The sequence below is a fragment of the Amycolatopsis sp. NPDC054798 genome, assembly GCF_053611505.1.
In genome coordinates, this window is sequence record NZ_JBSHAM010000066.1 from 1 (window position 1) to 46,508 (window position 46,508).

Consider the following 46,508-nt stretch of genomic DNA (forward strand, 5'->3'; position numbering starts at 1 on the left):
CCCTTCGAGCCACCTTGCGGCAGACACGCCATCAGCCACACCCCATCGCCCTGGGCATCCAGGGCACCCGCCCCGAACAACATCGACCTTAGGGACCGCCATGGGAAAGCTGCTGTATTCCGCCGCGATGTCGCTGGACGGGTTCATCGCCGGGCCGGGCGGGGACATGGGATGGCTCGCGCCGTACACCGGGCCGAATCCTGCCGCGGACGAACTGGCCGCGGAGGTCGGAGCGCTGCTGGTCGGCCGCCGGACCTTCTCCGGCGACGACCCGTATCGCGGCACCGAAGGAGAGGGCAAAGCGTTCGGCGGCGGATGGGACGGCCCGCAGGTGGTCCTGACCCGGCGGGACGCTCCAGCCGTGCCCGGCGTGACGTTTTGCTCGTCTTTGGAGGAGGGCGTCGCGACGGCTCAGGCCGCGGCGGGGGAGAAGACGGTGAACGTGCTGGGCGCTTCGGTCGGTCGGGCCTGCGTGGACGCCGGTTTGCTGGACGAGGTGGCGGTCGTGGTGATGCCGGTGCTGCTGGGCGGCGGTGTGCGGCTGTTCGAGCGGCCGGGCCCGCCGGTGCGGCTGGAATTGCTTGCTCAGCAAGGGGCAAATCTCCGATACCGCGTGCTGCGCTGACCGTCAGAGATCCTCGAACCGCTTGACGGCTTCCAGCACCGCAGTCCTCATCGACGGGCTTCCGGTGTGTCCGGCGTCGTCGATCACGACCAGTTCGGCGTCCGGCCAGGCCTGGGCGAGCTGCCACGCTTTCCGCAGCGGAGCGCTCAGGTCGGCGCGCCCGTGGATCAGCACCGCCGGGATGCCGTGCAGCAGGCCGATGTCGCGCAGCAGCTGGTCGTCCTCGAGCCAGGCGTGGTGGCCGTAGTAGTGCGCGCAGAGGCGGGCGAGGGTGATCAGCTCGTCGTCCGTGCCCTCGCTGAACTGGCCGGTGCGGCCGCCGACCCATTCGTGCGAGATCACCGCGTCCTCCCACGCGCACCAGTCCCGCGCGGCCTTCACCTGGACGGCGCGGTCCGGGCTCGCGAGCAGCTGGGAGTACCCGGCGAGGAGGTCGCCGTCCGGGTCGGGCGCGCCTGCGCGGAACGCTTCCCATTGCGCGGGCAGCAGCCGCCGGACGCCGCGGTAGAGCCAGTCGATCTCGTCCGGCGACGAGGTGAAGGCGGCGACCAGCAGGACGCCGCTGACCCGGTCCGGATGCCGCTGCGCGTAGGCCAGCGCGAGCGTGGCGCCCCAGGAACCGCCGTAGAGCAGCCATTTTTCGACGCCGAGGTGGACGCGAAGCTTCTCCATGTCGGCGATCAGGTGCTCGGTGGTGTGATGCTCCAGGCTCACCGCCGGGTCCGCGACGTTCGGCGTGCTCCGTCCGCAGCCGCGCTGGTCGAACGCCACGACGCGGAACTTCGCCGGGTCGAACCCGGTGCGGCCGAAGGCGGTGCCGCCTCCGCCGGGGCCGCCGTGCACGCACAGCACCGGGATGCCGGCGCCGCTGGCGTCCCAGTAGATCTGCTGTCCGTCGCCGGCGTCGAGCATGCCGGAAGCGTCGGTTTCGACCGGAAACGGCCGCATCGCGGGCCTCCTCCCCGTAGCGGAAACCTGCCGAGCGTACTGGATCACGCTCGAGGCGGGTTTACAGCGCGGACCGGGGGTCCCTAGGATCTGCGGCGCCGGAAGCGCCGCGGACGCGCGGCCCCGGCGGGGTGGAGGTCTGGATGGGGAACCCGGAATCCGGCAGCGACCTCGAGTCGGTCGCGAACCTGGTGCGGCTGTCCGAGACCGCGCCGATGCCCCGGATCGACGGCAGCGAACCCCCGCCGCTCGTGCGCCGCCGGGCCGACAGCGGCGACGACACGGCCTCGGCGTTCGGCGGGGTCCTCGACGTTTCGAGCGGCTCGGCGGCCGAACAGCTCGCCAAGCGCGGCCCGGCGCCCGTCGCGGATCCGCCGGAGCCGCCCGCGCAGACCGCGCCGCCGACCCAGCGAAAGACGCCGCGATACGGCCTCTTCGCCGGTGCGGCCGTCGTGGTGTGCGCGGGGCTGGGCTCGTGGGCGTTGTGGCCGTCGGCGTCCGGCGGGACGGACCCTCAGCCCGTGCAGCCGCCGCCCGCTCCGGTCCGCACCTCGTCGTCGGCGCCGCCCGCGGTGAGCACGCTCAGCGCGTCCCCGGCCCCGGCCAGCGGCCAGGTGCGCGACACGGTGGTCCGGGCCAGCAGCCGCCCGGAAACCACCGCTCCGCCGCAGCGCACCGAGACGCCGCAGAAACCGCAGCAGGACAGCGGAAACCAGTCGCACGATTCCCTGGAAGACGCCTTCCGCTCGGCGGTCAGCTCGTACATGGAGCACTGGGGCGACGACGGCAGCCAGCAGCCGCGCCGCTGGCACGGCTGAGCGAAGTACTACTCTGAGTAGGTCACTGCCGACCGACTGCTCCGCGAGGTGTCCATGACCGGCTCGTCGTCCCCGTTGTCGCCCAGCCAAGTGCCGGTCGGGGTGGACCCGAACCGCCCGAGCATCGCGCGGATCTACGACGGGTTCCTCGGCGGGAGCCACCACTACGAGGTCGACCGCGCGGTGATGGAGAAGATCAGCGCGGCGGTCCCCGAGGCGGTGCACATCGCCCGCGGCAACCGCGGCTTCCACAACCGCGTGCTGCGGATGCTGGCGAGCCAGACCGACATCCGGCAGTTCCTCGACTGCGGTTCCGGGCTGCCGACCGCGGAGAACACCCACCAGATCGTGCAGCGCTACCACCGCGACGCGCATGTGGTGTACGTCGACAACGACCCGGTGGTGCTCGCGCACGGACGCGCGCTGCTGGAGGACAACGACTTCACGCACATGGTCGAGGCCGACATCTTCGAGCCGAAGGCCGTGCTGCGGAACGAAACGGTGCGGCAGTACCTCGACTTCTCGGAGCCGGTGGCGCTGCTGCACATCGGCACGATGCACCACTACGAGGGCGACGGCGCGGTCGAGGTGATGCGCGAGTACATCGACGCCCTCGCGCCGGGTTCGTACGTCGCGCTGGCGCATTTCTACGACCCGGAGGTCCCGGAGCTGACGGCGGTCGCCAAACGGATCGAGGACATCCTCGTGTCCGGACCGCTGGGCGCGGGCCGGTTCCGCACGCGCGCGGAGATCGAGGCGATGCTGCCCGGGCTGGAACTGCTCCCGCCGAGCCGTACGGACGGCCCAGGGCTGTCGGTCGCCGACGAGTGGTGGCAGGACGGGCCGCGGCTGAAACCGCTGAGCGACGCGGCCCGGTGCGTCGCGGGCGTGGTGGGGCGGAAGGTCTGATCGCTACGCCGGTTGCGGTGCGTCCGTGACCGGCACGGGCTGCCTGCGGGCGACGAGATACCCGACGAACCCGAACCCGATCAGCACCGCCAGCGTCCCGGCGGTGAACAGCTCGAAGGTCAGCCGCGAGACGCCCCACGTCGCTTCGAAGTCGTACGGCACCCCGAGTGCCCGGTCCAGCACCCCGGGCGCCACCGTCTGCCAAGCGCCGAGCAGGATCCACGCGTAGATCAGCACCGAACTGACCCACAGCCCGACCTTCCCGCCCGGCACCCGGAACGGACGTTCGGCAGCGGGGTACTTGCGCCGCAGCACCAAAATCGTCGGGAAGATCAGCAGGTACGACAGCAGCAGCGTGCTCACCGCGATGTTGAGCACGACAGCGAACACCGCCGAGGCCGAACTGCTCTGCACGATCGTCGCCGCCACGGTGAACGCGGTCGCGACCACGCCGGAGAGCAGGTTGACCCGCAACGGAGTGTTCAGCTTCGGATGGAACGCGCCGAACCAGCGCGGGAACGCTCCGTCGACCGCGGCCATCGCCTGGATGCGGTCCGAGGCGATCATCCACGAGCAGCCCTGGTTCAGCAGGACGAAGACGAACACGACAGCAGTGAGCGTCAGCATCGTCCCCGACGCGTCGCCGTAGACGGAGAACACCTGGCGTACCGCGTCGAGGAAGCCGCCGAGCCCGTTGATCTTGTCCGGCGGCATCACCAGCACGATGCCGAAAACCGGGATCAGATAGCACAAAGCCGATACCAGGCCGGAGACGCCGACCGTGACCGGGACGTCCCGGCGGGGGTTGTGCATTTCCTCGGCGGCGCCGTTGGGCGCCTCGAATCCGACGAGGGCGAACATCAAAACCGGTACTACGGCGAGGAAGCCACCGATCGTCGGGGAAAACGCAAGCGAGCCGTGCACTCCGTTGCGCGCCGCGTAGATCGCGGCGGTGACGGCGAAAAGCACCACCAGCCCCACCTTCAGCAGCGCCCCGGCGGCGATGAACCACTTGCCGTATCGCAGGCTCACTACCGCGCCGAGGATCGCCAGCCAGATGAAGACGAGCTTGAACGCGTAGTCGGCGAACCCGCCGGGCGCGGCCGGGACGAGGTACTGCTGCCAGGTCGCCGCGGCGAGGAAGGTGATCGATCCGCCGAGCCACACCGGGTTGGTGATCCAGTACAGCAGCGTGCCGAGCGCGGCGGGCAGCTTCCCGAAGGCGAGCCGCAGCCAGACGAACGGGCCGCCTTCCGCCGGGAAGGCGCTGCCCAGTTCGGCCATGACCAGCCCGTACGGGAACAGGAACAGCACCAGGAGCACGGCGGTCCAGGTCACCGCCTCCGCCCCCGAGGTCGCGATCTGCCCGATCGTGTCCACCGAGATGATGGCCGCGACCGCGAGGAAGATCGAGTCGATCCGGCGCAGATTCCGGCGCAGGTTCCCGGATTCGCTGTTGACGAAGTGAGGTTCGGACACGCTTCACCGCCTTTGGTGAATCGAGGGGGAGGAGTCAGGCTTCGGTGTTCTCCAGGTCTTCCTTGTGCAGCAACGGGGTTCCGGCGGTCTCGCGCATCGAGAAAGCTGCGACGAGGCCGACGGCGGCCGCGACCATCAGGTACGGCCCGGGCACGAGAGTGCTGCCGGTAGCCGAAATGAGGACGGTCATCAGGTAAGGCACGGTCCCGGCGAACAGCGCGGCGGTGATGTTGTACGCGATCGAGAGTCCGCTTTGGCGGGTGCGGGTCGGGAAGACCTCCGAGGACCACACCGCGTAGGTGCCGAGAATCGCCGCCAGGACGGCGCCGAGCGCGAGCCCGCCGATCCAGGTGCCGACGAGGCCGGTGCGCATCAGCAGGTACGCCGGAGTGGCGAGGACGAACAGCGCGACGCCCGCGCCGATCAGGACCGGCCGCCTGCCGATGCGGTCGGAAAGGTGGCCGAAGAAGGGCACGAGGACCAGCCCGACGAGCGAGATCACCGTGGACAGTGCGGCCGCGCTGCCGGACGAGTGGCCGAGGTAGTCGGTCTCGTAGGTGACCAGATAAGTGAGGACGGCGTAGAACGGCACGTGCATCATGGTCATCAGGCCGGCCGCCTGAAGCAGCTGCTTCTTGTTGTTGCGGAACAGTTCCCGGACCGGGCTGCGCGGCACGTTGTCGGTCGCTTCGAGGGCGCGGTACTCCGGGGTGTCTTCGATCTTGCTTCGGATGACGAACCCGATGATGCCGAGCGGGGCGGCGATCAGGAACGGCACGCGCCAGCCCCACGACGCCAGCTGCGCGTTCGTCAGGCCGATCGACAGCAGCAGGAACACGAACGAGCCGGCGAGGAAGCCCAGCAGCGAACCGACTTCCAGCCAGCTGACGCCGAATCCGCGGCGCCGGCGCGGCGCGTACTCGGCGAGGAAGCTCGCCGCGCTGCCGAATTCGCCGCCCGCGGCGAGGCCCTGCACCAAGCGCAGCAGCACCAGCAGGATCGGGGCCGCGATGCCGATCGTGGAGTAACCGGGCAGCAGGCCGATCACGAGCGTCGCGCCGGACATCGCGAAGATGACCACCGACAGCGTGCGCTTGCGGCCGATCCGGTCGCCCAGCGGCCCGAAGATCAGCGCGCCGATCGGCCGGATCCCGAACGACACCGCGAAGACGCCGAACACCGCGAGCAGCCCGGCGGTGGAGTTCCCCGCCGGGAAGAACACGGACGCGATGGTGCTCGCCAGGTAGGCGTAGGCGGCCCAGTCGAACCAGTGCACGAAGACGCCGACCGCACCGGCGGCGACGCTGCGGCGCAGCATGGCGGGATCGGCGCTCTGGCCGGCGAGGTCGGCCGCCGGGGCGGCGTCGGGTGCGGTCATGAATGGCCTCCTTGGACCGGTTCTCCGGGAGGACGCTAAGAGCGGCCCACGGCATCTAACAAGCAGTAATAAGCAAAGCAATGCATCTGCTGGGGTTATGCAGAGGCGCTGAGCTGCGCCGACACGAGGGGCTGACGGCGGTGAAACACAGCGTTCACGGGCGGGACGGTCCGCCGGTGAGTGCTCGCGGGGTGGTCAGCGCGCCGACCTGGGCGTCGGTCAGCAGTTGTCGTTCCCGCACCAGTTCCAGCGCCGGGCGGCCGGTTTCGTGGGCTTCCAGGGCAAGCCTGCACGCGGTTTCGTACCCAAGCGCGGGACTCAACGCAGTGACCAGCCCGGTCGAGGTGGCGACGAGGCCGGCGAGGTGTTCTCTGCGTGCGGTGATGCCGCGTACGCACTGTTCGGCGAGTACGCGGGCGCCGGCGGCGAGGTGGTCGAGACCGGCGGTCAACGCGCGAGCGATGATCGGTTCGAAGGCGTTGAGCTGCAATTGCCCGCCCTCGGCGGCGAGTGTGATCGTGACGTCGTGGCCGATGACCTCGAAGGCGATCTGGTTGACCGCCTCCGGGATGACCGGGTTGACCTTGCCCGGCATGATCGACGACCCGGCCTGCCGCGCGGGCAGCCCGATCTCGCCGAACCCGGCCTGCGGCCCGGACGAAAGCAGCCGGAGATCGTTGCAGATCTTGGACAATTTGACCGCCACGCGTTTCAGCACGCCGGACAGCTGAACGAACACACCGACGTCCTGAGTCGCTTCGATCAGGTCGGGCGCGGAGACGAGCGTCGTGATCCCGGTCAGCTCGCGCAGGTGCGCGACAGCTCTCTCCCGGTACCCGGGGCGCGCGTTGAGCCCGGTGCCGATCGCCGTGCCGCCGAGGTTCAGTTCGTGCAGCAGCAGCCGGGCTTCGGCGAGCCGTTGTTCGTCCTCGCCGAGCGTGGCGGCGAACGCGCCGAACTCCTGGCCGAGTGTCATCGGGACGGCGTCCTGCAGCTGGGTGCGGCCCATCTTGAGGATGTCGGCGAACTCGACTGCCTTGTCCGCGAACGCTTCCCGCAGCCCGGCGAGCGCGGCGAGGAGTTCGGCGAGATGCCGGTCGAGCGCGAGTTTGACCGCGGTGGGGTAAACGTCGTTGGTGCTCTGCCCGAGATTGACGTGGTCGAGCGGGTGCAGGTGCGAGTACTCGCCGTGGGCGTGGCCGAGCAGTTCCAGGGCGCGGTTGGCGATGACCTCGTTGGCGTTCATGTTCGTCGAGGTCCCGGCGCCGCCCTGGATGAGGTCGACGACGAACTGGTCGTGCAGGCGGCCGTCGCGGATCTCGGCACAGGCCTGGACGATGGCAGCGGCCCGTTCGGGGGCGAGGGCGCCGACCTCGGCGTTGGCACGCGCGGCGGCTTCCTTGACCGCGGCCAGCGCGGTGACCAGATGCGGCCGGTCAGCGAGGGTTTCCCGCGTGATCGGGAAGTTGACCAACGCGCGGGCGGTGTGCGCGCCGTAGTAGACGTGGCCGGGCACGCTGATCTCGCCGAGCATGTCGTGCTCGGAGCGGGTGTGGGACATCGGTGTCCTTCCCGGAGGGGGCGGTTTTCAGGAGGCGCGGTCGACGCCGGTCCACGCGAGCGCGATCGCGCCGTCGAGCAGGGCCCGCTCCGCGGTGCCGCCGACGCAGTGCGCGGCGAACTCGCGCTGGTGGTTGATCGCGGGCAGCGACCCGATCCCGATGTAGGGATGGATCGCGGGCACGACCTGCGAGACGTTGCCCATGTCGGTGGACGCGCGGTTCATCCGGGACGCGGTGCCGTCCGGTGCGAACTCGCGGCCGAGTTCGAGGGCGTTGGCGCGGTAGGCGGCCAAAGCTGTTTCGTCGGCGCGGAATTCGGCGTACGGCTTGCTTTCCGGTTCGACACTCAGCTCGCAGCCCGTGGCCAGCGCCCCGGCCTCGAACGCCCGCAGGACGCGCGGCTCCAGTTCGGACAGTTCCGCCAGCGTCTCGGCCCGCACGTACCACCGGCCGGACGCGTGCTCGGGGATCGCGTTGGGAGCGTCCCCGGCCTGCGTGACGATGCCGTGCACCCGCGCCGACGCCGGAAGTTGCTGCCGCAGAAGGCCGATCGCGACCTGGGCGACGGTGAACGCGTCGGCGGCGTTGACCCCGGCCTCCGGGTAAGCGGCGGCGTGCGCGGACTTGCCGGTGTACGAGATTTTCGAGTGGCTGACGGCGAACGGACGCGCTTCGGCGACGTCCACCGGTGCCGGATGCGCCATCATCGCGAGGTCCACGCCCGCGAAAGCGCCGCGTTCCAGCAGTTCGATCTTCCCGCCGCCGCCCTCCTCGGCCGGGGTGCCGTAGACCTCGACAGTGATGCCGAGGTCGTCGGCGACCGCGGCTAGTCCCAACGCCGCGCCGACGGAGCTGGCCGCGATCAGGTTGTGCCCGCAGGCGTGGCCGAGGCCGGGCAGCGCGTCGTACTCGGCGCACAGCGCGATCCGGGTGGGCCCGGAGCCGAAGCTGGCATGGAACGCGGTGTCCAGGCCGAGGTACTTCGCCGTGACGGCGAATCCGCCGCGGTCGAGCAGTTCCGGCACCGCGGCCGCCGCGCGATGTTCCTCCCACGCGGTTTCCGGGTCGGCGTGCAGCCGCTCGGACAGCTGGATCAGCTCGTCGGCGTGCTTTTCGACCGCGGCGCGGGCGGCCGCTTTGCCGGCGGCCATCACTCGTCTCCCGGCACGCCGTAAGACGGCGCGGCGGCCGGGTTCAGGCCGCGGGTGACGTAGTCGTCGCGCTGGGGGAGCCAGACGTCGAGGAGTTCGGCCAGCTGCTCGATCGGCTCGTCGGCCCAGTCCACGCGCAGATCGGTGACCGGCCAGTCCGCTGTGGACACCGCGACGAGCCCGGCGGACCGCACCGGGCCCTCCTCGCCGCCGGCCGCGAGCCCGGCCCGCATCGCCGCGACGAGCCGCTGTTCCAGCTCGCCGGCCGTGCTGGTGAAAGCGTCCACCATGGACTGGGGGATGTGCTCGCCCGCCAGCATGTTGCCCGCCACGACCACGCCGTCCGCCGTCGCCGACGCGTGGGTGCCGAGGGTTTTCGAGCCGCTGTAAGCGAAACCGGGCCCGGTGCGGCCGAGCACGGTCAGCTGCCGGTACTCGATGTGCTCTGCCGCCGACGTGACTTCGGCGAGCGCCTTTTCCGGATCCCCGTGTTCGGCGAGCCGGTCCAGCAGCCGTCCGCCGAGCCGCGGGTCGGTGATGTTCTGCGAGGCCGCCGCACCGAGGCCCGGACGCAGGTGCGCGACGCGGGCGACGACCGCCGGACTGGACGAACTGGCCGCGATGCCGAACCGGACGGTCCCGCCGGAAATGTCGCGGGCGACGATCGAAAAGGTCACTTCTCCTCCTCCGGGATCACCGCGATGGCGTCGATCTCGCACAGCCATTCCGGCCGGGCGAGCGCGGACACGACCACGCCGGTCGAAATCGGGTGCACGCCCTTGGTCCAGCGCCCCACCGTGCGGTAGACGGCCTCGCGATAGCGCGGGTCGACCAGGTAGATCGTGAGCTTGACCAGGTGCTCCATCCGGCTGCCCGCTTCTTCGAGCAGCATCTTGATGTTCGCCATCGCCTGCTCGGCCTGCGCGGCGACGTCGCCGATCCCGACCGATTCGCTCGTGTCGAGGTCCTGCCCGATCTGGCCGCGGACGTAGACCGTGCCGTTGGCGACGACGGCCTGGCAGAGGTCGTTGTCGAGGTTCTGCTCCGGGTAGGTGTCCCGCGTGTTGAACGGGCGGATGCGACGGTGGACAGTCACTGCGTGGCCTTCCCTGCGGCGGTCGTCGGACGCCTCAGCCTGACCGCGCTTCCGAGGTTCTGTCCAGTAGATCTTTCCGGAGCAATGCATCTGTTTTTGCGATGCACTCTGCATCGCAAAAACAGATCTTGAGTGCCGGAAACATCTGTTGGACACGGGCAGTGCGGGGCCGTGAGGATCCGGGGAGACGGCGCTGAACCGCGCTGGAGCCGGAGCGGAGGTCTGGATGTCGAGCGAACAGGTGGAGGCCCTCGTCGTGGGCGGGGGTCAGGCCGGCCTGGCGATGAGCGAGCACCTGAGCGAATGCGGCGTGCCGCACCTCGTCCTGGAACGGAACCGGATCGCCGAACGGTGGCGCACGGAGCGGTGGGACTCGCTGGTCGCGAACGGCCCGGCGTGGCACGACCGGTTCCCGGGGCTGGAGTTCCCCGGCCTGGCCCCGGGCGAATTCGCGTCGAAGGACCAGGTCGCCGATTATTTCGAGGCGTACGCGGAAAAAATCGCCGCCCCGGTCCGCACCGGGGTCGAGGTTACGTCCGTGCGGCGGCACGAGGGCAGGCCCGGCTTCCAGGTCGAGACGTCGGAAGGCGCCATCGACGCCCGGTTCGTCATCGCCGCGACGGGCCCGTTCCAGCGGCCGGTGATCCCGCCGATCGTGCCCGCCGACGCCGGGCCGGTGCAGCTGCATTCCAGCGGCTACCGGAATCCGGAGCAGCTGCCCGAAGGCGCGGTGCTGGTGGTCGGCGCGGGTTCGTCGGGCGTCCAGATCGCCGAGGAACTGCGCCGCGCCGGACGCGAGGTGTACCTGTCGGTCGGGCCGCACGACCGTCCGCCGCGCAGCTACCGCGACCGCGACTTCTGCTGGTGGCTCGGCGTTCTGGGCAAGTGGGACGCCGAGACGCCCCCCGCCGGCGCCGAACACGTGACCATCGCGGTCAGCGGCGCGCGCGGCGGGCGCACGGTCGACTTCCGGGAGCTGGCCGGGCTCGGCATCACGCTCGTCGGCATGACCGGCGCGTACGCGGACGGCAAGCTCAGCTTCGCGACGGACCTGGCGAAGAACATCGCCGCGGGCGACGAGAATTACCTTGCGCTGCTGGACGAAGCCGACGCCTACGTGGCGCGCAACGGGCTCGACCTGCCGGAGGAACCGTCCGCCCGCGACCTGGGCCCGGACCCGGCGTGCGTCACCGATCCGGTGCTGGAGCTGGATCTGGCCGAGGCCGGAGTGACCTCGATCGTCTGGGCGACCGGGTTCGCGGTCGACTACAGCTGGCTGCAGGTCGACGCCTTCGACGAGAACGGACGGCCGAAACACCGTCGCGGGGTGTCTGTGGAGCCGGGGGTGTACTTCATCGGACTGCCGTGGCTGGCGCGGCGCGGGTCCAGCTTTATCTGGGGGGTGTGGCACGACGCGAAGTTCGTGGCGGATCACGTGGCGATTCAGCGCGGGTACCAGAGCTACTGAAGTCTCGTGAGTGTTTATGCCGGTTAGAGCCGGCATAAACACTCACGAGGAATACATCGCGCGGCACAGCTCCCGGAACTCCTGTGCCCGCCGGGTAAGCCGGACCCCGCGCATCGCGGCGAGCACGATCTCCAGCGACGGAACCTCGTCCGTCAACGCAAGGGGCACAACGCTGGCCCCCGCATAAGTCGTGTCAGCAGGCGGGCGCTGGTTCAGCAGCGCGAACCCGTGCCCGGAAGCCACCAGCGCCCGCACCGTCTCGTACCCGCTGGTCCGGTGCCGGATTCGCGGCGCCACCCCAGCGTCGCTGAGGATCGACTGCAGATACTCCCGGCTGTGCGGCAGATCGAGCAGCACCATCGGCTCCTCGGCCAGCTCCTGCAACGACACCTTGCGGCTTTTCCGGCGGGCGAGCCGGTGGTCCTCGGACACGAGCGCGTACGGAGCGGCGGTGCCGACCACCTCGCGGTCGATGTCGTCGTCGAGGTCGTAGCCGTACAGCATCGCCAGTTCGGTTTCGCCCGCTCGCAAAGCAGCCTTGAGCGCCTTGTGCTCGCCCTCGCGCAGGGACACGTGGACGCGCGGATGCCGGGCCTCGAACTCGGCCAGCAAGCCGGGCAGACGGAACGGCGCGAGCGTGGTGAAGCAGCCGACGGTGAGCGTGCCGACCAGCTCGGTGCCGGACTGCCGCGCGGTCTCGACCAGTTCCGCGCCGTGCGCCAGGAAATCCAGCACCCGCTTGTAGAACTCCTCGCCCGCGGTGGTCAGGCTGAGCCCGCGGGCGTGGTGGCGCAGCAGGAACTGCACGCCCATTTCCTTCTCCAGCTGCGCGATCGCCGTCGACACCGCCGACTGCGACACCATCAGTTCCTTCGACGCGGCCGTCATGCTCAGGTGCCGCGCCGCCGCCTCGAAGTAGCGCAGCTGCACGAGGGTGAAGGAAGGCTCGCTCATGCCGACATCCTGCCTCAGCGGCAGCAATCGGGACGCTGCGGTTTCGGCGCGGGCGTGTCCAGCGCCGGGTTGGCGTCGAAGAATCCGCTGGGCTTGAGCGTGAACCCGGTGCGGTCGACGGGCATGATCGGCCAGTCCTCGGTGCGCGGGTAGTGCGTGAGGCCGAAGGTGTGCCACACGACGAGGTCGGCGCCGTCGAGGCCGCGGTCGGCTTGGATCCAGGTGTCGATGCCGGTCTTGCCGTCGTTCTGGTTGACATACTCGCCCGCCGGGAAGCGCTCGTCCTCGGAGTACGCGGTGACCCACAGGTGCTTGCGGGTGAAGGCGGCGCGGCGGGCGATGGACGACGCGTCGTCGGCGAGCAACGGCGGCTGGCCCTCCGGGTGGAGGGTGTAGCCGACCGGTTTCCCAAGCGCGTTGCGGGACCCGGGGTTGCTGATCCGCCAGGTGCGGCCGAGGTTGCCGTCGGCGAGCCGGGCCGCTTCGGATTCCTTGGCCAGCCGGGTGATCTTGCGGGTGAAGGCGTTGCCGTGCGGGTTGCCGGGACCGATCGGGACCCGCTGCACGTCGATCTCGTCGACGGCGTTGGCGACGCCGTCGACCATCATGTCCAGCCGCGCGGAGAACAGGTGCTGGTGGAACGGCGCGCCGACGCCCGGGGCGATTTCGCTGGCCCACGGGTAGTCCTCGGCGCCGTCCGGATAGGCCGACGCGAAGACGATGCCGGTGGCCTTGCACTCGAGTTCGATCGTGCCGTCGAGGTAGAGATACCAGTAGAAGCCGTAGTCGTAATTGCCGACCGTGACGAAGAACGAGATGACCAGCCGCCGCTGCCTGCGGGTGGAGACGCTGCCGTTGTAGTGGTCGGTGTGCTTCCACAGCACGCCGGCGTCTTCCTCGTGCAGGCAGATCGCGTTCGCGATGGTGTGCGGACGGCCGTCGTCGTCGTGCAGGACGGCGTCGAAATAGCGGATCTCGCCGAGGCAGTCGCAGCCCAGGGTCAGCGAGTTGGCTTCCTTGCCGAGCGAATACTCTCCGGCGTCGAAGTAGTTCTGCCAGAACCGGACCGGGCTGGGATCGCCGTAGGGCACGACCATCTCGGCGACCGAGGCACGGTAGACGACCGGACGCGGCCGTTCGCCGTCTTGGAAGCCGATCTGGTGCAGGGTAAGGCCTTCGACCGCGTTGAAGCCGATCCGGAACTGCCATTTCTCCCACGTGACGACGTCGCCGTCGACGGTGAAGCTCGGACCCTCGGGCTGGGTGATCACGATGGGTTTCTGGGTGGTCCGGGCCGGACGGCCGAGGTGGTAGTCGTACGCGGTGCGCGGGATGTCGGCCGGACCTTCGTCGACGAGGTCGTGCACGCGCCCGGCGATCAGATCGACGTAGGCCACGACACCGTCGATCGGGTGCGCCCAGAGGTTGTCGTCCTGGTTGAGCTGAAGGAAAGCCAGGCAGCGCACAAGCCGCAGGCCGGTTTCGCCGGGGATGTCGAAGCATCCGGCGCTCAGCGCGGAAATTCGCACCGAACGGGGCTCGTCGATGCCGCGCCGGAGCATCGCCGCGTTCCAGGCCTCGTCGTTCCAGAGGATCTTCTCGACCAGGTCGAATTCCTCGTGCAGGATCGGCGGCTGCCCTTCGGCCGTGACGTCCACCGCCCGGTCGGCCACGACCTCGCCCTCGGTCAGGGACACGACCGCTTCGCGCACCGCCCCCGTCCGCCGGTCCAGCAGCAGCGAACGGACGCGGCGGTCCACCGGGTCGCCCGGCTGCCAGGCGAGCACGGCCGCTTTCGCCGGTTCGAGCAGGGAGACGAGCGCGAACCGGGTGGCGTCGGTTGCGATTCCGGCTTCGACCAGCAGTTCTCGGTTGCGGGCGACCTCGTTTTCGGTCAGGCGCGAGAGGGGGTGGGCCATGCGCGTCTCCTCATTCTTTGCGGTCTATCGCAAAGAATGAGCCTCGCCGGTCCGGGAAGCAAGGCCCTTGCGGGGCCGGTTCTCCGGAACCGGTGCTGGGTTTTTCGATGCACGTCATCAATAATCCTGGACGTGGCACGACCCAAGGACCAGGCGAAGCGGCGCGACGAGCTGGTGGCGGCGGCCGGCCGCGCGATCCGGACCCGGGGGCTGGCCGGTCTCCGCGTGCGCGACGTCGCCGAGGAAGCCGGGATGTCGGCAGGCTCGGTCAGCTACTACTACCCGGACCTCGATGATCTGCTGTTCGAGCTGCACCGCGACGCGGTCGACCGGTTCTACTGGGCCCGAGCGCGGGCGGCGGAGGCGGAGGACGATCCGGCCCGGCGGCTGGTGCGGCTCGTCGACGCGGGGCTTCCGGCCGGGGAAGGGGATCCGTTGAGCCGGGTGCTGTACGAAATGCACGTCCACGCGGCGCGCGACCCGGCGCATGCGGTGCTGATGACCGCGTTGTGGGACCGCGAGGTGTCGCTGTACTCGGCCGCGCTCGCGCATGGCCGGGACACCGGGGCGTTCCAGCTGCGCTCGCCCGCGGCGGACATCGCGGCGAACGCGGTGGCTCTGGAGGACGCCTACGGCCTGCATCTCGCGGGACGCAACACCAGCTTGTCCTCGGGCAGGGTGCGGGAACTGGTGCTGGGGTACCTGGCCGCGGAAACCGGGCGGGACCTCGGTCAGGCGTAGGCCGTCCAGACCGTTTTGAGACCGGTGTACTTGTCGAACGAGTGCAGGGAGAGGTCCCTGCCGAAGCCGGACTGCTTGAAGCCGCCGAACGGGGTCGCGGTGCTGAGCGCGTCCACTGTGTTCACTGAAACGGTCCCGGCGTGGATTCCGTCGGAGACGCGGTGCGCGCGGGCGAGATCGCGGGTCCAGACCGAGGCGGCGAGGCCGTACGGGGTGTCGTTCGCCAGGCGGATCGCTTCGGCTTCCGATTCGAACGGGAGCGTGGCGAGGACTGGTCCGAACAGTTCTTCGGTGACGAGCGGATCGTCGGACGCCAGGCCGGTCACGATGGCCGGGTTCAGGAACGCTCCCCGGCGAGTGCCGCCAGCGACGACAGTTCCGCTGCTGGACTCGACGGCGGCGAGCACCCGAGACGCCGCGTTCTCGTCGATCATCGGACCCAGTTTCGTGGCCGGGTCCAGCGGATCTCCTGGCACCCACTCGGCGACCTTCTCGCGCAGCCGGGCGAGGAATTCGTCGGCCACGGGCGCTTCTACGAGCAGGCGGGTGACGGCCGAACAGACCTGGCCGGAGTTGGCGCAGAAACCGAACGCGACCAGGTCCGCCGCGGCGTCGAGATCCGCGTCGGCGAACACGACGGCCGGGCTTTTGCCGCCGCATTCGAGCCAGACCTGTTTGAGGTTCGACTCCCCGGCGTAGCGCAGGAACAGCCCGCCCACCGGGGTCGAGCCGGTGAAGGCGAGGACGTCGACGTCCGGGTGGCGGCCGAGCGCCTGGCCCGCGGTCTCGCCGAAGCCCGGCACGACGTTGAGGACCCCGTCCGGAATTCCCGCTTCCGCCGCCAGTTCCGCCAGCCGCAGCGCGGACAGCGGGGACTGCTCAGCGGGTTTGAGGACCACGCTGTTGCCGGCGGCCAGCGCGGGGGCGAGTTTCCATCCGGCGATGTCCAGCGGGAAATTCCACGGCACGACCGCGCCCACCACGCCGAGCGGCACGCGCCGGATCGCGGCGAAGTTGCCGGGCGGAGCGGACGCGATCTCGTCGTAGCGTTTGTCGAGGGCTTCGGCGTGCCAGGCGAAACACTCGGCGGTCGCGGGCACGTCCTGGCCGAAGGTGTCGGCGATCGGACGGCCGACGTCGAGGGTGTCGCACAGCGCCAGTTCGCTTCCGTGCGCACTGATGAGGCCGGACAACTTCAGCAGGCGCTTTTTGCGCTCGGCCGCGGCGAGCCGGGACCAGCGGCCGTCCTCGAACGCTCGCCGCGCGGCCGAGACCGCGGCGTCGATCTCGTCCCGGCCGCATTCGGCCACGTGCGCGACTGGGTGCCCGGTGGCGGGGTTGACGTCGGCGAAAGTCTTGCCGGACTTGGCGTCGAGCCAGTCACCGTCCACAAAGGCCGCGGTACAGGGGCGCAGGCGCGCGGCCTCGTGCACCCAGTCGCTGTGGTTCATTCCCGGAACCGCCTTTCTTCGCCTCCGTTCACTATCGCCACCTGCCGGGGTGCGGGAAAGCAGAGCTTTTCGCTGCGGTGCATCTGGCTGGCCGATGCAGGCGTCACCGCGTCAGGTTCCAGAGCGAGGCCCACTGTTCGGCGGTCAGGTCCCGGGGGAGTGCTTGCGGCGAGAGGCGGTTCCGGGCGAGCCAGCTGCGTGCCGCGCGAGCGCTGAGACGGCCGGTGCGGGGCAGGATCCCGCCCAGCCCGCGGCCCCGTCCGGTGAAGACCTCGCGGACGAACTCCTGGTACTCCGCCTGCTCGCGGACGAGCGGTTCCGGGCGGCGGGCGATCACCAGGATCCCGCCGTCCACGGCCGGGCGGGGCCGGAACGCGTGCGCGGGCACCCGGGCGGGGACGGCGAAGTCGAACCACGGCCACCAGGCGGCGGTCATCTGGGACGCGCCGCCGATCCCGGCCCGGCGGCGGGCGACCTCCCATTGCACCAGCAGCACCGCGAGTTCCCAGTGCGGCTGCCGGAACAGCCTGCGCAGAGCGGCGGTGGTGAGGTGGAAGGGAAGGTTGCCGACGATCGTGTGCGGAACGTCGGGCAGCCGGTGCCGGAGGAGGTCGCCGTGGACGACCTCGACGTGGCCGCCGGTCCGCCGGGCCAGGCGGCGGGCGCGGCGGGGATCGAGTTCGACCGCGGTCAGCGGGCGGCCGGTGCGGCTGAGCGGGAGGGTCAGCGCGCCGTCGCCCGCGGCGAGTTCCACGAGGGGGCCCGTGGTGCGGCCGGCGGCGGTGCAGACAGCGGCGATGACGGCGGGGTCGGCCAGGAAGTTCTGGCCGAGTTCATGCCGTCCGCCGTAGGGAAGGGCAGACATGAGAGTGCGGACTCCGCGCATGAGGAAGCGAACCGGGCGCCGAGACAGGCAGCCCGGACGGACAACGGGAGAGCGCGACGGAGCGGTGAGCTTCCGGCGCTCAGGCGTTGCGGAGGCGAGTCAATGCGTACGCGGCGAAAGTGGCACCCATGGGCGGGAGCCTAGCCGACCATGCCGACCGGTCGCATCCGGGTTTTCGCTCAGGCACGTCTCGCCGGTCCGCGCGGCGCTTCGCGAGAATGGGGACGCAGCAATTCTTGTCCCGGCGGGTGCGCAATTGTCGCGCATTCCTCCGGGGCTCGGCGAACGGTCCTCTTGCGACGGAAGTACCCGCTGATCGCGGTCGGCAAACTGACACGAAACGGGGTCGCTCGGCTGAGGGGTAAGGCGCTTGCGGAAGGCTGTGACCAGCCGGAGAGTGGGAGCCGGAGGAGAAATTCCGATTCGGGAAATGGAGTGGATCCATGGTACGCGCAATCCAGCCGCAGGATCTCGTCGACAGCACCGTGATGGACAATTCCGGCAGCAAGATCGGCAAGGTGGGCACGGTTTATCTGGCCGACGACACGCACCGGCCGGAGTGGGTGACCGTCAAAACCGGGCTGTTCGGCCAGAAGGAAAGCTTCGTGCCGCTGTCGGGCGCGGGGATGGAGAGCGACGGCCTGCACGTCCAGGTCGCGAAGGACCAGGTGTCCGACGCGCCGCGCATCGACGCCGAGGGCCATCTTTCCGAAAAGGAAAGCGTCGAGCTGTACAAGTACTACGGCCTGCCGGCCCCGCGCGGGCATGGCGAGAACATGCGGGACACCGGGCGCGACGCGGCGGCGGGCGGCGCCGCTGGCGGCGCTGCGGGCGGTGTCGCGGGCAGGGCGCGGCCGACCGGCCAGGACCCCGCTGCCGCCAAGGGGCGGATGACTGACGAACGCGCCGCCGCGGCCAAGGGACAGCCGACCGATGAGCGCGCCGCCGCGGCCAAGGGCGGACGGCACGACGCGTCCGGCTCGGGCGACGTGGTGCGTTCCGAGGAACGCCTGCGGGTCGGCACCGAACAGGTCGAAACCGGCCACGTGCGGCTGCGCAAGTACGTCGTGACCGAGAACGAGCAGGTGACCGTGCCGGTCACGCACGAGGAAGTGCGCATCGAGCGGGAGCCGATCACCGACGCCAAGGCCGCGGGCAAGGCCGAAATCGGCGAAGCGGAGCAGGATGTCGTGCTGCACGCCGAAAAGCCGGTGGTGCAGAAGGAAACCGTGCCGGTGGAGCGGGTGCGCCTCGGCACCGAGCAGGTCACCGAAGAGCAGACCGTCGAGGGCAAGGTCCGCAAGGAACGGATCGACATCGACGACGACACCAAGCGGGGCAGGAAGTCCTGACCCGCGTCCGGCGAGGGGAACCCTGAGGGAAGCAGAGCCCCCAGGGTCCCCTCGCGGGCGTCTCGGCTACCGGCGCGAGCGGCTGGCCTTCAGGAACTCGCGGTTGAGGTTCGCGATGCTCGTCAAGGGGATCCCCTTGGGACACGAAGCGACGCATTCGCCGGTGTTCGTGCAGCCGCCGAAGTCCGCCGCGTCCATGGTTTCCACCATGTCCAGCACGCGCTGGGCGCGTTCCGGCTGGCCCTGCGGCAGCGAGTTCAGATGCGCCACCTTCGCCGAGGTGAACAGCATCGCCGACCCGTTCGGACAGGCCGCCACGCAGGCGCCGCAGCCGATGCAGGTGGCGTTGTCGAAAGCCAGGTCCGCGTCCGGCTTCGGCACCGGCGTCGCGTGCGCTTCGGGAGCGCTGCCGGTCGGGGCGGTGACGTAGCCGCCCGCTTCGATGATCCGGTCGAACGCCGAGCGGTCGACCACCAGGTCCTTGATCACCGGGAAACCCTTGGCCCGCCACGGTTCCACGTCCAGTACGTCGCCGTCGCGGAAGGAACGAAGGTGCAGCTGGCAGGTCGTGGTGCGTTCCGGGCCGTGCGCCCGGCCGTTGATCACGACGCCGCACGAGCCGCAGATGCCCTCGCGGCAGTCGTGGTCGAAGGCGATGGGCTGGGCTCCGTCCTCGATGAGGTGCTGGTTGAGGACGTCGAGGAGCTCCAGGAAGGACATGTCCGGACTGGCGTCGTCGACCGGGTATTCGACCAGCCTGCCGTCGTCGTCCGGGCCGGACTGGCGCCAGACCCGCAGGGTGAGTTTCACGTGTAGCTCCGCTGGGTGGGGTGGACGTGCTCGAAGTTCAGGATTTCCCGGTGCAGCACCGGCTTCTCGCCGTATTCCCAGGCGGCGACGTAAGAGAACCGTTCGTCGTCGCGCTGGGCCTCGCCGTCTTCGGTCTGGTGTTCCTCGCGGAAATGGCCGCCGCACGATTCCTCGCGCACCAGTGCGTCGAGCAGCAGCAGTTCGGCGAGTTCCAGGAAATCGGCGACGCGGCCGGCTTTCTCCAGTTCCTGGTTCAGCTCGGCTCCGGTGCCCGGGACACGGACGTCCCGCCAGAATTCGGCCCGCAATCCCGGAATGCGGTCGAGCGCTTTCCGCAGGCCTTCGGCGGATCGGGACATCCCGCAGTGGTCCCACATCAGGTGGCCCAGTTCGCGGTGGAACGAGTCCACGCTGCGGGTGCCGCGCACCGAGAGCAGCCGCTCAAGCCGTTCGCGCACCGCGGTTTCCGCGGAGGCGACCGCGGGATCAGCCGGGTCGAGCGCGGGGAAGCTGCCGCGGGCGATGTAGTCGTTGATGGTGGCCGGAAGCACGAAGTAGCCGTCGGCGAGGCCCTGCATCAGCGCGGAGGCTCCGAGCCGGTTCGCGCCGTGGTCGGAGAAGTTGGCCTCGCCGATCACGAACAGGCCGGGCACCGTGCTCTGCAGGTCGTAGTCGACCCACAGCCCGCCCATCGTGTAGTGGATCGCCGGGTAGATCCGCATCGGCGTCTCGTACGGGTTCTCCGCGGTGATCCGCTCGTACATGTCGAACAGGTTGCCGTACTTGGCTTCCACCGCCGGACGGCCCATCCGCTCGATCGCGTCGGCGAAGTCCAGGTACACGCCGAGCCCGCCGGGGCCGACGCCGAACCCGGCGTCGCAGACGTTCTTCGCCGCGCGGGAAGCGATGTCGCGCGGCACCAGGTTGCCGAAGCTCGGGTACATCCGCTCCAGGTAGTAATCCCGTTCGGACTCCGGGATCTCCCGCGGCGGACGCGGGTCGCGCGGCTGCTTCGGGACCCAGATCCGGCCGTCGTTGCGCAGCGATTCGCTCATCAGCGTCAGCTTCGACTGGTGCTCGCCCGAGCGCGGGATGCAGGTCGGGTGGATCTGGGTGAAGCACGGGTTCGCGAAGTACGCGCCGCGCTTGTGCGCCCGCCAGATCGCGGTGGCGTTGGAGCCTTTCGCGTTGGTGGACAAGTAGAAGACGTTGCCGTAGCCGCCGGTCGCGAGCACGACGGCGTCCGCGAGATGCGTGGTCACCTCGCCGGTCACCAGGTCGCGCGCGACGATCCCGCGCGCCCGGCCGCCGGACACGATCAGGTCCAGCATTTCCGTGCGCGGGTGGATTTCCACGCCGCCCGCGTCGATCTGCCGCGCCAGCGCCTGATACGCGCCGAGCAGCAGCTGCTGCCCGGTCTGGCCGCGCGCGTAGAACGTGCGCTGGACCTGGACGCCGCCGAACGAACGCGTGTCGAGCAGCCCGCCGTACTCCCGGGCGAACGGCACGCCTTGCGCGACCGCCTGGTCGATGATCTGCGCGGACACCTGCGCGAGCCGGTACACATTGGACTCCCGGGACCGGAAGTCGCCGCCCTTCACGGTGTCGTAGAAGAGCCGGTAGACCGAATCGCCGTCATTGCGGTAGTTCTTCGCCGCGTTGATCCCGCCCTGCGCGGCGACCGAATGCGCGCGCCGGGGCGAGTCCTGGAAGCAGAACTGGACCACGTGGTAGCCCTGTTCGGCGAGCGTCGCGCCCGCGGAAGCCCCGGCGAGGCCGGTGCCGACGACGATCACCCGGTGCCGCCGCCGGTTGGCCGGGTTGACCAGCTTCGCGCCGAAGCGGCGGCTGTCCCAGCGGTCCTCGATCGGCCCGTCCGGCGCCCGGGTGTCGGCGATCGGCTCGCCGACCGTGTAGTCGCTCATGTCAGGCCACCCATCCCGCCATCACGGCGATCGGCACGATCAGGAAGCCGCCGGTGATCACGACGGCGAGCACGGAGCCCACGGCTTTCAACGCCCGGTCCCGGGCCTTGCTGGTGATTCCCAGCGTCTGCGCCGCGCTCCAGAAGCCGTGGTTGATGTGCAGGCCGAGCATCAGCAGCGCGACGATGTAGATCAGGTTGACCCACCAGACCTGGAAATCCGCGACGATGTTGTGGTAGGGCTGGCCGTCGCGGAAGTCCTGATTGGCCACGCCGACCGTGAGGTCCAGGATGTGCCACACGATGTAGAGCGCGAGCGTCGCGCCGCCCCAGCGCATGGTGTGCGTCGCGAAACTGGCCTTGCGCCGCTGGCCGTGCGCGTACTTCACCGGGCGCGCTTGACGGTCCCGTTTGGACAGTTGCACCGCCGCGACCACGTGCAGCACCAACGCGATCACCAGCACGACGCGCTGGATCGAGAGGTACCAGGCGTTCTGCAGCACCGGCTCGCCGATCGTGCGCAGCCAGGCCGCGTAGTCGTCGAAATGCTGTGCTCCCAGGAAAACCTTGAGGTTCCCGGCCATGTGCACGAAGAGGAACGCGACGAACATCAGCCCGGTGACGGCCATGACGACCTTCTTGCCGATGGTCGAACGCCAGAAGGTCGCCAATGCCGGGCGACGGCGGGGCGGAGCGGGTGCGAGTGCCACGGAACCGACGGTAAGTCGGCGCTGACGAGAGGGCAAACACATGATTTCTCTCGAAACGAGAGGCAACGCCTATGATGGCGCTCATGCAGTTCCAGCAGCTGGCGTATTTCCTGGCAGTGGCCGAGACACGGCATTTCACGCGCGCCGCGGAACGCATGCGTGTGGCGCAGCCCTCACTGTCGCAGCAGATCCGCGCGCTGGAACGGGATGTCGGCGCGGGGCTGTTCCACCGGATCCGCGGCAACGTCACGCTCACCGAGGCGGGGGAGACGCTGCTGCCGATCGCGCGCCGGATCCTCGCCGAGACGGAAACCGCGTACCGGGCGATCCGCGAGCTGGACGAACTGGGCCGCGGCCGGGTGCGGCTCGGCGCCACCCCGAGCCTGTGCACCGGCCTGCTGCCCGCGATGCTCGCCGCGTTCCGCCGGGACTATCCGGGGATCGAGCTGGTGCTGCACGAAAGCGGGTCCCGCGACCTGCAGACCGCGCTGTCGGAAGGCGGCCTGGACCTGGCGATGATCGTGGACAGCCGGGTGCACGACGATTCGCGGCTGGAGAGCCGGGCGCTGTTCGTCGAGGACCTGGTGGTGATCTCGCCGAAGGACGCGCCCGCGCCGGTGCGCGGGCGGATGCCGATCGCCGCGCTGCGGGACCGGCCGCTGGTGATGTTCCGGCAGGGCTACGACCTGCGCGAGGCGACCGTGACCGCCTGCCGCGCCGAGGGCTTCGACCCGCTGTTCGCGATCGAAGGCGGCGAGATGGACGCGGTGCTGGAGCTGGTGCGGGCCGGACTGGGCTTGGCGGTGGTGCCGAGCACCGTGGTCGGGGACCGGTTCCGGCGCACGCGGTTCACCGAGCCCGGGCTGAGCCGGGTGGTGCGGCTGGCGTACCGGCGGGACGTCGAGCAGCCGCGCGCCGTGCGGGCGCTGCAGGAGGCGGTGGTGCGGTACCTAGGCGACAGGGAGGCTCAGCTGCCGCCCGGCACGCGTCCGCTCGTCGGGCGGTGACTACATCCCCACCGACTGCTTCTCCGGCTCGATCAGGCCGACGACGCGCACCTGTTCCCGCGTGTACGGCTGGCCGATGTACTTCTTGGCCACCTCGTCGACGATCTCCCACGCCGGGTCGCCCTCGATCCACTCGGCCACCCGGCCGCGGACGACGATCGGCTCGAACGGGTTGTCCGGCGGGGTGAGGGAAATCGCCACCCGGGGGTCGCGGCGGAGGTTGCGGGCCTTGCGGCTGTCCGGGCCGGTCAGGAAGACGATCCGGTCGCCGTGCGTGCCGATCCACACCGGGACGACGTGCGGGGACCCGTCCGGGAGGACGGTCGCGAGGTGCGCGATCGGGGTGCCGTCGAGGACGCGGCGGACTTCGGGGTTCAGCATGGTGGTTCCTTTCAGCGGAGAATCTCGTAGTGCAGGTGGGTGACGCCGTCCGCGGGGACGGCTTCGACCAGCCGGAGCCGGACGTGCTCGGGCAGTTCGCGGAAGAAGCTCCGCCCGCCGCCCAGCAGGATCGGGACCTGGTGCAGGACGAAGTCGTCGACCAGCCCGGCCTTGATCGCTTCGGTGACCAGAACGCCGCCCATGAGCGCGACGTCCTTGCCGCCCGCCGCTTCCCGCGCGGCGGCGACGGCCTCTTCGACGCTGAACGCCTGGGTCTGCGTGTCGCTCAGTTCAGGCACCGGCTGGTGGCTGACCACGAACAACGGAGCGGTCGGATGCGGACCGCCGCCGCCGAAGTGGCTTGAATGGTCGTAGGTCGCGTGCCCGACGACCGTCGCCCCGACGCGGGCGGCGAGCGAGTCGAAAACCCGCGCGCTGGGCTCGGAAAGGCTGAAGCCGTCGAAGATCTTGCTGGGCGTGTCGCCGGTGAAGTACCAGTCGAACAGCGTCCCGGCGTCGCCGAGCCCGCTCCCGGTCTCGTCGGCCCCTTCCGGGCGGCGGCCGCTGATGTACCCGTCGACCGAGACGGCGAGGGCACTGAACACTGTGGTCATTACGCTCCTTGGCAGTTGCTCATTGGTAGTCGCTCAGAGGGCCTGGGGGAAGTCGAACACCCGGTGCGGGTCGTAGGTTTTCTTGAGCGTGGCGAGCCTCGGGTAGTTGCCCGCGTGGTACGCCTTGGCCGGATCGTCGAGCGCGAGGTCGGGAAAGTTCGGGTACACGCGGCCGGAGCCTTCCTGGTGGGCCGTGCGCCACGCCTCGTCCACCCACGGGTCGCCCGGGTCGCCGACCTGTTCCAGCAGAAACCGCGCATCCCGGTGGGCGAACGCGGTTTCCTCCTCCGCGACCCGGTTGTACGCCCCGCCCATCGCCGTGAACGCCAGCCGCCGGTTCCCCCGCAACCGCCCCAGCAGTTCGGTCGCAGTGCGCTCGGACAGCGTGCGGGAGAAGAATTCCGACCGGATCCGGCGGCTCCCCGTTTCCGGGTCGAGGGCGGTGAAGGTCCGCTTCACCATGGAGTAGGGAGTATCCGGCCGGAGGTCTATCGCATACGGAACACCGGCCCGGGCGGTGAACTCCCGGAGCAGAGCCTGGGTCTCGGCGGGCGGCAGGGCGGAAGCGCCGAAGAGCGTCGCGTGTCCGGCTTGGACAGTGAGGTTCACGGTCAGTTCGCCGGGGGCGTCGGGCGCCCAGTCCTGCCACGTCCCGACCAGCTTTTCCGGGTGCGCCCAGTGTCCTTCGATCCGGCAGGCCGAAGGCTCCGGCACAGTCGCGAACCGCAACTCCGTGACGATGCCGAACTGCCCGCCGCCCGCGCCGCGCAACGCCCAGAACAGGTCGGCTTCCCGGTGTTCGTCGCACTCCACGACGCTCCGGTCGGCGAGCACCACCTGCGCGCCGACGAGCCGGTCGCAGGTCAGCCCGTACTGCCGGCCGAGAAGCCCGATCCCGCCGCCGAGCGTCAGCCCCGCGATGCCGACGGTGTCGCCGCACCCGGCGGGGATCGTCCGGCCGTGCTCGTGCAGCGCCGCGTACACCGCGCCGAGGCGAGCGCCCGCGCCGATCGTCGCCACCCCGCGGTCGTCGACCGTGATCCGGTCGAGGCCGGACAGGTCGGCCACGATCCCGTCGGTCGAGGAGCGGTTCGCGAAACAATGCCCGCCGCCCCGGGGCACGAGGCGTTCGCCCGTCGCGGCCGCGCGGGCCAGTGCTTGGACGACGTCGGAGACCGCCCGGCAGCGGAGGACGAGCCGGGGGCGGACGTCGTGCGAGGTCTGGTCGATCACGGAGTTGACGCTAGGGCCTCGCGGCACTGCCGTTCTTGAACAAAACGCGCACCCCGTCCTGACCCGTTTTATCCGCTGTGCGCGGTATTTCCGGTCATCGCGCATCCGAAGACCGTCCTTTCGCTCCGGTTCGCCCGTTTCGCCGGACCGTGGGTCGCTGGCGGAAGCACGACGGAAACATTCCGGTAACACCGCCCGGTTAGCTTCCAGCGGCCGGGCGATGAAGACGAGGAGTCCGATCGTGGTCGATACCGGAAGCACGGCGTGGCTGCTGGGCAGCGCGGCGCTGGTCATGCTGATGACGCCGGGGCTCGCGCTGTTCTACGGCGGGATGGTGCGCGCCCGCAGCGTGCTGAACGTGATGGCGATGACGTTCGTCTGCCTCGCCACCGTCGGCCTGATCTGGGTGTTCTACGGGTATTCGCTCGCCTTCGGCCCCGATTGGTTCGGCGGGCTGCTCGGCACGCTGCGCCTGGCGGGGCTGCACGGGGTCGCCGAGCAGACGGTCGGGCCCGCCGGGAACCAAGTTCCGCTGTACGCGTTCGTCGCCTTCCAGATGATGTTCGCGGTCATCACGGTCGCGCTGCTGGCCGGAGCGATCGCCGAGCGGGCCCGGTTCTGGACGTGGACGGTCTTCTCCGTCGTGTGGACGACCCTGGTGTACATCCCCGTGGCGCACTGGGTTTTCGCTCCCGACGGATGGATCGCGGCCAAACTGCACGTGCTGGACTTCGCGGGCGGCACCGTCGTCGAGGTGAACTCCGGGGCGGCCGCGCTGGCGCTGGCGCTCGTGCTCGGCAGGCGGCACGGCTGGCCGAAGCAGGCCGTCCGCCCGCACAACCTGCCGTTCGTGATGTTCGGGGCCGGCCTGCTGTGGTTCGGCTGGTTCGGGTTCAACGCCGGTTCCGCGCTGGCCGCGAAGAACTTGGCGGCGACGTCCTTTCTGAACACCACCGTCGCGGGCGCCGCCGCGGTGCTGGGCTGGCTGCTGGTCGAGCAGTTCCGCGACGGGAAGCCGACCACCCTCGGCGCCGCGTCCGGCGCGGTCGCCGGACTGGTCGGGATCACGCCCGGCTGCGCCTACGTCGAACCGCTCGGAGCGGCCGCGATCGGGATCGTGGCAGGCGTCGCGTGCTCGTTCGCGGTGAGCCTGAAGTACCGCTTCGGCTTCGACGACTCCCTGGACGTGGTCGCGGTGCACGGTCTCGGCGGATTCGTCGGCACGCTGCTGATCGGTCTCTTCGCGACAGCCGGAGTGAATCCGGGCGGCGTGAACGGCCTGTTCTACGGCGGCGGGTTCGACCAGCTGTGGCGGCAGACGGTCGGAACGCTGGCGGTACTAGGGTATTCGCTGGCAGTGACCCTCCTGATCGGCTGGGTCATGCACAAATTCATGGGATTCCGGATCGACCGCGAAGCCGAGATCGACGGCGTCGACGAGGCAGAGCACGCCGAAGGCGCGTACGAGCTGGCAGTCCAGTCCGGACGCCGGGGGAGCGCGCCCGCCGGCGGACCGGGATCGCACCGGCCCGCGCGCGAGGAGACCCGATGAAGCTGCTGACCGCCGTCGTCAAGCCGTTCGTGCTGGACGACGTCCGGATCGCCCTGCAGGAACTCGGCATCGCCGGGATGACGGTGAGCGAGGTCCGCGGCTACGGCAGGCAGAAGGGGCACACCGAGATCTACCGGGGCGCGGAGTACGCGGTCGACTTCATCACCAAGTACCGGCTGGAGATCCTGCTGGACGACGACCAGGTCGAAGCCGCGCTGCGGACCGTGCTGGACACCGCGCACACCGGCAAGATCGGCGACGGCAAGGTGTGGGTGACGCCGGTGGAGACCGTCGTGCGCGTCCGCACCGGGGAACGCGGGCGGGACGCGTTGTAGACCTGGATCGCTCGCGATTGCGGGCAGCCGCCCGGAATCGTTCTCCGGCGCGGACTTGCTCAGCCGCGCAACGGCGAACGCCCGCGCCCGGCGAGGAACGGCGTGTAGGACGCGGAATGATCATGCCCGCACGCGCACCGGTCGAGGTCGCCCCCGAGGAGCTGCCTCGGCGTGACTCCGGTGAGCCGGAGGCATTCGCGGCTCAGATGCGCCTGGTCGGCATATCCCGCGTCGACGGCCAAGCCCGCCATCCCGTCGGCTCCCCGCCGTCCGGTCGCGATCGCCCCGGACTGGGCCAGCGCGAGAAACCCTTGGAACCGCAACGTCCGCTGGAGCACCTTCGGGCTCATCCCGACCGTCTGCAGGCACCTCCGGCGCAGCTGGCTCGCCGACAGCGCCAGGTGCGCGGCGACCGCGTCGACGCCGACCGGGTCCCACGGCATCAGCACCCGCACGGCTTCCCCGATCAGCCGGTCCAGCCCGCCGGTCCGGCGGTACTCGCGCACGAGGTGCGCTTGCAGCGCGGCGAGCCCCAGTTCGGGCGTCGCGGCCAGGGCCACGGCCTCGGCGAGCCGATCCGCGGCCCGGCCCCACAGCTCGGCCAGCCCGACGCGCTGGTCGGCCAGTTCGTCGAGCCCCGCGGGAAGGGGCGGCGCGGCCCCGGGCCGGAACCGCACCCCGACTACGGTCGTGCGCGCCGGAATGACCTCGATCTGCGGTCCGGTCAACGGCCCGAGCAGCTGCGGACGGCCGCCGACCGGGAAGTGGATCTCGACGCCGCCGGTGGGCAGGTGCCGTTGCGCGTAGGGCGCTTCGCCGGTGCGCTGGATCCAGACCGTGCGCACCACGGCGCTCAGGCCGGGCACCGGCGGACGCTCCACATACGCGTTCATCCCCGTACCGAAGCGGTCCGCCGGGGGCGAGTCAAGCACCGGCCGCCCCTGTTTCTGGCCGCCAACGCTTTTCCGGATGAAACTCCGGCACGGGAAAGTCTCGCCGCTGCGGTTGTCCGCCAGCAGGCGCCGGGTCACAAGTCCCTGGACCGGGAGACCTTGTCCCATAGCCGCCAGGCGGCCGGCCCTGGATTCTCGCTGTCTATACCTCAGAAACAGCGTGCCACCGAAGGAGGCGCCCGGTCATGCCGACGTTGCTCATCATCTTGCTTGTCCTGGGCGCCGGTCTTTTCGTGGGAGGGCTGCTGGACAGAGCCAGCCAGACCCGCGCGCGCTACACCAGCTACCGCCAGCGGGCCGCGGTCGGCCTGGCCACTTGGCTGCAGAGTGCCATCGCCGCCGTTCTCGGGGTCGCCGGGCTGCTGTTCCTGCTCTATGTCGTGGTCACGTTTTCCACCGCGCGCTGACGGCCTCCAGGCACCGTCTCCTCCCGGCAAGCGGCTGCCGCAGGGCGGTTTCCCTGCGGCAGCTGGCACGGCCGGTGAAAGCCACGCGGCCCACCCGGATCCCGGCGGTCCGGCTCAGATGTAACCGCAGACGTCCATCGCCGCGACCACCTTGCGGAATCCCGCGATGTTCGCCCCGCTCACGTAATCCCCGGCGACCCCGTGCTCGTCGGCGGTTTCGAGGCAGGTCCGGTGGATGTCGGTCATGATGTCCCGCAGCGTCCGGTCAGTGCGCTCGAACGTCCACTGCTCGCGCGCCGCGTTCTGCCGCATCTCCAGCGCCGACACCGCCACCCCGCCCGCGTTCGCGGCCTTGCCGGGGCCGACCGCGACCCCGGCCTCGCGGAAGATCTGGAGCGAACCGGGCGTGCACGGCATGTTCGCGCCCTCGGCGACCGCGCGGACGTTGTTTTTCACCAGCCGCAACGCGGATTGCTCGTCCAGTTCGTTCTGGGTCGCGCAAGGGAGGGCGAGGTCGCACGGGACCTCCCAGGGCGTGCCGTCGGTGACGTACTTCGCCGACGGTACCCGGTCGGCGTACTCCGACAGCCGTCCGCGCCGCGCGACCTTCACTTCGTGCAGCACTTCCAGGTCGATGCCGCGCGGATCGTGGATGTACCCGCCGGAGTCCGAGCACACGATCGGCTTCGCGCCGAGTTCCCGGAGTTTCGCGATCGCGTGGTATGCGACGTTGCCTGAACCGGACACCACCGCGGTGCGGCCGGAGAACGATTCGTCGCGCGCGCCGAGCATCGCTTCGAGGAAGTACACGGTCCCGTAGCCGGTGGCTTCCGGACGCGCCGGAATGCCGCCCAGCAACGGGTTCTTGCCGGTGATCGTGCCCGCGTCGTAGCGGTTGGCGAGCCGCTTGTACTGGCCGAAAAGATAGCCGATCTCCCGCCCGCCGACGCCGATGTCGCCTGCCGGGACGTCGGTGTCCGGGCCGATGTGCCGGACCAGTTCGGTCATGAACGCCTGGCAGAACCGCATGATCTCGCCGTCGCTGCGGCCCGCCGGGTCGAAATCGGACCCGCCCTTGCCCGCGCCGATGCCGAGGCCGGTGAGCGCGTTCTTGAAAATCTGCTCGAAGGCGAGGAATTTGACCGTGCCGAGCGTGACGTCGCCGCGGAAGCGCAGCCCGCCCTTGTACGGCCCGAGCACCGAGCTGAACCCGACCCGGAAGCCGCGGTTGACGTGCACCGCGCCCGCGTCGTCGGTCCAGACCACGCGGAACATCGCCTGCCGTTCCGGCTCGCAGAGCCGTTCCAGCATCGCCGCGTCGCGCAGCTCCGGATCCCGCTGCAGCGCGGGCCGGATCGCTTCCAGCACTTCGTACACAGCCTGGTGGAACTCCGGCTCGGCCGGGTTCTTCCGGACGATGTCCTCGTACACTTCGCGCGATGTCTGGTCGAGTGGCATCCGCCGATGATGCCGTCCGCGCGCCGGATGTCGCACCCCAGACGGGGTTCGCGCGGTTAGGGGTGACCGGGCTCAGGCGTCGAGCACTACATCCGCGGTGGGCACCGCCTGGCAGGCGAGGCACTGGCTCTCGGGCAGATCGTCGGCGACCGCGACCAGATGCGCGACGGTTCCCTCCAACACCGGTACTGCGCAGCTTTCGCACTGCCCGAGCCGGCATCCGCTGGGAAGCGCGATCCCGGAAGCCTCGGCGAACCGCAGCAGATCCCCGTCGCCTGCCCGCCAGGTGACCTCGCGGCCGGACCTCGCGAACCGCACGGTGGCCGTCGCGTCGTCCGGGATCCGGACCGGGGCGGGCGAGGCGTGGAACTTCTCGGCGAAGATGTCGAAGCGCGGCACACCCCGCGCCGCCAAGTCCGCGGTCAGTTCGTCCAGCATGGTCTCCGGCCCGCACAGGTAGAACCGGGCCCGCCGCCGGATCAGGCCGGCGTCGATGCTTCCGGCGGTGATCCGGCCGGTGAAATCGCAGCGGTCGTCCGGCCCGGGACGGCTGTAGTGGTCCAGGATCCGGACAGTGGGCAGGCGGCCCGCCAGCTCGGCGATGCGCTCGCGAAACGCGTGCCGGGACCGGTCGCGGCTGCCGTGGTGCAGCACGATCTCCGGCGCGGAGGCGGGGTCGAGAGTCTCCAGATAGCTCAGGAACGGCGTGATCCCGATCCCGGCGGCCAGCAGCACGATCGGCCGCGAATGGACAGTCGGCAGCGCGAACCCGCCGGACGGGGCCGTGACCAGCAGCCGGGTTCCCGGCCGGAGCCGGTCGTGCACGGCAGGCGAGAACTGCCCGCCCGGCACCCGCCGCACCGCGATCGCGTACCCGCCGCCCGGGGCCTTCGCCGGTCCCGTGAGCGAATAGCTGCGGGTCAGCCCCGGTGCGTCCGGCCAGGCGACGGTGATGTGCTGCCCGGCGCGGAACTCCGGCACCGGCCCGTCGCCGACCGGCTCGAGCCGCACCGAGCGGATGTCCTCGGTCTCGAACTCCGCGCGCTCGACCACGAACTCCCGCTGCCCGGTCCACGGCTCCGCTTCGTCCGGCTGGACGTCGCAGAACGTCGAGCGCAACGGGACCGATCCGCTCACCGGGTCGTGGGCGTCGTCGCCGACGAGCAGGTTGTAGTTGGTCCCGCCGTCCTCGAGCGGGTCCGAACCGGGCAGCGCGAGATCAGGGGCCGGTTGCCACCAGCCGTACTCCGCCACGACGACATCGCGGTGCAGCGCGGGATCGACCCGCGCCCGCATCCGGACGTCCGCGGCAGCGGTCGTGATGCGCACCCATTGTCCGTCCTCGATCGCGCGCTCCGCCGCGAGTTCCGCGCTCAGCTCGACGACGGGTTCGGGAAACCGCTTGCGGAGCGACGAAATCCCGCGATGCTGGCTGTGGCAGAAGTACCCGTTCTTCGCGCAGGTCAGCACCAGCGGGAGCCGCGCGTCCGGTTCTGGCGGGCAGGCGGTCGGAACCGCGGGCTGGCCATGCTCGGCGAGCCGTTCGGAATACAGCTCGACCCGCCGGGTCGGCGTCGCAAACCCAGTCACCGCGCCATTTTCCGCACGTTCGGCGTACTTGCGGTACTCGGTCCGCAACGGCAGATCGACGCCGCCCGGCCGCTCGCGCAGCTCTGCGGCAGTGAGGCCGAGCGGTGCCAGCTGGTAATCCCAGCCGTCCTCGATGCGGCCGTCGAAGAACTCCGCGCCGAGTCCCATCCGGCCGGCCAGCTCGAACACGACCTCAGTGTCCGAACGCGACTCGCCGACCGGTTCGTTCATCCGCGGCCGCAGCTGGACGCGTTCCTGCGCCGCACGCGAAATTTCGAACCCCGCCTTGACCGCCTCGTGCTCCCACGGCGTCTGGGCGGGCAGCAGAAGGTCGGCGAACCGTGCGGTCGGGTTCTCGAACAGGTCGAGATGCACCGAGAACTCCAAGCGCCGCAGTGCTTCCGCGGTGCGCTGCGGATCGGGCTGGGAGAGCAGGAGATTCCCGCCGAACGACACCAGCGCTCGGACCGGATAGGGCTTTTCTTCGAGGACGGCGCGGCAGAAGTCGCGCGCGGTCACCCAGCCTTGCGCCGGCGGTCCGAGCGGAAACTCTTGCAGGCCAAGTGCTTTCGCCCGCTGCTCAGGCGTGAGCAGGTCCGGGGACGAGACGGGCGCGACGGGATGTTTCGGCAGGACGACGTTGCCGCCGGGGGAGTCGTAGCTGCCGGTGAGCGCGTAAAGAGTGGCGATCGCACGCTCGGTCTGCGTCGCGTTCGCGTGCTGGCCGACGCCTGTCCAAGCCGCGTACGTCACGGACTTGGCCTCGGCGAGGTCGGCCGCGAAAGCCTCGATCGCCGCGGCCTCGACGGTCGTCACCGCTTCTGCCCGGTCGAGCGGCCACGCGGCGCAGGCCTGCGTGTAGTGCTCGAACGCGGGAACACAGTCGATCGAACCGGCCAACGTGCGCACACGGCGTTCTCCGTGCAGCGCGAACCTCTCCGGCCTGTTCGCCGGATAGTCCGTGTCGTACGGCTCGCCCTGGTCGGCGACCTCGTCCCACACCGCGAAGCCAGCTGCCGCGGGATCGATTTCCGCCGCCCGCAAAAACCGGCCAGTGTCGGCCCGGACCAGCAGGGGAGCGTTGGTCCACGACCGCACGAAAGCCTCGTCGTGCCCGCGACGCTCGAGCAGCGCCCGCGCGACCCCGAGAGCGAGCGCGTCGTCGGTGCCCGGCCGGACCCGGAGCCAGTGCTCAGCCTGCACCGCGCTGGCGGTCCGCCGCGGATCGACGACGGCCAGCTTCCGCGGCCGGGCCCCGGCCAGCGCGGCGGACTGCGCGAGCCACACCTTGGCCGGGTTGTGCCCCCACAACACCGCGAAGTCCGTGCCCGCGTAATCCGGCGCGGGCAATGCCGAGCCGAACGTGAACGCGTGCGCGAAGTCCTTGTGCCAGTTGCAGATTTCGGTCGCGTACACCGTGTTGGGGCTGCCGAAGAGCCGGATGAACCGTTCGACCCAGTCGATCGCGTCGGACATCGGCGTGCCGCTGGGGGAGGTGACGGAGAACGCGACCGCCTCGGCCCCGCTGGCCGCGCGGATGCTCCCGAGCCGGTCCGCCGTCTCGGCCAGCGCTTCGTCCCAGCTGATCTCGCGCCAGCGCGGATCCGGATCGGACTTCGGCGTCGTGCGGCGCAACGGCCGGCGCAGCCGTTCGGGGGAGTGCACCAGCTCGGGCGCGGCCCGGCCCTTCGGACACAACGCGGCGCCGGTCGGATGCGCGGGATCCGGCCGGACGCCGCGCAGCGCGCCGTTCTCGAGCGTGTAGACCGCGCCGCAGCGCGACCGGCACAACGTGCAGTAACCCCGGACCTCAGACATTAGTTACTCCTTAGTAACCGGCTACCGGTTACTAAGCTACGATGCGGGACGGAAGCGGGCGAAGTCAAGCCCGCGGGAGCGGAGGATCGCCCGGTGAAGCAGCTGCAGCGCAAGAACCTGCGCGAACAAGTGCTCGAAGTGGTGCGGCAGGCGATGGTGTCCGGCGAACTGCGCTCCGGCGACATCTATTCGGCCGCCGCGCTCGCGACGCGCCTGGGCGTGTCGAGCAGCCCGGTGCGCGAGGCGTTGCTGACGCTGGTCAACCAGGGCCTCCTGGAACCGGTCCGCAACCGCGGCTACCGGGTCGTCGCGATGACCGAACGCGACCTGGACGAGATCTACGAGATGCGGCTGCTGCTGGAGGTCCCGGCGACGTTGTCCGCCGGCGCGGCCGCCGGCCCCGGCGACCTGGCCCGGCTGGACGGCCTCGCCGCCGACATCGAGTCCGCCGCCGAGGCGGGCGAGGTGGCGCGTTTCCTGGAGGCCGACCGCCGGTTCCACCTGGACCTGCTGGCCCTCGCCGGGAACGAGCGGCTGATCGCCGCGATCGCCACCCTGCGGGACCAGACGCGGTTGTACGGCTTGGACATGCTCGCGGAGCACGGCAGGCTGGCCGATTCGGCGCGGGAACACCGGGAGATGCTGGCGGCGATCGCGGAGCGCGATTGGGTTCGGCTGGAGGGGCAGATCAGGGCGCACCTGAAGCACGTCCGGGCGGAGTGGGCGTCTGGCTGACCGGCCCCATGCGGCGGAGAGGATTCGGTGTGCCTGGCGCGGGCCGAGCGAAACCCCGCAGACTCCGCCGCCTTATTAGGCTAACCTAACTCCATGGGGATCATCTGCGCCGTGCCGGACCTGGAAAACGTGGTGGGCGAACGGCCGCTGCCGGTCATGATGAAGTCGATCGGCCATCTCGACCTGCATTGCCGCGCCCTGCTCGCCCGCAGCCCCGCCGCCGCGCTCGGCTACGTCGACGCCAGTGGCCGGCAGCGGGCCGAGCTGGTCGGCGGGACGCCCGGCTTCGCGAAGGCGGAGACCGAGTCGCAGCTGAAGCTGCCGGTTCCGCCGGACGCCGAGCCGGGCACCGGCGCCGCGCTGCTGGTGCTCCTGCCCGGGTGGCGCGAAACCTTGCGGATCAACGGAACTCTCTCCGAAGACGGCCTCCTCGTCGAGGAGGCGTTCCTCCATTGCGGCAAAGCGGTGATCCGCTCGCACCTGTGGGGACCCGCTCCCGCGCCAGCGGACCCCGACGCCGTCGAGGAAGGTCCGACCCTCGGGCCCGCGGCGGCTGCTTTCCTTGCCGCCGCGCCATTCGCGGTGATCACCTCGCGGGACGGCTCCGGTCTCGCGGACGCCAGCCCCAAGGGCGATCCTCCCGGGGTCGCGCGGATGCTCGGGCCCTCGACGGTGGTGCTCGCCGACCGGCCGGGCAACCGGCGGACCGACACGTTCCACAACGTGGTCGAACGCCCGGAGGCGGCTCTCGTGGCCGTCGTTCCCGGGGACACTCGCACCCTGGAAATCACCGGGACGGCGGTCGTCAGCACGGAATCCGCGCTGCGCGAGTCGATGACCGAGCGCAACCGCACCCCGAAAGCAGTGCTGAAGGTGGAGATCGAGACCGTGCGCCTCGCCGAGAGCACCGCGGTGCGCGACGCCGGATTGTGGGACCCGGCCCGGCACGTCGACCCCGCCGACCTGCCGCGTCCGGCGGCCATCTGGACCGATCACCTCAAGCTGAACGAGACCGCGGGCACCACCGCGGAGCAGGTGCGGGCCGGGGTGACCGAGCGGCTGGTGCGAGCCGGTCTCGACCAGGACTACCGGGAGAATCTGTGACCGTCCGGTTCGGCTGAGAGTGATCGACAACCCGCCGAAGACTACTCAAATGACCGATGTCCGCTCCGGTGATCTCCCGTAGCGTGAAGCGCGCCCAGTCGTCGACGTTGCGAGGTCCGGATGGCTCAAGAACGCATGACAACCGACACCGACGCGGCCGCGAGCGGCCTGCTGCTGAGCGTGGAACCGCTGACCGCCGCGGTCGACCGCGGCAAGGCCAACGGCGCGGTCGCCGACAACGACGGCAACGACTAGCCGTTGACCCGCTCCATGACGGAGATTCCCGGACTGGCCGGCCTCGTGGCACCGCTCGAGGCCGGCCAGTTCTTCGCGGACGTCCTGGGCAAAGCCCCGCGGCGGTTCCCGGGGGAGAAGGGCCGGTTCGCGTCCCTGCTCCCGTGGCCGGAGCTGGACCGGGTGCTGCGCCAGCACCGGCTCGAATTCCCGCGGCTGCGGCTCGCCCTCGACGGCGACGTCGTCCCCGCGCACACCTACACCGAAATGGTCTCGACCCGGCGCAACGGCCTGGTCCCGCGCGTGCTGCCGGCTCCGTTCGCCGAACACCTGCGGGCAGGCGCGACCCTCGTGCTCGACTCGGTCAACGAACTGGCCGGCGAAGTCGGCGAGCTGGCGAGCAGGCTCGAACACGACCTGCGCGAGCGGATCCAGGTCAACCTGTACGCGGGCTGGGGCACCACGCACGGCTTCGACGTGCACTGGGACGACCACGACGCGTTCATCCTCCAGCTTTCCGGGCGGAAGCGGTGGCGCCTGCACGGGGTCACCCGGCCTTCGCCGCTGCAGCGGGACGTCGAACTCCCGGAACGCCCGGAAGGCGAGCCGTACGACGACTTCCTGCTGGAAGACGGCGACGTCCTCTACCTGCCGCGCGGGCATTGGCACGACGTGTCCGCCGTCGGCGAGGAGTCCCTGCACCTGACGATCGGGTTCAACGCAGCCACCGGCGTCGACCTCGTGGCGTGGCTGGCCGACCAGCTGCGGTCCGACGAGCTGTTCCGCGCCGACCTGCCCCGGTTCGCCGGTCCGGACGCGCGGGCCGAGCGCGCCGAAGCGCTGCGCCGCCGGATCGCCGAGCTGACCTCGGGCGACGTGGTCGACCGGTTCCTCGCCGACCGGGACGCCCAGGCACCGGCCCAGACCCGGATCGGCCTGCCGTGGGCGGCGACGGCGGAGCTGCTGCCGCCCGACGACTTCGAGGTCCGATTGCTCGTCCCGCGCGCCGCACTGGCGGACGGCGACGGCACGGTGGCCCTGGTCGGGGCGGGGAAGCGGCTGGTCTTCGCCGAGGCCGCGCGCCCGGTGCTCGCCGCGTTGCTCGGGTGCGGTCCGCAGCCGTTCAAGGTGCTCGCCGACGCCGCGCCGGACTTGCCCCCGGCGACGGTGCGGGCGCTTTTGCGGGAGCTGGTCGTGCAGGGTCTCGTCGCTCGGGCTTGAGCGGAAGTCTTGCCGGGCGGTACCAGAGCTTCGTGGTCCGGGCTTGAGCGGAAGCCTCGCCGGGCCCCGAGCGGCTGGTGCGTTTTCGAAGGGGCGTCCAGAGCCTGGCGGACCGGGCTTGACCTGCGATTCGCCGGGCGTGCCCCGGCGACGGTGCGGGCGTTGTCGCGGAGAAGCTGGTCGTCGGTGGCTTCGCCCCCGGCGCTTGATCCGGGACCGCGCCGGGCATTGCTCGATCGAGTGACGTCGCGCACCGGGGACGGGTCGTGCTGGAAGGGCGCCGCGCGGGGTCAGCTATACTTAGGCATGCCTAAGCCCGACGTGCGGCACCCCGGGCCGGGAATGTGCTTCCCGGGCCAGGGCGCTGCGCCCGGATGCGCCGCCCTGACGCGCGAACTCGGCGGCGAGCCCGCCGGCACCGCCGCGCGGATGACGTCCTGGCTGCTGATCGAGCAGCCGGGGGCGTGGGGCCCGGACGCGCTCGAGGAGGTCTTGGCCTCGGTCTTTCCCGCCGATCGTCTCGACGCCGCGCGCGATGCGGGCCTGCGCCCGCTGTTGATCCGCAAGCCAGGTCGGCACGTGCGGACGCCAGGCGCCCCGCGCGCGGTTTACGTCGCCAGCGGACGGCCCGGCAACCGCTGGACGGAACGGCTCGACGTCGCCGACCTTGCCGAACTCGCGCCTCTCGACCTCGAAGCGGTCGCCGCCGGACGCAGCGGGCACGGCGAACCGGTGTCCGGCCCGCTCTTTCTCGTGTGCACCCACGGCAGCAAGGACATGTGCTGCGCGGTTTTCGGCCGCCCGCTGGCGACCAGCCTCACGCAGAACCACCCCGGGCGGGTGTGGGAAGTCAGCCACGTCGGCGGCGATCGCTGGGCTGGCAACCTCCTGACCGTGCCGGACGGTTATCTGCACGGCAGCCTCGCAGTGCCCGAAGCCGAACTGGCGGCGAAGGAAGCACTCGGCGGGAACGTCCGGTTGGAGAACCTGCGCGGCCGCACCTCCGCGGAGAGCGCGTGGTCGCAGTTCGCCGAAATCGAGATCCGCGGCCGTACCGGACTGCGCGGCCTCGACGCCGTCCTTGCGGTGACGGAGGAAACCCGGGGCGACGTCCGGACCGTGCTGGTCGAGGCGGGCGGACGACGGTACGAAGTGATGGTGCGGCGCACGGCGGCGACGGCCGCCGGGCACAGCCGGTGCACTGCCCGGCTGGTGCTGGCCGGGTTCGTGGCGGAGTCCGTGCGCGAGGTCTGACAGCGGCTTTGCCTGAGGACCTGAAGTACGACATTTCATGCTTCAGGCGCGCCGCAATCGGGGTGCTCAATCGCACGGCGACGGTAATTCCGTTCAGCTGAAAGAAAAACTACCCGACAGTATACTGTGGAACGCAAATGATCCATTGTGGACAGTCCGTCGCGCGACGCCGATGATCATGCTTGCTTCCATGCGCGTGGCCATCGCCCGAACGACCGAGCCGAATGACGTCTAGGCGGATCTTCGCCGCCCGCACCCCGGTCGAAACCTGCCAGCTGCCCGTTGACCGGACCCTCCGCGTCCAGCTATTCTCGAACTACGGAAGAAAACTTCCACAAAGCGAAATTAGCTGATCGAGATGTGAGGAGCCGAGGTACTCATGACCGGTCCCGCCGGGGAGCGGCACTCGCTGCCCTACACCGCCAACCTGTCGATCCTGTTCGCCGAACTCCCGCTGCTCGAGCGCGCGCAGGCCGCTCGGGCAGCGGGCTTCACCAAGGCGGAATACTGGTGGCCGTTCGACAGCGCAGACCCGTCCGAGGCCGACGTCGACCGGTTCGCGCGGTCGGTCGAGCAGGCGGGCGTCCAGCTGACCGGGCTGAACTTCTACGCGGGCGACATGGCCGCGGGCGAGCGCGGGCTCGTGTCGTGGGTCGGCCGCGAGGCGGAGTTCGCGACGAGCCTGACGGTCGCGCTCCGGCTGGCCGAACGGCTCGGCTGCCGCAGCTTCAACGCGCTGTACGGCAACCGGATCGACGGGATCGCACCGTCCGAACAGGACGATCTGGCCCGTGCGCATCTCGCCACCGCGGCGAAAGCGGCCGAGGGCATCGGCGCGCAGCTGGTGCTCGAACCGCTGTCCGGCACCCCGGCGTACCCGCTGAAGACCGCCGCCGACGCGGTCGCGGTGCTCGACGAGCTGGGCCTGGACAACGTCCGGCTGCTCGCGGACCTCTACCACCTGGCGGTCAACGGCGACGACCTCGACACCGTGATCGCCCGCTACACCCCGCGCACCGGGCACGTGCAGATCGCCGACGCGCCGGGCCGGCACCAGCCGGGCACGGGGGAGCTGGATCTCGAAGGACATCTGGAAAAGCTGCAGGCGGCGGGCTACGCCGGTCCGGTGGGCATCGAGTACAAACCGGACGGTTCCACTGTGGACTCGCTGGCCTGGCTGCCGTACGAGCGAAGGGGAAACTGATGAGCAGGATCGGGTTCATCGGACTGGGCGTGATGGGCACGCCGATGGCCGCGCACCTGGCCGCCGCCGGACACGAGGTGAGCGGGTTCGACCTCAACGCCGACGCGCTGGCCAAACTGGAAGCGGCGGGCGGCCGCGCGGCGAGCGACGTCGCCGACGCGGTGTCCGGGGCCGAGGTCGTGATCACCATGCTGCCGAACCACCCGCAGGTCGAGCAGGTCGTGCTCGCGCCGGGCGGCGTGCTCGACACGATCGCGCGCGGCACGCTGCTGGCCGACATGAGCACCATCCGGCCGGAGACGTCGATCGAGGTCGCGAAAGCCGGTGCGGCCAAGGGGATCCGCGTGCTTGACGCCCCGGTCTCCGGCGGCCAGGCCGGAGCCGAACAGGCCGCACTGTCCATTATGGTCGGCGGCGACGAGGCCGATTTCGCCGCGGCGAAGCCGGTTTTCGACACACTCGGCAAGACGGTGGTGCACGTCGGTCCGCACGGCGCGGGCCAGGTCGTGAAGGCGGCCAACCAGCTGGTGGTCGGCGGGATCTACGGGCTGGTCGCCGAGGCGATCGTGCTGCTGGAAGCGTCCGGAGTGGACGCGGGCACCGGGCTCGACGTGCTGGCGGGCGGTCTCGCCGGAAGCCGGATCCTGGAGCTGAAACGGAAGTCGATGGTCGCGCGGCAGTTCGAGCCGGGCTTCCGGATCGACCTGCACCACAAGGACATGGGCATCGCGCTCGCCGCGGCCCGGCAGTCCGGCGTGGCGCTCCCGCTGACCGGCCTGGTCGCGCAGCTGGTCGCGGCCGGGCGAGCGATGGGCTACGGCTCGCTGGACCACTCCGCGCTGCTGAAGGTCGTCGAAGAACTGTCCGGCCGCTCGTCCGAGGAGGTTTGACCATGGCCCGGGTCCCCGCTATGCAGGCAGTCGTCGACGTGCTGGTCGACGAGGGCGTCGACGTCGCTTTCGGCTGCCCAGGAGCGGCGATCCTGCCGCTGTACGACGCGATGCGAGGCCGCGGCATCGACCATCTGGTCGTCCGCCACGAAGAAGGCGCGACGCACATGGCCGACGGCTGGTCGCGCACCACCGGCAACGTCGGCGTCGCGATCGGCACGTCCGGTCCGGCGGGCACGAACATGATCACCGGCCTGTACACCGCGCACGCGGATTCGGTCCCGATCCTGTGCATCACCGGGCAGGCCGCGACGACGAAACTGCACCAGGAAGCGTTCCAGGCGGTCGACATCGTCGAGATCGCCCGGCCGGTCACGAAGTGGGCGGTCCAGGTGAAGGAAGCCGCGCAGCTGCCGTGGATCTTCCGCGAGGCGTTCCGGATCGCGCGGTCCGGACGGCCCGGCCCGGTGCTCATCGACCTGCCGATCGACGTGCAGAAGCAGATGATCGAATGGGATTCCTCGATCGACTCGGCGCTGCCGGTCAGCACGGTCAAACCGTCCCCGGCGCGGGTCGAACGGGCGCTGGACCTGCTGCTCGCCGCCGAACGCCCGCTGATCCTGGCCGGCGGCGGCGTCGTGCTCGGCGAGGCGAGCGACCCGCTGCGGCGGCTCGCGGAACGGCTCGGAGTCCCGGTCGGCGTCACGCTGATGGGCAAGGGCAGTTTCCCCGAGGACCACGAGCTGTTCGCGGGCATGGCGGGCATCCAGACGTCGCAGCGCTGGGCCAACGCCGCGTTCCTCGAATCCGACCTCGTCCTGGCGCTGGGTGCGCGCTTCGGCGACCGGCACACCGGCGAGCTGTCGGTGTACCGCGGCGACCGGAAGTTCATCCACGTCGACATCGAGCCCACGCAGCTGGGCAAGGTGTTCGGCCCGGACCTCGGCGTCGTGTCGGACACCCGGGAGTTCCTGGAAGCGCTGCTGGCGGCTCTCGACGCGCGCACCGCTCCGGCGCGGGACCGCGCGTGGGTCAAGCGGCTCGGCGACCTCAAAGCGGAGCTGCTCCGCAAGGAGGACTTCGACTGCACTCCGATCAAGGCGCCGCGGGTGTTCAAGGAACTCAACGAGTTCTACGGTCCCGAGACGTATTTCGTGACGGCGATCGGGCTGTACCAGATCTGGTCCGGGCAGTTCCAGCGCGCGCACCTGCCGCGGCACTACCAGGTGTGCGGCCAGGCCGGCCCGCTCGGCTGGGAGATCCCGGCCGCGATCGGCGTCAAGAAGGCCCGTCCGGACGCCGAGGTCGTCGGCGTGGTCGGCGACTACTCGTTCCAGTTCCTGGTGGAGGAGCTGGCGGTCGCCGCGCAGTACGACGTCGGGTTCGTGCTGGTCATGCTCAACAACGAGTACCTGGGCCTGATCCGCCAGTCCGAGCTGCCGTACGAGATGAACTACCAGGTCGACATCCACTACGACGACCGCGGCACGGACAACGTGAAGATCATGGAGGCCTACGGCTGCTCGGGCACGCGCGTCGAGGACCCGGGCGAGATCCGGTCGTCACTCGAATGGGCGCGGAAGGAAGCCGAACGCACCCGGCGGCCGGTGCTGGTCGAGATCATGATCGAACGCGAGGGCAACGCCGCGATGGGCGCCGCACTGGACGCGGTGCGCGAGTTCGAAGCGGCCGACTGACGGCGACCGGGCCGGGGCCTTCGTGCTCCGGCCCGGTTTCTGGTGCTAGCGCACGGGAACCAGGCCCGCCAGGGACGCGAGCGCCTCGGCGTCGCGGGTCCCCGGCGTCGCGTGGAAGACCACCAGCTGCAGCGACGTCGGGCCGGGGATGTCGAGTTTGTCGCTGTGCAGGTTCATCTCTCCGGCCTTCGGGTGCCGGAAGCGGACGAGGTGGCCGGTGCGCGGTCTGACGTCGTGCCGGGCCCAGAGCTCCCGGAAGTGTTCGCTGCGGGCGGCGAGGCCGGCGATCAGTTCGCTCGCTGCGGGGTCGGCGATGCCGGGGCCGAGCGCGGCGCGCAGGCCGGCGACGCCGTCGGCCGCCGTCTGGTCCCAGTCGCGGCGGAGTTCTCGTTCGGCCGGGTCGAGGAAGAGAGCGGCGAGGAGGTTCCGGCCGGCCGCGTAGTGGGGCGAAAGCGCCGCGGCGACCGGGTTCGCGGCGAGGACATTGGTCAGGCGGTCCTGGACGTACGCCGGATTCGCCGTCCAGGCGGAGATCAGCTCGGCGATGCTCGCGGGCACATGCGGCTCGGCTTGGCCGGCCGGGAGCGGGCCCGCGAGCTGGTGCACATGCTGCCGGGAGGGTTCGTCCAGGCCGAGTGCCCGGGCCAGCGCGTCGAGCACTTGTGCCGACGGGTTCTGGTCGCGTCCCTGTTCCAGCCGGATGTAGTAGTCGCTGCTGATTCCGGCCAGGAGCGCGAGTTCTTCGCGGCGCAGTCCTCGCACGCGGCGCCGGCCGTTGTCCGGCAGCCCGACGTCGGCGGGGGAGATCCGCTCGCGGCGGGCGCGGAGGAAGTCGCCGAGGAGGTTGTCCACGAGGACAGTTTATTCGATTCATTGAGTGCTGTACTGTTGCGGCTGTGCTGATCTCAGAGACCCGAGAGCTGGCGCTTGCCCGCCTTGGCCGGGCGCTGGCGGATCCGACGCGCTGCCGGATCCTCGTGGCGCTGCTGGACGGTGTCGTGTATCCGGCGCAGCTGGCTTCGCGGCTGGGGTTGAGCAGGTCGAATGTCTCGAACCATCTCGCTTGCCTGCGCGGGTGCGGGCTGGTGATCGCGACCTACGAGGGGCGGCAGGTCCGGTACGCGATCGCCGATCCGCATCTCGCGCACGCGTTGTCGGAGCTGACCCAGGTGGTTCTGGCTGTCGCGCCGACGGATGCGTGTGCCGAGGAGACTCGGGCAGCGCGATGACGGATTGCTGCTCGGGTTGCCAGTCGGAGCCGCCGGTGGACAGCCGCGGCGTCCCTTCGCGTCCGGATGCCGCCCGGCGGGCGGTCTTGCACCGGCGAGTGCGATGGCTGGTCGCCGGGACCATCACGTACAACGTGGTCGAAGCGATCGTCGCGGTCTCGGCCGGGACGATCGCTTCCTCGTCCGCGCTCGTCGCCTTTGGGCTCGACTCGGTGGCTGAGGTGCTGTCCGCCGTCGCGGTGGCGTGGCAGTTCGCCAGCGCGGATCCGGAGCGCCGGGAGCGGGCCGCGTTGCGGGTGATCGCGGTGTCGTTCTTCCTGCTGGCGGCTTATGTGACGGTCGATTCGGTGCGGTCGCTGTTCGGCAGCGAGGCTTCGCATTCGACAGTCGGGATCGTGCTTGCCGCAGTGTCTTTGGTGGTGATGCCGGTGCTTTCGGGTGCGCAGCGCCGAGCCGGCCGGGAACTCGGCTCCGCGAGCGCGGTCGCCGACTCGAAGCAGACGCTTCTCTGCACCTACCTCTCCGGAGTCCTGCTGGTCGGGCTGCTGGTGAACGCCGTGTTCGGCTGGTACTGGGCGGATCCCGTCGCGGCGTTGGTGATCGCCGCGGTCGCGGTCCGCGAGGGGCTCGAGGCCTGGCGGGGCGAGCACTGCTGCTGATCGCGGGCCAGGTGTCGCTGGATGGCGCGCAAAGCCATGGCCATCGCGACGAATACGCCGATCAGCAGCAGCGGGGCAGCTAGGTCGCTCACCTGGGGGCCTTTCTCCGGTGGTTCGTTCAGGTCGGCTGAGCATGACCTGGTGCGGGGCCGGATTTCGCCGGTGCTCACGCTTCCTTGACTGCACTCCGGCCGATGTTGATGCCGTTCCCGCCGTCCGCCGATGCGGACACGTGTCCGGTAAGCTGTTCGGACACGTGTCCGGTTATGCCTGAGGGGTGAAAAAATGTCTGTTCTGACTGGGAAAGTCGTCGCGATCACCGGGGCGAGCAGCGGAATCGGCGAGGCGACCGCCCGGTTGCTCGCCGCACGGGGCGCGGCGGTGGTCCTGGGCGCGCGCCGCGAGGACCGGCTCGACGCGCTGGTGAAGGAAATCCGCGACGGCGGCGGCCGGGCGGTCGCGTGTGCCACCGACGTGACCCGGCGCGCGGACCTGGACCGGCTCGTGCAGCGGGCAGTCGAGGAGTTCGGCAAGCTGGACGTGCTGGTGGGCAACGCCGGGGTCGCCAAACTGGGGCCGGTGGCGGACGGGGACGTCGACGGCTGGTCCGCGATGATCGACGTGAACGTTCGCGGCGTGCTGCACGGGATCGCGGCCGCGCTGCCGGTTTTCCGCCGGCAGGGGCGGGGGCATCTGGTGACGACGGTGTCGACGTCCGGGCTGAAGATCGTGCCGGGGCAGGCGGTATACGCGGGGACGAAGAACGCGGTGCGGACGATTCTGGAAGCGCTCCGGCAGGAGTCCACGGACGGAGTGGTCCGGACGACGTCGGTGTCGCCCGGGTTCGTCCGGACGGAGCTGGCGGATTCGATCGACGATCCGGCGGAGCGGGAGCAGGTCCGGTGCCGGGTCGAGGAGTTCGCGCTGGCTCCGGAGGCGGTGGCGCGGGCGATCGCGTTCGCGGTCGAGCAGCCGGACGAGGTGGAGATCGGGGACATCACGATTCGGCCGGCTGTGCAGAATTAGCGGCGGGGTGGAAGTTTCGGCGTGATTCGTGCTGTTCGGGGGTTCTGGGGTGTGCTGGTTCGGCCGGTGCTTGGTGCCGGTGTGCGGGCGGCGGTCTCGCGTCGCTGGTCTGGGCTGTGCGGTCGGTTTGCAGGGGGAATTCGCGGGGGTGTGGGGTCAGGTTTGGCGTGGCCGTTGCCGTCGGAAGCCCGGTGTGGCGGGGAATTGCCGTTGGGTTCGGTAGCCCAGGCTGTTCCCCGCCCGCCGGTTCCCGAACTTCGGTGGGGCGGCCTGGTTCGGGTGGGGTTCAGAGGCAGGGCGGCTGGTAGCCGTCGATGAGGAGTTCGCGGAAGTCGAGGGTGTTGGGGGTCTTGCCGACGAACACCAGGCCGCGGGCTTCGCTCAGCGCGGAGGTGAACGAGTACTGCGGCTGGCCCAGTTCGGGGAGCCAGGTCCAGGCGTCGGGGTCGAAGGGGAAGTACTTGCGGACCAGCTGGCCGCCCGTCGAGGGGATGCGGGTGAGCCATTTGTCGCCGCCGCTCCAGTGGGAGGCGGGGCGCAACTGGACGTAGAGGTCGTCGTCGGCGCGGTAGGTCAGCCAGAATCCGGCGGAATGGCTCAGGTCGGCCTGGGCGTCGAACTGGTTGCCCAGCCAGACGACGGCCACGTGCCATTCGTTGTTCAGGAAGGCGATCTTCGCGGCGTAGTCGTCGCCTTCCGGGACGAGGAGGCTCCCGGTGGCCGGGACGGTCGTGCCTTCGCCGCTGGCCAGCCATTTCTGCAGCCGGTTGATCGACGGGGTGCTGCATTCGTCGTGCACGCTGGCACCGGCGGGTCCGGGAGGTGCGGCCTGTGCGGCCGGCGCGGAGAGCGGAGCCAGCAGCAGTACGGAAATCGCGGCGAGGACTGGGATTCCGGCCTTGGTCCGGCGAGATGCGGGCATGATTCGGAAGCTACCAGGGGGTTTTCCGTTCTGTCAGGGCCGATAGTCGGCTTCTGGGTTGCGGACTGCGCGGTGGTATGGACCTTTGTAGGAAAGGACCAGACCACTTGCGGAGGTGGTGCGGGCGAGGGGAATCGTGGGAGCGCTCGCCCGTGCCGCCGTGCCGCCGTGCCGCCGTGCCGCCGTGCCGCCGTGCCGCCGTGCCGCCGTGCCGCCGTGCCGCCGTGCCGCCGTGCCGCCGGAGAGACGGCGGAGGTGGCGACACGAGCCGTCGGGTCGACGGTCGGGCAGACGTGTTCATCGCGGACCGAGGTGCACGGCGGTGCACCGCGATCCGCGACTGAACGAGAACGCGGCTTGCCCCAGCCAGGATTCGGCTGCCGCGCGGGACTCGCCAAGCCAGCCACCGGCCGTTGGCAGGCGGACGCGATCCCGCGGCGCTACGGTGCACGATCGTCGAGCCCCATGCCGAGGTGCGTGGCTCGTCGGCCCTCGCACCGCACGGCACCGCCCATCAGACGCGGTGCCGTGCCGTAGGCGACAGGCAGTCAGGATGCCGTGGCGCGCGGCCGGTCGTGCCTGGGACCGCACGGCACCGACACTCAGGCGCGACAAGCGGCGCGTCCGACCAGCGTCCCGACGTGGCGGCGCGCGGCTGGTCAGGCGTGACTAGTTACCGCAGATGCCGCTCGCCATGAACGGCATGGGGAGGGCATCCTCGTCCGTGCCGTGCCGTGCCGTGCCGTGCCGTGCCGTGCCGTGCCGTGCCGTGCCGTGCCGTGCCGTGCCGTGCCGTGCCGTGCC

General features: G+C 70.4%; 41 protein-coding genes and 1 pseudogene. 20 read left to right on the plus strand and 22 right to left on the minus strand.

Features of this window, described 5'->3' with window-relative positions:
• Positions 1–100 precede the first annotated feature (100 nt).
• A complete protein-coding gene (locus ACWGIC_RS31995; protein ID WP_452079622.1) occupies positions 101–625 on the plus strand; it encodes a dihydrofolate reductase family protein in 525 nt (174 codons plus the stop codon).
• A 3-nt stretch (positions 626–628) separates the two neighbouring features.
• Here the strand turns inward: ACWGIC_RS31995 and pip are convergent, their stop codons facing one another.
• Entirely contained in the window at positions 629–1,573 is a 945-nt protein-coding gene (pip, locus tag ACWGIC_RS32000) for a prolyl aminopeptidase (protein WP_452079623.1), read from the minus strand.
• A gap of 143 nt (positions 1,574–1,716) precedes the next feature.
• Here pip and ACWGIC_RS32005 point away from each other — a divergent pair, with 143 nt between their 5' ends.
• Both ACWGIC_RS32005 and ACWGIC_RS32010 read left to right on the plus strand, forming a co-directional pair.
• Entirely contained in the window at positions 1,717–2,391 is a 675-nt protein-coding gene (locus tag ACWGIC_RS32005) for a hypothetical protein (protein ID WP_452079624.1), read from the plus strand.
• A 54-nt stretch (positions 2,392–2,445) separates the two neighbouring features.
• Positions 2,446–3,300 (plus strand): SAM-dependent methyltransferase, encoded by an 855-nt coding sequence (locus ACWGIC_RS32010; RefSeq protein WP_452079625.1) that lies wholly within the window; start codon positions 2,446–2,448, stop codon positions 3,298–3,300.
• Between the two features lie 3 nt (positions 3,301–3,303).
• Here ACWGIC_RS32010 and ACWGIC_RS32015 read toward each other — a convergent pair whose 3' ends face one another.
• The 6 genes from ACWGIC_RS32015 to ACWGIC_RS32040 all read right to left on the minus strand — a co-directional run bounded on the left by ACWGIC_RS32015 (position 3,304) and on the right by ACWGIC_RS32040 (position 9,966).
• On the minus strand, positions 3,304–4,779 hold the full coding sequence (locus ACWGIC_RS32015; RefSeq protein ID WP_452079626.1) for an APC family permease: 1,476 nt from the start codon (positions 4,777–4,779) through the stop codon (positions 3,304–3,306).
• Positions 4,780–4,813: 34 nt separating this feature from the next.
• Positions 4,814–6,157: an MFS transporter gene (locus tag ACWGIC_RS32020; RefSeq protein ID WP_452079627.1), complete on the minus strand. Its 1,344-nt coding sequence runs from the start codon at positions 6,155–6,157 to the stop codon at positions 4,814–4,816.
• A 154-nt stretch (positions 6,158–6,311) separates the two neighbouring features.
• Positions 6,312–7,718, minus strand: coding sequence for an aspartate ammonia-lyase (locus ACWGIC_RS32025; protein ID WP_452079628.1), 1,407 nt, complete (start codon positions 7,716–7,718; stop codon positions 6,312–6,314).
• 27 nt (positions 7,719–7,745) lie between these two features.
• On the minus strand, positions 7,746–8,870 hold the full coding sequence (locus tag ACWGIC_RS32030; protein ID WP_452079629.1) for a M20 family metallopeptidase: 1,125 nt from the start codon (positions 8,868–8,870) through the stop codon (positions 7,746–7,748).
• Positions 8,870–9,547: a DUF1028 domain-containing protein gene (locus tag ACWGIC_RS32035; protein WP_452079630.1), complete on the minus strand. Its 678-nt coding sequence runs from the start codon at positions 9,545–9,547 to the stop codon at positions 8,870–8,872. The genes ACWGIC_RS32030 and ACWGIC_RS32035 overlap by 1 nt, the downstream gene beginning before the upstream one ends.
• Positions 9,544–9,966, minus strand: a complete 423-nt coding sequence (locus tag ACWGIC_RS32040; protein WP_037805786.1) for a RidA family protein — start codon at positions 9,964–9,966, stop codon at positions 9,544–9,546. Before ACWGIC_RS32040 ends, ACWGIC_RS32035 begins: the two co-directional genes overlap by 4 nt.
• A gap of 226 nt (positions 9,967–10,192) precedes the next feature.
• Between ACWGIC_RS32040 and ACWGIC_RS32045 the strand changes: the two genes are divergently transcribed.
• Positions 10,193–11,434 carry a flavin-containing monooxygenase gene (locus tag ACWGIC_RS32045; RefSeq protein WP_452079631.1) on the plus strand — a complete coding sequence of 414 codons (1,242 nt, stop codon included), beginning with the start codon at positions 10,193–10,195 and terminating at the stop codon, positions 11,432–11,434.
• A 42-nt stretch (positions 11,435–11,476) separates the two neighbouring features.
• On the opposite strand, the gene ACWGIC_RS32050 is transcribed toward ACWGIC_RS32045, so the two are convergent.
• Together ACWGIC_RS32050 and ACWGIC_RS32055 are read right to left on the minus strand one after the other, a co-directional pair.
• Entirely contained in the window at positions 11,477–12,388 is a 912-nt protein-coding gene (locus tag ACWGIC_RS32050) for a LysR substrate-binding domain-containing protein (RefSeq protein WP_452079632.1), read from the minus strand.
• Between the two features lie 14 nt (positions 12,389–12,402).
• A pseudogene (locus ACWGIC_RS32055) lies at positions 12,403–14,313 on the minus strand (primary-amine oxidase); the annotation flags it as partial.
• 126 nt (positions 14,314–14,439) lie between these two features.
• Between ACWGIC_RS32055 and ACWGIC_RS32060 the strand changes: the two are divergent.
• Positions 14,440–15,048: a TetR/AcrR family transcriptional regulator gene (locus ACWGIC_RS32060; protein WP_452079633.1), complete on the plus strand. Its 609-nt coding sequence runs from the start codon at positions 14,440–14,442 to the stop codon at positions 15,046–15,048.
• Here ACWGIC_RS32060 and ACWGIC_RS32065 read toward each other — a convergent pair.
• Complete coding sequence (locus tag ACWGIC_RS32065; RefSeq protein WP_452079634.1) at positions 15,039–16,499, minus strand: aldehyde dehydrogenase; 1,461 nt, start codon at positions 16,497–16,499, stop codon at positions 15,039–15,041. The two genes, ACWGIC_RS32060 and ACWGIC_RS32065, sit on opposite strands and share 10 nt — an antisense overlap.
• 103 nt (positions 16,500–16,602) lie before the next feature.
• Positions 16,603–17,364 (minus strand): 23S ribosomal RNA methyltransferase Erm, encoded by a 762-nt coding sequence (gene erm, locus ACWGIC_RS32070; RefSeq protein ID WP_452079635.1) that lies wholly within the window; start codon positions 17,362–17,364, stop codon positions 16,603–16,605.
• Positions 17,365–17,828: 464 nt separating this feature from the next.
• Here erm and ACWGIC_RS32075 point away from each other — a divergent pair, with 464 nt between their 5' ends.
• Positions 17,829–18,737 (plus strand): DUF2382 domain-containing protein, encoded by a 909-nt coding sequence (locus ACWGIC_RS32075; RefSeq protein ID WP_452079636.1) that lies wholly within the window; start codon positions 17,829–17,831, stop codon positions 18,735–18,737.
• 66 nt (positions 18,738–18,803) lie between these two features.
• On the opposite strand, the gene ACWGIC_RS32080 is transcribed toward ACWGIC_RS32075, so the two are convergent.
• The 3 genes from ACWGIC_RS32080 to ACWGIC_RS32090 are packed head-to-tail and all read right to left on the minus strand — an operon-like array spanning position 18,804 to position 22,181.
• Positions 18,804–19,547: a succinate dehydrogenase/fumarate reductase iron-sulfur subunit gene (locus tag ACWGIC_RS32080; protein ID WP_452079637.1), complete on the minus strand. Its 744-nt coding sequence runs from the start codon at positions 19,545–19,547 to the stop codon at positions 18,804–18,806.
• Complete coding sequence (locus ACWGIC_RS32085; RefSeq protein WP_452079638.1) at positions 19,544–21,472, minus strand: fumarate reductase/succinate dehydrogenase flavoprotein subunit; 1,929 nt, start codon at positions 21,470–21,472, stop codon at positions 19,544–19,546. The genes ACWGIC_RS32080 and ACWGIC_RS32085 overlap by 4 nt, the downstream gene beginning before the upstream one ends.
• Position 21,473: 1 nt before the next feature.
• Positions 21,474–22,181, minus strand: coding sequence for a succinate dehydrogenase cytochrome b subunit (locus ACWGIC_RS32090; RefSeq protein WP_452079639.1), 708 nt, complete (start codon positions 22,179–22,181; stop codon positions 21,474–21,476).
• An 83-nt stretch (positions 22,182–22,264) separates the two neighbouring features.
• Between ACWGIC_RS32090 and ACWGIC_RS32095 the strand changes: the two genes are divergently transcribed.
• Positions 22,265–23,188: a LysR family transcriptional regulator gene (locus ACWGIC_RS32095; RefSeq protein WP_452079640.1), complete on the plus strand. Its 924-nt coding sequence runs from the start codon at positions 22,265–22,267 to the stop codon at positions 23,186–23,188.
• Here the strand turns inward: ACWGIC_RS32095 and ACWGIC_RS32100 are convergent, their stop codons facing one another.
• Genes ACWGIC_RS32100 through ACWGIC_RS32110 form a run of 3 tightly spaced genes read right to left on the minus strand, consistent with a single transcriptional unit; the run spans position 23,189 to position 25,416 of the window.
• Positions 23,189–23,569, minus strand: coding sequence for a PPOX class F420-dependent oxidoreductase (locus ACWGIC_RS32100; protein WP_452079641.1), 381 nt, complete (start codon positions 23,567–23,569; stop codon positions 23,189–23,191). It abuts the gene before it with no gap.
• An 11-nt stretch (positions 23,570–23,580) separates the two neighbouring features.
• Entirely contained in the window at positions 23,581–24,183 is a 603-nt protein-coding gene (locus tag ACWGIC_RS32105; protein ID WP_452079642.1) for a dihydrofolate reductase family protein, read from the minus strand.
• Positions 24,184–24,216: 33 nt separating this feature from the next.
• Positions 24,217–25,416 (minus strand): FAD-binding oxidoreductase, encoded by a 1,200-nt coding sequence (locus ACWGIC_RS32110; protein WP_452079643.1) that lies wholly within the window; start codon positions 25,414–25,416, stop codon positions 24,217–24,219.
• Positions 25,417–25,657: 241 nt separating this feature from the next.
• Here ACWGIC_RS32110 and ACWGIC_RS32115 point away from each other — a divergent pair, with 241 nt between their 5' ends.
• Positions 25,658–26,968, plus strand: coding sequence for an ammonium transporter (locus tag ACWGIC_RS32115; RefSeq protein ID WP_452079644.1), 1,311 nt, complete (start codon positions 25,658–25,660; stop codon positions 26,966–26,968).
• A complete protein-coding gene (locus tag ACWGIC_RS32120; RefSeq protein ID WP_452079645.1) occupies positions 26,965–27,303 on the plus strand; it encodes a P-II family nitrogen regulator in 339 nt (112 codons plus the stop codon). Before ACWGIC_RS32115 ends, ACWGIC_RS32120 begins: the two co-directional genes overlap by 4 nt.
• A gap of 59 nt (positions 27,304–27,362) precedes the next feature.
• On the opposite strand, the gene ACWGIC_RS32125 is transcribed toward ACWGIC_RS32120, so the two are convergent.
• Positions 27,363–28,196, minus strand: coding sequence for a helix-turn-helix domain-containing protein (locus ACWGIC_RS32125; protein ID WP_452079646.1), 834 nt, complete (start codon positions 28,194–28,196; stop codon positions 27,363–27,365).
• Between the two features lie 245 nt (positions 28,197–28,441).
• Here ACWGIC_RS32125 and ACWGIC_RS32130 point away from each other — a divergent pair, with 245 nt between their 5' ends.
• On the plus strand, positions 28,442–28,663 hold the full coding sequence (locus ACWGIC_RS32130) for a hypothetical protein (protein WP_452079647.1): 222 nt from the start codon (positions 28,442–28,444) through the stop codon (positions 28,661–28,663).
• A gap of 114 nt (positions 28,664–28,777) precedes the next feature.
• On the opposite strand, the gene gdhA is transcribed toward ACWGIC_RS32130, so the two are convergent.
• Together gdhA and ACWGIC_RS32140 are read right to left on the minus strand one after the other, a co-directional pair.
• Positions 28,778–30,121 (minus strand): NADP-specific glutamate dehydrogenase, encoded by a 1,344-nt coding sequence (gdhA, locus tag ACWGIC_RS32135; RefSeq protein WP_452079648.1) that lies wholly within the window; start codon positions 30,119–30,121, stop codon positions 28,778–28,780.
• 72 nt (positions 30,122–30,193) lie between these two features.
• Complete coding sequence (locus ACWGIC_RS32140; RefSeq protein WP_452079649.1) at positions 30,194–33,529, minus strand: molybdopterin-dependent oxidoreductase; 3,336 nt, start codon at positions 33,527–33,529, stop codon at positions 30,194–30,196.
• A 93-nt stretch (positions 33,530–33,622) separates the two neighbouring features.
• Between ACWGIC_RS32140 and ACWGIC_RS32145 the strand changes: the two genes are divergently transcribed.
• The 7 genes from ACWGIC_RS32145 (at position 33,623) to gcl (ending at position 41,868) form a co-directional block, all read left to right on the plus strand.
• Positions 33,623–34,264, plus strand: coding sequence for a GntR family transcriptional regulator (locus ACWGIC_RS32145; RefSeq protein WP_452079650.1), 642 nt, complete (start codon positions 33,623–33,625; stop codon positions 34,262–34,264).
• Between the two features lie 93 nt (positions 34,265–34,357).
• The gene (locus tag ACWGIC_RS32150) at positions 34,358–35,368 is read left to right on the plus strand and encodes a pyridoxamine 5'-phosphate oxidase family protein (RefSeq protein WP_452079651.1); all 1,011 of its coding nucleotides are present in this window, start codon (positions 34,358–34,360) and stop codon (positions 35,366–35,368) included.
• A gap of 270 nt (positions 35,369–35,638) precedes the next feature.
• A complete protein-coding gene (locus ACWGIC_RS32155; protein ID WP_452079652.1) occupies positions 35,639–36,823 on the plus strand; it encodes a cupin domain-containing protein in 1,185 nt (394 codons plus the stop codon).
• 306 nt (positions 36,824–37,129) lie between these two features.
• A complete protein-coding gene (locus ACWGIC_RS32160) occupies positions 37,130–38,077 on the plus strand; it encodes a sucrase ferredoxin (protein WP_452079653.1) in 948 nt (315 codons plus the stop codon).
• A 379-nt stretch (positions 38,078–38,456) separates the two neighbouring features.
• Entirely contained in the window at positions 38,457–39,281 is an 825-nt protein-coding gene (locus ACWGIC_RS32165; RefSeq protein ID WP_452079654.1) for a hydroxypyruvate isomerase family protein, read from the plus strand.
• Entirely contained in the window at positions 39,281–40,171 is an 891-nt protein-coding gene (locus tag ACWGIC_RS32170; RefSeq protein WP_452079655.1) for a 2-hydroxy-3-oxopropionate reductase, read from the plus strand. Before ACWGIC_RS32165 ends, ACWGIC_RS32170 begins: the two co-directional genes overlap by 1 nt.
• A gap of 2 nt (positions 40,172–40,173) precedes the next feature.
• Positions 40,174–41,868, plus strand: coding sequence for a glyoxylate carboligase (gene gcl, locus ACWGIC_RS32175; protein WP_452079656.1), 1,695 nt, complete (start codon positions 40,174–40,176; stop codon positions 41,866–41,868).
• Between the two features lie 45 nt (positions 41,869–41,913).
• On the opposite strand, the gene ACWGIC_RS32180 is transcribed toward gcl, so the two are convergent.
• A complete protein-coding gene (locus ACWGIC_RS32180) occupies positions 41,914–42,720 on the minus strand; it encodes a helix-turn-helix domain-containing protein (RefSeq protein ID WP_452079657.1) in 807 nt (268 codons plus the stop codon).
• A 44-nt stretch (positions 42,721–42,764) separates the two neighbouring features.
• Between ACWGIC_RS32180 and cmtR the strand changes: the two genes are divergently transcribed.
• From cmtR to ACWGIC_RS32195, 3 genes are all read left to right on the plus strand, one after another.
• On the plus strand, positions 42,765–43,097 hold the full coding sequence (cmtR, locus tag ACWGIC_RS32185; RefSeq protein ID WP_452079658.1) for a Cd(II)/Pb(II)-sensing metalloregulatory transcriptional regulator CmtR: 333 nt from the start codon (positions 42,765–42,767) through the stop codon (positions 43,095–43,097).
• Entirely contained in the window at positions 43,094–43,756 is a 663-nt protein-coding gene (locus tag ACWGIC_RS32190; protein ID WP_452079659.1) for a cation transporter, read from the plus strand. Before cmtR ends, ACWGIC_RS32190 begins: the two co-directional genes overlap by 4 nt.
• A 285-nt stretch (positions 43,757–44,041) precedes the next feature.
• A complete protein-coding gene (locus ACWGIC_RS32195) occupies positions 44,042–44,782 on the plus strand; it encodes an SDR family oxidoreductase (protein ID WP_452079660.1) in 741 nt (246 codons plus the stop codon).
• A gap of 286 nt (positions 44,783–45,068) precedes the next feature.
• Here the strand turns inward: ACWGIC_RS32195 and ACWGIC_RS32200 are convergent, their stop codons facing one another.
• Positions 45,069–45,704 carry a hypothetical protein gene (locus ACWGIC_RS32200; protein ID WP_452079661.1) on the minus strand — a complete coding sequence of 212 codons (636 nt, stop codon included), beginning with the start codon at positions 45,702–45,704 and terminating at the stop codon, positions 45,069–45,071.
• Between the last annotated feature and the right edge of the window lie 804 nt (positions 45,705–46,508).

What these genes read in the sequence shown, in the direction of transcription:
- pip (WP_452079623.1), bottom strand. Translation starts at nt 1,573, where the DNA reads ATGCGGCCGTTTCCGGTCGAAACCGACGCTTCCGGCATGCTCGACGCC.
- ACWGIC_RS32085 (WP_452079638.1), bottom strand. Translation starts at nt 21,472, where the DNA reads ATGAGCGACTACACGGTCGGCGAGCCGATCGCCGACACCCGGGCGCCG.
- ACWGIC_RS32045 (WP_452079631.1), top strand. Translation starts at nt 10,193, where the DNA reads ATGTCGAGCGAACAGGTGGAGGCCCTCGTCGTGGGCGGGGGTCAGGCC.
- ACWGIC_RS32075 (WP_452079636.1), top strand. Translation starts at nt 17,829, where the DNA reads ATGGTACGCGCAATCCAGCCGCAGGATCTCGTCGACAGCACCGTGATG.
- ACWGIC_RS32150 (WP_452079651.1), top strand. Translation starts at nt 34,358, where the DNA reads ATGGGGATCATCTGCGCCGTGCCGGACCTGGAAAACGTGGTGGGCGAA.
- ACWGIC_RS32010 (WP_452079625.1), top strand. Translation starts at nt 2,446, where the DNA reads ATGACCGGCTCGTCGTCCCCGTTGTCGCCCAGCCAAGTGCCGGTCGGG.
- ACWGIC_RS32130 (WP_452079647.1), top strand. Translation starts at nt 28,442, where the DNA reads ATGCCGACGTTGCTCATCATCTTGCTTGTCCTGGGCGCCGGTCTTTTC.
- ACWGIC_RS32095 (WP_452079640.1), top strand. Translation starts at nt 22,265, where the DNA reads ATGCAGTTCCAGCAGCTGGCGTATTTCCTGGCAGTGGCCGAGACACGG.
- ACWGIC_RS32160 (WP_452079653.1), top strand. Translation starts at nt 37,130, where the DNA reads ATGCCTAAGCCCGACGTGCGGCACCCCGGGCCGGGAATGTGCTTCCCG.
- ACWGIC_RS32195 (WP_452079660.1), top strand. Translation starts at nt 44,042, where the DNA reads ATGTCTGTTCTGACTGGGAAAGTCGTCGCGATCACCGGGGCGAGCAGC.
- ACWGIC_RS32125 (WP_452079646.1), bottom strand. Translation starts at nt 28,196, where the DNA reads ATGAACGCGTATGTGGAGCGTCCGCCGGTGCCCGGCCTGAGCGCCGTG.
- erm (WP_452079635.1), bottom strand. Translation starts at nt 17,364, where the DNA reads ATGTCTGCCCTTCCCTACGGCGGACGGCATGAACTCGGCCAGAACTTC.
- ACWGIC_RS32190 (WP_452079659.1), top strand. Translation starts at nt 43,094, where the DNA reads ATGACGGATTGCTGCTCGGGTTGCCAGTCGGAGCCGCCGGTGGACAGC.
- ACWGIC_RS32200 (WP_452079661.1), bottom strand. Translation starts at nt 45,704, where the DNA reads ATGCCCGCATCTCGCCGGACCAAGGCCGGAATCCCAGTCCTCGCCGCG.
- ACWGIC_RS32155 (WP_452079652.1), top strand. Translation starts at nt 35,639, where the DNA reads ATGACGGAGATTCCCGGACTGGCCGGCCTCGTGGCACCGCTCGAGGCC.
- ACWGIC_RS32050 (WP_452079632.1), bottom strand. Translation starts at nt 12,388, where the DNA reads ATGAGCGAGCCTTCCTTCACCCTCGTGCAGCTGCGCTACTTCGAGGCG.
- ACWGIC_RS32030 (WP_452079629.1), bottom strand. Translation starts at nt 8,870, where the DNA reads ATGGCCGCCGGCAAAGCGGCCGCCCGCGCCGCGGTCGAAAAGCACGCC.
- ACWGIC_RS32025 (WP_452079628.1), bottom strand. Translation starts at nt 7,718, where the DNA reads ATGTCCCACACCCGCTCCGAGCACGACATGCTCGGCGAGATCAGCGTG.
- ACWGIC_RS32170 (WP_452079655.1), top strand. Translation starts at nt 39,281, where the DNA reads ATGAGCAGGATCGGGTTCATCGGACTGGGCGTGATGGGCACGCCGATG.
- ACWGIC_RS32105 (WP_452079642.1), bottom strand. Translation starts at nt 24,183, where the DNA reads ATGACCACAGTGTTCAGTGCCCTCGCCGTCTCGGTCGACGGGTACATC.
- ACWGIC_RS32005 (WP_452079624.1), top strand. Translation starts at nt 1,717, where the DNA reads ATGGGGAACCCGGAATCCGGCAGCGACCTCGAGTCGGTCGCGAACCTG.
- ACWGIC_RS32165 (WP_452079654.1), top strand. Translation starts at nt 38,457, where the DNA reads ATGACCGGTCCCGCCGGGGAGCGGCACTCGCTGCCCTACACCGCCAAC.
- ACWGIC_RS32140 (WP_452079649.1), bottom strand. Translation starts at nt 33,529, where the DNA reads ATGTCTGAGGTCCGGGGTTACTGCACGTTGTGCCGGTCGCGCTGCGGC.
- ACWGIC_RS32020 (WP_452079627.1), bottom strand. Translation starts at nt 6,157, where the DNA reads ATGACCGCACCCGACGCCGCCCCGGCGGCCGACCTCGCCGGCCAGAGC.
- ACWGIC_RS32100 (WP_452079641.1), bottom strand. Translation starts at nt 23,569, where the DNA reads ATGCTGAACCCCGAAGTCCGCCGCGTCCTCGACGGCACCCCGATCGCG.
- gdhA (WP_452079648.1), bottom strand. Translation starts at nt 30,121, where the DNA reads ATGCCACTCGACCAGACATCGCGCGAAGTGTACGAGGACATCGTCCGG.
- ACWGIC_RS32120 (WP_452079645.1), top strand. Translation starts at nt 26,965, where the DNA reads ATGAAGCTGCTGACCGCCGTCGTCAAGCCGTTCGTGCTGGACGACGTC.
- ACWGIC_RS32065 (WP_452079634.1), bottom strand. Translation starts at nt 16,499, where the DNA reads ATGAACCACAGCGACTGGGTGCACGAGGCCGCGCGCCTGCGCCCCTGT.
- ACWGIC_RS31995 (WP_452079622.1), top strand. Translation starts at nt 101, where the DNA reads ATGGGAAAGCTGCTGTATTCCGCCGCGATGTCGCTGGACGGGTTCATC.
- gcl (WP_452079656.1), top strand. Translation starts at nt 40,174, where the DNA reads ATGGCCCGGGTCCCCGCTATGCAGGCAGTCGTCGACGTGCTGGTCGAC.